Origin of the sequence: Paraburkholderia sp. J41, assembly GCF_905220235.1 — a bacterium.
In the GTDB taxonomy this organism is placed as follows: Bacteria; Pseudomonadota; Gammaproteobacteria; order Burkholderiales; family Burkholderiaceae; genus Paraburkholderia.
In genome coordinates this window covers 172534-229074 of record NZ_CAJMZE010000008.1, presented here as the reverse complement: position 1 = coordinate 229074, position 56541 = coordinate 172534, and the positions used below count along the sequence as shown (strand labels likewise).

The 56541-nt window shown below is 67.3% G+C and carries 52 protein-coding genes, 1 other RNA gene and 1 pseudogene (1 of these 54 only partly in view); 26 read left to right on the top strand and 28 right to left on the bottom strand.

Features of this window, described 5'->3' with window-relative positions; translation table 11 throughout:
* Both argH and U5805_RS11205 read left to right on the top strand, forming a co-directional pair.
* Positions 1-1166: the 3' portion of an argininosuccinate lyase gene (gene argH, locus U5805_RS11210; RefSeq protein ID WP_322103540.1), read on the top strand. It extends 247 nt beyond the left edge of the window; 1166 of the gene's 1413 nt are visible here — the last part of the coding sequence; its start codon lies beyond the left edge, outside the window; it ends in the stop codon at positions 1164-1166.
* Positions 1167-1533: 367 nt separating this feature from the next.
* Positions 1534-2517, top strand: coding sequence for a bestrophin family protein (locus tag U5805_RS11205; protein ID WP_322103539.1), 984 nt, complete (start codon positions 1534-1536; stop codon positions 2515-2517).
* Between the two features lie 95 nt (positions 2518-2612).
* On the opposite strand, the gene U5805_RS11200 is transcribed toward U5805_RS11205, so the two are convergent.
* The 5 genes from U5805_RS11200 to apbC all read right to left on the bottom strand — a co-directional run bounded on the left by U5805_RS11200 (position 2613) and on the right by apbC (position 8506).
* The gene (locus U5805_RS11200; RefSeq protein ID WP_322103538.1) at positions 2613-3299 is read right to left on the bottom strand and encodes a lysozyme inhibitor LprI family protein; all 687 of its coding nucleotides are present in this window, start codon (positions 3297-3299) and stop codon (positions 2613-2615) included.
* A 17-nt stretch (positions 3300-3316) separates the two neighbouring features.
* Positions 3317-5596, bottom strand: coding sequence for an arginine/lysine/ornithine decarboxylase (locus tag U5805_RS11195; protein WP_322103537.1), 2280 nt, complete (start codon positions 5594-5596; stop codon positions 3317-3319).
* Between the two features lie 87 nt (positions 5597-5683).
* Positions 5684-6253, bottom strand: a complete 570-nt coding sequence (gene dcd / locus U5805_RS11190) for a dCTP deaminase (protein ID WP_322103536.1) — start codon at positions 6251-6253, stop codon at positions 5684-5686.
* A gap of 190 nt (positions 6254-6443) precedes the next feature.
* Positions 6444-6920 carry a superoxide dismutase family protein gene (locus tag U5805_RS11185; RefSeq protein WP_322103573.1) on the bottom strand — a complete coding sequence of 159 codons (477 nt, stop codon included), beginning with the start codon at positions 6918-6920 and terminating at the stop codon, positions 6444-6446.
* Between the two features lie 497 nt (positions 6921-7417).
* On the bottom strand, positions 7418-8506 hold the full coding sequence (gene apbC / locus U5805_RS11180; RefSeq protein WP_322103535.1) for an iron-sulfur cluster carrier protein ApbC: 1089 nt from the start codon (positions 8504-8506) through the stop codon (positions 7418-7420).
* 349 nt (positions 8507-8855) lie between these two features.
* Here apbC and U5805_RS11175 point away from each other — a divergent pair, with 349 nt between their 5' ends.
* Complete coding sequence (locus tag U5805_RS11175; RefSeq protein ID WP_322103534.1) at positions 8856-9506, top strand: OmpA family protein; 651 nt, start codon at positions 8856-8858, stop codon at positions 9504-9506.
* Between the two features lie 15 nt (positions 9507-9521).
* On the opposite strand, the gene U5805_RS11170 is transcribed toward U5805_RS11175, so the two are convergent.
* A complete protein-coding gene (locus U5805_RS11170) occupies positions 9522-9770 on the bottom strand; it encodes a hypothetical protein (RefSeq protein WP_322103533.1) in 249 nt (82 codons plus the stop codon).
* Between the two features lie 184 nt (positions 9771-9954).
* Between U5805_RS11170 and metG the strand changes: the two genes are divergently transcribed.
* Entirely contained in the window at positions 9955-12105 is a 2151-nt protein-coding gene (gene metG, locus U5805_RS11165; RefSeq protein WP_322103532.1) for a methionine--tRNA ligase, read from the top strand.
* 117 nt (positions 12106-12222) lie between these two features.
* On the opposite strand, the gene U5805_RS11160 is transcribed toward metG, so the two are convergent.
* Together U5805_RS11160 and U5805_RS11155 are read right to left on the bottom strand one after the other, a co-directional pair.
* On the bottom strand, positions 12223-16827 hold the full coding sequence (locus tag U5805_RS11160) for a translocation/assembly module TamB domain-containing protein (RefSeq protein ID WP_322103531.1): 4605 nt from the start codon (positions 16825-16827) through the stop codon (positions 12223-12225).
* Positions 16827-18686 carry an autotransporter assembly complex family protein gene (locus U5805_RS11155; RefSeq protein ID WP_322103530.1) on the bottom strand — a complete coding sequence of 620 codons (1860 nt, stop codon included), beginning with the start codon at positions 18684-18686 and terminating at the stop codon, positions 16827-16829. The genes U5805_RS11160 and U5805_RS11155 overlap by 1 nt, the downstream gene beginning before the upstream one ends.
* A 486-nt stretch (positions 18687-19172) precedes the next feature.
* Here U5805_RS11155 and U5805_RS11150 point away from each other — a divergent pair, with 486 nt between their 5' ends.
* The 4 genes from U5805_RS11150 (at position 19173) to panD (ending at position 21989) form a co-directional block, all read left to right on the top strand.
* Positions 19173-19358 (top strand): DUF3460 family protein, encoded by a 186-nt coding sequence (locus U5805_RS11150; RefSeq protein WP_322103529.1) that lies wholly within the window; start codon positions 19173-19175, stop codon positions 19356-19358.
* Positions 19358-20272, top strand: a complete 915-nt coding sequence (locus U5805_RS11145; RefSeq protein ID WP_322103528.1) for a ScpA family protein — start codon at positions 19358-19360, stop codon at positions 20270-20272. Before U5805_RS11150 ends, U5805_RS11145 begins: the two co-directional genes overlap by 1 nt.
* Positions 20273-20622: 350 nt before the next feature.
* The gene (panC, locus tag U5805_RS11140) at positions 20623-21465 is read left to right on the top strand and encodes a pantoate--beta-alanine ligase (RefSeq protein WP_322103527.1); all 843 of its coding nucleotides are present in this window, start codon (positions 20623-20625) and stop codon (positions 21463-21465) included.
* Positions 21466-21602: 137 nt separating this feature from the next.
* Entirely contained in the window at positions 21603-21989 is a 387-nt protein-coding gene (gene panD, locus U5805_RS11135) for an aspartate 1-decarboxylase (RefSeq protein WP_322103526.1), read from the top strand.
* Between the two features lie 289 nt (positions 21990-22278).
* Here panD and U5805_RS11130 read toward each other — a convergent pair whose 3' ends face one another.
* Positions 22279-22905, bottom strand: coding sequence for a ParA family protein (locus tag U5805_RS11130; protein WP_322103525.1), 627 nt, complete (start codon positions 22903-22905; stop codon positions 22279-22281).
* Positions 22906-23171: 266 nt separating this feature from the next.
* Between U5805_RS11130 and U5805_RS11125 the strand changes: the two genes are divergently transcribed.
* Positions 23172-23591 carry a PaaI family thioesterase gene (locus U5805_RS11125; protein ID WP_322103524.1) on the top strand — a complete coding sequence of 140 codons (420 nt, stop codon included), beginning with the start codon at positions 23172-23174 and terminating at the stop codon, positions 23589-23591.
* Positions 23592-23629: 38 nt separating this feature from the next.
* Here U5805_RS11125 and U5805_RS11120 read toward each other — a convergent pair whose 3' ends face one another.
* Positions 23630-25168, bottom strand: a complete 1539-nt coding sequence (locus tag U5805_RS11120) for a cobyric acid synthase (protein WP_322103523.1) — start codon at positions 25166-25168, stop codon at positions 23630-23632.
* Between U5805_RS11120 and U5805_RS11115 the strand changes: the two genes are divergently transcribed.
* From U5805_RS11115 to U5805_RS11095, 5 genes are all read left to right on the top strand, one after another.
* Positions 25167-25325: a hypothetical protein gene (locus U5805_RS11115; protein ID WP_322103522.1), complete on the top strand. Its 159-nt coding sequence runs from the start codon at positions 25167-25169 to the stop codon at positions 25323-25325. The genes U5805_RS11120 and U5805_RS11115 overlap by 2 nt on opposite strands.
* A 166-nt stretch (positions 25326-25491) precedes the next feature.
* Positions 25492-26058 carry a bifunctional adenosylcobinamide kinase/adenosylcobinamide-phosphate guanylyltransferase gene (cobU, locus tag U5805_RS11110; protein ID WP_322103521.1) on the top strand — a complete coding sequence of 189 codons (567 nt, stop codon included), beginning with the start codon at positions 25492-25494 and terminating at the stop codon, positions 26056-26058.
* The gene (cbiB, locus tag U5805_RS11105) at positions 26052-26987 is read left to right on the top strand and encodes an adenosylcobinamide-phosphate synthase CbiB (RefSeq protein WP_322103520.1); all 936 of its coding nucleotides are present in this window, start codon (positions 26052-26054) and stop codon (positions 26985-26987) included. The genes cobU and cbiB overlap by 7 nt, the downstream gene beginning before the upstream one ends.
* A gap of 103 nt (positions 26988-27090) precedes the next feature.
* Positions 27091-28191, top strand: a complete 1101-nt coding sequence (cobD, locus tag U5805_RS11100; protein WP_322103519.1) for a threonine-phosphate decarboxylase CobD — start codon at positions 27091-27093, stop codon at positions 28189-28191.
* Positions 28191-29144 carry a cobalamin-binding protein gene (locus U5805_RS11095; RefSeq protein WP_322103518.1) on the top strand — a complete coding sequence of 318 codons (954 nt, stop codon included), beginning with the start codon at positions 28191-28193 and terminating at the stop codon, positions 29142-29144. Before cobD ends, U5805_RS11095 begins: the two co-directional genes overlap by 1 nt.
* Positions 29145-29162: 18 nt before the next feature.
* Here the strand turns inward: U5805_RS11095 and cobC are convergent, their stop codons facing one another.
* The 5 genes and pseudogenes from cobC to U5805_RS11070 form a co-directional block, all read right to left on the bottom strand.
* Positions 29163-29750 carry an alpha-ribazole phosphatase gene (cobC, locus tag U5805_RS11090; protein WP_322103517.1) on the bottom strand — a complete coding sequence of 196 codons (588 nt, stop codon included), beginning with the start codon at positions 29748-29750 and terminating at the stop codon, positions 29163-29165.
* Positions 29735-30511 carry an adenosylcobinamide-GDP ribazoletransferase gene (locus U5805_RS11085; RefSeq protein ID WP_322103516.1) on the bottom strand — a complete coding sequence of 259 codons (777 nt, stop codon included), beginning with the start codon at positions 30509-30511 and terminating at the stop codon, positions 29735-29737. Before U5805_RS11085 ends, cobC begins: the two co-directional genes overlap by 16 nt.
* Positions 30512-30675: 164 nt before the next feature.
* A pseudogene (gene cobT, locus U5805_RS11080) lies at positions 30676-31722 on the bottom strand (nicotinate-nucleotide--dimethylbenzimidazole phosphoribosyltransferase); the annotation flags it as partial.
* 41 nt (positions 31723-31763) lie between these two features.
* The gene (locus U5805_RS11075; protein WP_322103515.1) at positions 31764-32552 is read right to left on the bottom strand and encodes an ABC transporter ATP-binding protein; all 789 of its coding nucleotides are present in this window, start codon (positions 32550-32552) and stop codon (positions 31764-31766) included.
* A 344-nt stretch (positions 32553-32896) separates the two neighbouring features.
* Entirely contained in the window at positions 32897-33949 is a 1053-nt protein-coding gene (locus tag U5805_RS11070) for an iron ABC transporter permease (RefSeq protein WP_322103514.1), read from the bottom strand.
* A 325-nt stretch (positions 33950-34274) separates the two neighbouring features.
* On the opposite strand from U5805_RS11070, the gene U5805_RS11065 reads away from it, so the two are divergent.
* From U5805_RS11065 to U5805_RS11045, 5 genes are all read left to right on the top strand, one after another.
* The gene (locus U5805_RS11065; protein ID WP_322103513.1) at positions 34275-34625 is read left to right on the top strand and encodes an ATPase; all 351 of its coding nucleotides are present in this window, start codon (positions 34275-34277) and stop codon (positions 34623-34625) included.
* Positions 34622-34936, top strand: a complete 315-nt coding sequence (locus tag U5805_RS11060) for a cell division protein ZapA (protein WP_322103512.1) — start codon at positions 34622-34624, stop codon at positions 34934-34936. The genes U5805_RS11065 and U5805_RS11060 overlap by 4 nt, the downstream gene beginning before the upstream one ends.
* Before the next feature lie 108 nt (positions 34937-35044).
* Positions 35045-35225: non-coding RNA, 6S RNA (ssrS, locus tag U5805_RS11055), on the top strand.
* 114 nt (positions 35226-35339) lie between these two features.
* Positions 35340-35798: an EVE domain-containing protein gene (locus U5805_RS11050; protein WP_322103511.1), complete on the top strand. Its 459-nt coding sequence runs from the start codon at positions 35340-35342 to the stop codon at positions 35796-35798.
* Between the two features lie 179 nt (positions 35799-35977).
* Positions 35978-36706 carry an SIMPL domain-containing protein gene (locus tag U5805_RS11045; protein ID WP_322103510.1) on the top strand — a complete coding sequence of 243 codons (729 nt, stop codon included), beginning with the start codon at positions 35978-35980 and terminating at the stop codon, positions 36704-36706.
* A 111-nt stretch (positions 36707-36817) separates the two neighbouring features.
* On the opposite strand, the gene lgt is transcribed toward U5805_RS11045, so the two are convergent.
* On the bottom strand, positions 36818-37744 hold the full coding sequence (gene lgt, locus U5805_RS11040; protein ID WP_322103509.1) for a prolipoprotein diacylglyceryl transferase: 927 nt from the start codon (positions 37742-37744) through the stop codon (positions 36818-36820).
* Positions 37745-38009: 265 nt separating this feature from the next.
* A complete protein-coding gene (locus U5805_RS11035; protein ID WP_322103508.1) occupies positions 38010-38984 on the bottom strand; it encodes a LysR family transcriptional regulator in 975 nt (324 codons plus the stop codon).
* A gap of 268 nt (positions 38985-39252) precedes the next feature.
* Between U5805_RS11035 and ilvD the strand changes: the two genes are divergently transcribed.
* On the top strand, positions 39253-40926 hold the full coding sequence (gene ilvD, locus U5805_RS11030; RefSeq protein ID WP_322103507.1) for a dihydroxy-acid dehydratase: 1674 nt from the start codon (positions 39253-39255) through the stop codon (positions 40924-40926).
* A 196-nt stretch (positions 40927-41122) separates the two neighbouring features.
* A complete protein-coding gene (locus tag U5805_RS11025; protein WP_415914575.1) occupies positions 41123-41485 on the top strand; it encodes a c-type cytochrome in 363 nt (120 codons plus the stop codon).
* A gap of 105 nt (positions 41486-41590) precedes the next feature.
* Here U5805_RS11025 and U5805_RS11020 read toward each other — a convergent pair whose 3' ends face one another.
* From U5805_RS11020 to U5805_RS11010, 3 genes are all read right to left on the bottom strand, one after another.
* Positions 41591-41944 (bottom strand): DUF2486 family protein, encoded by a 354-nt coding sequence (locus U5805_RS11020; protein ID WP_322103505.1) that lies wholly within the window; start codon positions 41942-41944, stop codon positions 41591-41593.
* Between the two features lie 105 nt (positions 41945-42049).
* Entirely contained in the window at positions 42050-42466 is a 417-nt protein-coding gene (locus U5805_RS11015; RefSeq protein ID WP_322103504.1) for a DNA polymerase III subunit chi, read from the bottom strand.
* A gap of 31 nt (positions 42467-42497) precedes the next feature.
* Positions 42498-44006 (bottom strand): leucyl aminopeptidase, encoded by a 1509-nt coding sequence (locus tag U5805_RS11010; RefSeq protein WP_322103503.1) that lies wholly within the window; start codon positions 44004-44006, stop codon positions 42498-42500.
* Between the two features lie 134 nt (positions 44007-44140).
* Between U5805_RS11010 and lptF the strand changes: the two genes are divergently transcribed.
* The 3 genes from lptF to U5805_RS10995 are packed head-to-tail and all read left to right on the top strand — an operon-like array spanning position 44141 to position 46841.
* Complete coding sequence (gene lptF, locus U5805_RS11005) at positions 44141-45241, top strand: LPS export ABC transporter permease LptF (RefSeq protein WP_322103502.1); 1101 nt, start codon at positions 44141-44143, stop codon at positions 45239-45241.
* 15 nt (positions 45242-45256) lie between these two features.
* Complete coding sequence (gene lptG, locus U5805_RS11000) at positions 45257-46405, top strand: LPS export ABC transporter permease LptG (RefSeq protein WP_322103501.1); 1149 nt, start codon at positions 45257-45259, stop codon at positions 46403-46405.
* 58 nt (positions 46406-46463) lie between these two features.
* Positions 46464-46841 carry a CbiX/SirB N-terminal domain-containing protein gene (locus U5805_RS10995; RefSeq protein ID WP_322103500.1) on the top strand — a complete coding sequence of 126 codons (378 nt, stop codon included), beginning with the start codon at positions 46464-46466 and terminating at the stop codon, positions 46839-46841.
* 159 nt (positions 46842-47000) lie between these two features.
* On the opposite strand, the gene cobA is transcribed toward U5805_RS10995, so the two are convergent.
* The 6 genes from cobA to U5805_RS10965 form a co-directional block, all read right to left on the bottom strand.
* Positions 47001-47762 carry a uroporphyrinogen-III C-methyltransferase gene (gene cobA / locus U5805_RS10990; protein WP_322103499.1) on the bottom strand — a complete coding sequence of 254 codons (762 nt, stop codon included), beginning with the start codon at positions 47760-47762 and terminating at the stop codon, positions 47001-47003.
* Positions 47763-47811: 49 nt separating this feature from the next.
* Positions 47812-49140 carry a sulfate adenylyltransferase subunit 1 gene (locus U5805_RS10985; protein WP_322103498.1) on the bottom strand — a complete coding sequence of 443 codons (1329 nt, stop codon included), beginning with the start codon at positions 49138-49140 and terminating at the stop codon, positions 47812-47814.
* Between the two features lie 25 nt (positions 49141-49165).
* A complete protein-coding gene (gene cysD / locus U5805_RS10980; protein ID WP_322103497.1) occupies positions 49166-50128 on the bottom strand; it encodes a sulfate adenylyltransferase subunit CysD in 963 nt (320 codons plus the stop codon).
* Positions 50129-50235: 107 nt separating this feature from the next.
* Positions 50236-51045, bottom strand: a complete 810-nt coding sequence (locus U5805_RS10975; RefSeq protein WP_322103496.1) for a phosphoadenylyl-sulfate reductase — start codon at positions 51043-51045, stop codon at positions 50236-50238.
* The gene (locus tag U5805_RS10970; protein WP_322103495.1) at positions 51042-51572 is read right to left on the bottom strand and encodes a DUF934 domain-containing protein; all 531 of its coding nucleotides are present in this window, start codon (positions 51570-51572) and stop codon (positions 51042-51044) included. The genes U5805_RS10975 and U5805_RS10970 overlap by 4 nt, the downstream gene beginning before the upstream one ends.
* A gap of 21 nt (positions 51573-51593) precedes the next feature.
* On the bottom strand, positions 51594-53273 hold the full coding sequence (locus tag U5805_RS10965) for a nitrite/sulfite reductase (RefSeq protein ID WP_322103572.1): 1680 nt from the start codon (positions 53271-53273) through the stop codon (positions 51594-51596).
* 241 nt (positions 53274-53514) lie between these two features.
* On the opposite strand from U5805_RS10965, the gene U5805_RS10960 reads away from it, so the two are divergent.
* On the top strand, positions 53515-54456 hold the full coding sequence (locus U5805_RS10960; RefSeq protein ID WP_322103494.1) for a CysB family HTH-type transcriptional regulator: 942 nt from the start codon (positions 53515-53517) through the stop codon (positions 54454-54456).
* Positions 54457-54561: 105 nt separating this feature from the next.
* Positions 54562-55761 carry an ABC transporter substrate-binding protein gene (locus U5805_RS10955; protein WP_322103493.1) on the top strand — a complete coding sequence of 400 codons (1200 nt, stop codon included), beginning with the start codon at positions 54562-54564 and terminating at the stop codon, positions 55759-55761.
* A 37-nt stretch (positions 55762-55798) separates the two neighbouring features.
* Here U5805_RS10955 and U5805_RS10950 read toward each other — a convergent pair whose 3' ends face one another.
* A complete protein-coding gene (locus tag U5805_RS10950) occupies positions 55799-56098 on the bottom strand; it encodes a type II toxin-antitoxin system RelE/ParE family toxin (protein WP_322103492.1) in 300 nt (99 codons plus the stop codon).
* Entirely contained in the window at positions 56095-56415 is a 321-nt protein-coding gene (locus U5805_RS10945; protein ID WP_322103571.1) for a type II toxin-antitoxin system RelB/DinJ family antitoxin, read from the bottom strand. The genes U5805_RS10950 and U5805_RS10945 overlap by 4 nt, the downstream gene beginning before the upstream one ends.
* Between the last annotated feature and the right edge of the window lie 126 nt (positions 56416-56541).

Here is a 56541-nt window from a genome sequence, read left to right as displayed (position 1 = left end):
AATGGAAGCTCGATCTCGAAGACGTGCATCTGAACATCGAAGCTCGCCTGACCGCGCTGATCGGCGACGCGGGCAAGCGCCTGCACACGGGCCGCTCGCGCAACGACCAGGTCGCCACCGACATCCGCCTGTGGCTGCGCGGCGAAATCGACCGCATCGGCGCGCTGCTCGGCGACCTGCGCGGCGCGCTGCTCGACCTCGCGGAGCAGCATTCGGGCACGATCATGCCGGGCTTCACGCACCTGCAAGTCGCGCAGCCCGTCACGTTCGGCCATCATCTGCTCGCCTACGTGGAAATGTTCGCGCGCGACGCCGAGCGCATGGCCGACTGCCGCAAGCGCGTGAACCGCCTGCCGCTCGGCGCGGCGGCGCTCGCGGGCACGAGCTATCCGATCGACCGCTTCGCGGTGGCCAAAACGCTGGGCTTCGACGGCATCTGCGCGAACTCGCTCGACGCCGTTTCGGACCGCGACTTCGCCATCGAATTCACGGCCGCCGCGGCGCTCGTCATGACGCACGTCTCGCGCTTCTCGGAAGAACTCGTGCTGTGGATGAGCCCGCGCGTGGGCTTTATCGACATCGCCGACCGCTTCTGCACCGGCTCGTCGATCATGCCGCAGAAGAAGAACCCCGACGTGCCCGAACTCGCGCGCGGCAAGACCGGCCGCGTGAACGGCCATCTGATGGGCCTGCTCACGCTCATGAAGGGCCAGCCGCTCGCGTACAACAAGGACAACCAGGAAGACAAGGAGCCGCTGTTCGACACCGTCGACACGGTCGCGGACACGCTGCGCATCTTCGCGGAAATGGTCGCCGGCATCACGGTCAAGGAAGCGGCGATGCGCGCGGCCGCGCTGCAAGGTTTTTCGACCGCCACCGATCTCGCCGATTACCTCGTGAAAAAGGGCCTGCCGTTCCGCGACGCGCACGAAGCGGTGGCGCACGCGGTGCGCATCTGCGTGGACCGCAACTGCGATCTCGCCGACCTCACGCTCGACGACATGCGCCGCGAACTGCCGGCGGTCGCGCATCTGCTGGCCGAGGACGTGTTCGACGTGCTCACGCTCGAAGGCTCGGTTTCGGCGCGCAATCATCCGGGCGGCACCGCGCCCGAGCAGGTGCGCGCGGCCATCGCGGCGGCGCGCGCGGCGCTGAAGCAAGCCTGAAGTAAGACCGAAGCAAGACCGAAGCAAGACCGAAAGCAAGACCGAAGTAAGCGCGCCTGGAGCGCGGCGCGGCAGGTTCGCCGCCGTCACACCGCCACGCCTTGCCAAAGTCAAAGGGCGCGCGACGTTTGCCACGTCGCGCGCCCTTTGTGCTGATGGCGACGCCCCCGCGTGCTGTATCCGCCGCAAAATGCCGCATCTGTGCGCCCGCCCATCTCGCGCCATCGCCTACGATCTCGCGCGATACTGACAGGATTATCCTGCCGGCATCCGGTGCCGGGTCGGGTTCGCCGACTCGTCTTGCCTGCGCTGCCGCGCTTTCGCCCAAGCCTTCGCCCTTCGCCCTTCGCTCACGACCGCTCGCCCGATGATCGTCCGCCCCCATCTCCACTGGTTTCGCATGCTGCTGGCATGGCGCGGCTCCGTGCTGCCGCAACTGCTGCCGCGCCTCTTTCTCGTGCTGTGCCTGTCGGTCGTGGCCGTGGCCGCGCACGACCACATCTTCCGGCTGACCGTGAGCCTGAGCACCGCGCCGTTTTCGCTCGTCGGCATCGCGCTCGCGGTGTTTCTCGGCTTTCGCAACAGCGCGAGCTACGACCGCTACTGGGAGGGCCGCAAGCTCTGGGGCGCGCTGCTCAACGACTCGCGCTCGCTCGCGCGCGAGGCGCTCACGCTGCCGCGCGGCGGCGATCAGGGCGATCAAAGTGATCAGGGCGATCAGGACGATGGCGGCGGCCACCAAAGCCGCGCCCTCAACCGCGAGCGCGCGCGCCCGTTCGTGCAGATCCTCATCGCGCTGCCGCACGCGCTGCGTCACCAGCTACGCAGCACCGACCCGCGCGCGGACCTCGAAGCGCGCCTGCCCGCCGCGCTCTGCGAGCGCGTGCTGGCCTCGCACTTTCGCCCCGCCACGCTCATGCTCTGCGCGGCCGAATGGGTGCGGCGCGAAGCGCGCGAAGGCCGCCTCGACGGTTACGCGGTGCTCGCCTTCGAGCGCAATCTCAACAGCATCTCGGACGTGATCGGCGGTTGCGAGCGCATCGTTTCCACGCCGCTGCCGTTCGCCTACACGGTGATGATTCATCGCACCGTGTATTTTTTCTGCGCGCTGCTGCCGTTCGGCCTCGTCGACAGCATCGGCTGGCTCACGCCGATCTTCGCCGTGTTCGTGGCCTACGCGTTCATGGCGCACGAAGCCATCGCCTCGCAGATCGAAGATCCGTTCGGCACCGAGGACAACGATCTCGCGCTCAACCTGCTCTCGGCGAACATCGAGGCCGCGCTGCACGACCTGCTCGGCGAGCCGGTCGCGTTGCCCGCGCGCGCGCCGGAACAGTTCATTCTCGATTGATCGCCGCGTCGGCCCGCGCAAGGCAAAACAGGCGCGAAATCTCGCGCCTGCTTCCTTCAACTTCGACCTCGACATCGGCAAAAGCCGGCTGAAGCTCAGCGATTATTGACCGTTTCCGCCAGCCGCTTGAGCGTGGCGAGCCGCGCGCCGAGCAGGTCGAGCCGCGCGTGATCGTCGATCAGCGGCGTGGTCGCGTCGCGCCAGGCGCGCCAGGCGTATTGCGCGCGCGACACCGTGGGGCGCGCGTGCTTCGGCATGCGCGCGTAAAGCTGACGATAGTAGCGGTTGAGGTCGTAGCTCACGTGCTCGCAGCGCGCGTCGGCGCTGCACGCGCGCACGCGCGGCAATTTGCCCGTATCGTTCGCGACCTCGTTGCGCAGCGCGAGCGCGCGGTCGCGCACCGGTTGCAGCCGCATGTCGGCTTCGTAAAGCTGATACTGGCTGCCGCTCGTGGTCGCGAACGCGGCGCTGAGCATCGCGTCCTCCGCGTCGCGCCACGCCACCCACTTCTGCTGGCTCGAACGCCAGCGCTTTTGCTGCGCCGCCGGCACCTTTGCGAGCAGTTGCGCGAGCGCGGCGTCGGCGGCCGCGCGCCACGCCGTGCGCGAGTCGTCCATGCACTGGATCTGCCCCGCCGTCGACGAACGGTCCGCGCGCGCGAGGCACGTGCGCATGGCCGTGTCGATGGGGTCGGCCGCCGCGACTTCCGCGTGCGCGGCCGGCGCCGCCATCAGCATCATGACCACCGCCATCGCAAACGCGCGCAGACTTCGCACCGTCATACCGCCTGCCCTCCCGCTCAGTTGCGCACGCAATCCACGAAATACTCGATGCGGCCGTTGATCATCTCGCCGACGAGCCCGTGGATATCGGTGTGAAAGCCCGGGAAGCGCTCGTTGAACTCGCGCGCGAACTTGAGGTAGTTCACGATGGTCGTGTTGAAGCGCTCGCCCGGAATCAGGAGCGGAATGCCCGGCGGATACGGGGTCAGCAGGATCGACGTCACGCGGCCCTCGAGTTCGTCGATCGGCACGCGGTCGATCTCGCGGTGCGCGAGCTTCGCGAATGCGTCGGACGGCTTCATCGCCGGCTCCATGTTCGAGAGATACATCTCCGTCGTGAGACGCGCGATGTCATTGGCGCGATAGACGCCATGAATCTGCTGGCACAGGTCGCGCAGCCCCATGCGCTCGTACATCGGATGCTGCGCGACGAATTCGGGCAGCACGCGCCACAGCGGCTGGTTGTTGTCGTAGTCGTCCTTGAACTGCTGGAGCTCGGTGACCATCGAGTTCCAGCGGCCCTTCGTGATGCCGATCGTGAACATGATGAAGAACGAGTACAGCCCGGTCTTTTCGACGATGATGCCGTGCTCGGCGAGGTACTTCGTGACGATCGCGGCCGGAATGCCCGTTTCGCCGAACTCGCCGTCCACGTCCAGACCCGGCGTGACGATGGTCGCCTTGATCGGGTCGAGCATGTTGAAGTTTTCCGCCAGCGCGCCGAAGCCGTGCCAGTGGTCGTTCGGGCGCAGCATCCAGTCGTCGCGCGAGCCGATGCCTTCCTCGGCCAGCTCGTCCGGGCCCCAGACCTGGAAGAACCAGTCGTCGCCGTATTCGGCGTCCACCTTGCGCATGGCGCGGCGGAAATCGAGCGCCTCGGCAATCGACTCTTCCACCAGCGCCGGGCCGCCGGGCGCTTCCATCATCGCCGCGGCCACGTCGCACGACGCGATGATCGCGTACTGCGGCGAGGTGGACGTGTGCATCAGATACGCCTCGTTGAAGCGGTGGCGGTCGAACGCGCTGTCCTCGCTGTCCTGCACGACGATCTGCGAAGCCTGCGAGATGCCGGCCAGCAGCTTGTGCGTGGAGTGCGTGGCGAACACGAGCGCCTTGGTGCGCGGGCGGCCCGCGCCGATCGCGTGCATGTCCTGGTAGAACGCGTGGAATTCGGCGTGCGGCAGCCAGGCTTCGTCGAAATGCAGCGTGTCGAGCATGTCGCCGAGCAGATCCTTGATCATCTCGACGTTGTAGATCACGCCGTCATAGGTGCTCTGCGTGATCGTGAGAATGCGCGGCTTGACGTTCGGGTTCTTCTCGAGCGCCTCGCGCGCGAACGGATTCGCGAGAATCTTCTTGCGGATGTTTTCCGGCTTGAACTCGTCGCGCGGAATCGGCCCGATGATGCCGAAGTTGTTGCGCGTGGGCGTGAGGAACACGGGAATCGCGCCCGTCATGGTGATCGCGTGCAGGATCGACTTGTGGCAGTTGCGGTCCACCAGCACGATGTCGCCGGGCGCGACCGTGGCGTGCCAGACGATCTTGTTGGACGTGGACGTGCCGTTGGTCACGAAGAACACGTGGTCCGCGCTGAAGATGCGCGCCGCGTTGCGCTCCGAAGCCGCGACGGGCCCCGTGTGATCGAGCAGTTGACCCAGTTCCTCGACCGCGTTGCAAACGTCGGCGCGCAGCATGTTCTCGCCGAAGAACTGATGGAACATCTGGCCGAGCGGGTTCTTCAGGAACGCCACGCCGCCCGAATGGCCGGGGCAGTGCCACGAGTACGAACCTTCGTCGGCGTACTTCACGAGTTCCTTGAAGAACGGCGGCGAGAGCGCGTCGAGATACACCTTCGCTTCGCGAATCACGTGGCGCGCAACGAACTCCGGCGTGTCCTCGAACATGTGGATGAAGCCGTGCAGCTCGCGCAGGACGTCGTTGGGCAGATGGCGCGAGGTGCGCGTTTCGCCGTACAGGAAGATCGGGATGTCGGCGTTGCGCTTGCGCACGGCTTCCATGAACGCGCGCAGCGCGACGATCGCGGGCGCGTGCTCGGGCGCCTCGCCGTCCGAACCTTCCACGTAGGGCAGCAGCTCGTCGTCGTCGATCGAAAGAATGAAGCACGCGGCGCGGCTCGACTGCTGCGCGAACGACGTGAGATCGCCGTAGCTCGTCAGCCCGAGGACTTCCGCGCCCTCTTTCTCGATGGCTTCGGCGAGCGCCCGGATGCCGGAACCCGAGATGTTCTCGGAGCGAAAGTCTTCGTCGATGATGACGACGGGAAAGCGAAACTTCATGGGCGAATCTCCAAAAGAAACGACCGCTGCGAATATCGCGCAGCGGTCCCCGTATTTCTTGTCCGGTGATGAGTGCGCGTGCGGGCGTCAGGTCTTCGGCAAGGTCACGCCGTGCTGGCCTTGGTATTTGCCGCCGCGGTCGGCGTAAGACACTTCGCAAATCTCGTCGCTCTCGAAGAACAGCACCTGGGCGACGCCCTCGTTCGCGTAGATTTTGGCAGGCAAAGGTGTCGTATTCGAGAATTCGAGCGTCACGTAGCCTTCCCATTCCGGCTCGAACGGCGTCACGTTGACGATGATGCCGCAGCGCGCGTAGGTGGACTTGCCGAGGCAGACCGTCAGCACGTTGCGCGGAATGCGGAAATATTCGACCGTGCGCGCGAGCGCGAACGAGTTGGGCGGAATGATGCAGACGTCGCCCTTGAAGTCGACGAACGATTTTTCGTCGAAGTTCTTCGGGTCGACGATCGTCGAATTGATGTTCGTGAAGATCTTGAATTCGTCGGCGCAGCGGATGTCGTAGCCGTAGCTCGACGTGCCGTAGCTCACGATCTTGCGGCCGTCTTCCGACGTGCGAACCTGGTCGCGCACGAACGGCTCGATCATCTTCTGTTCCTCGGCCATGCGCCGAATCCACTTGTCGGATTTGATTGCCATGTGTCGCTGCTAACGGGAAAACGGGTCGGAAAAGCAAGCGGGCGCGCGGCCGGCGCTTGCGAAAGGCGCCTATTTTACGCGATGTGGATCGGTGTGCCGGGAACTGTCGCGCGACGTGGCGGGCGGGGCCGCGGAAGGTTGCGGCGCGCGCGAAGCGAAACCGCGAAAACCCGCCGGGCGTGCCCGGCGCTCACTGCGCGCGGATCGGCCCGCAGGCGATGGCGGGGCCCGTGTCGCGCTGCGGGTAGGCGTAGGGGTCGATGGCGTCTCGATGCACGACCACGGCGCGCTGAAGCACCGAGCGCACGCCGTCGAGCGAGACGTCGGGCGCGACGAGAAAGCCGGTGGCCACGCCGTTGGCGTCCGCGTGAATGTTGCCGAGGTCGCCTTCCACGCGCGCGCCGCGCTTGAGGTGCTCGGCGGCGGGCGCGAAAACCGGGCCGGCGCTGGAGGCGTCGGCGGCATAGCAGTCGCCGCGTTCGTGAATCTGCAAGGCGTGATCGCTGTCGGGCGGCAGGCCGGAAAGGTTGTAGCTGACCTGCACGCCGTCGGAATGCTCGACGAACGCCACGCTGCCGCGCACCTGGCTGCCCATCGTGGGTTGCAGTTGCGCGCTCGCGCGCTTGTCCTGCTGACCCATGAAGCTCGTGCAGCCCGCGAGCAGCATCACGCCGGCGAGCGCCGTCACCGCCGCGGCACGCCCAACGGCGCGTGCGGCGTGCAGACTTCCCGCCTGCGAGTCATGTCGCCAGTCGTGTCGTTTATCCATGCGATCCTCTTCCCGGCTCGTGCCCGCCCCGCGCGGCCGCCGACCCGGACCCGATGAAGCCCACATGATACCGCGCACGCGCCGCGCGGCGCGCCTATCTGTCCCCAAGCGGGGCGAGCGGCTTGCGGCGCGCGGGCGGCGCATTCGCCGCGCTCGAGGCAGGGCTTTCGTGCGGGGCGGCTTGCGCGAATCCGGCGGCACGTTCAAGGCACCGCTGCGAGACGCCTTCCGAAACACCGTGGGCGCGGCCTTCGGGCCGCGTCCGGCGCGCCGATTATCGGAGGCAAACGCAGTGGCAATTCGGCGGCAAAACGCAGCGGCAAATTCGGCGGCAAATTCGGCGGCAAAACGCAGCGGCAAATCAGCAGCAGCAAACGTTCCCGCCGCCGACGGCGTCAGGTATTTTGCACGACGATCGTGGGGAATTTCGACGTCATGTCGCGCGCGCGCTCGGCGATCTGGATCGCCACGCGCCGCGCCACGGCGCGATAAATCTCCGCCACGGGGCTGTCCGGCGCGGCCGCGACGGTGGGCTTGCCCGAGTCGGCCTGCTCGCGGATCGCGATGTCGAGCGGCAGGCTGCCGAGCACTTCCACGCCGTACTCTTTCGCCATGCGCTCGCCGCCGCCCGCGCCGAACACGTGCTCGGCGTGACCGCAATGCGAGCAAATATGCACGGCCATGTTCTCCACGATGCCGAGAATGGGAATGCCCACCTTCTCGAACATCTTGAGGCCTTTTTTGGCGTCGAGCAGCGCGATGTCCTGCGGCGTGGTGACGATCACGGCGCCCGTCACCGGCACGCGCTGCGAGAGCGTGAGCTGGATGTCGCCGGTTCCCGGCGGCATGTCGACGACGAGATAATCCAGCTCGCGCCAGTTGGTCTGGCGCAGCAACTGCTCGAGCGCGGACGTGGCCATCGGCCCGCGCCACACCATCGGGTTGTCCTGCTCGATGAGAAAGCCGATCGAGTTGGCCTGCACGCCGTGCCCTTCGAGCGGGTTCATCGACTGGCCGTCGGGCGACTCGGGGCGGCCGGCGATCCCGAGCATCATCGGCAGCGACGGGCCGTAGATATCGGCGTCCAGAATGCCGACCGAAGCGCCTTCGGCCGCCAGCGCGAGCGCGAGGTTCACGGCGGTCGTGCTCTTGCCCACGCCGCCTTTGCCCGACGCCACGGCCACGATGTTTTTGACGTTAGGCAAGAGTTTCACGCCGCGCTGGACCGTGTGCGCCGCGATCTCGCTTTTCACCGCGACGCGGCTTGCCGCCACGCCCGGCACGGCGGCAAGCGCCGCCTCGACCTGCGCGCGCACGGCTTCGAACTGGCTTTTCGCCGGATAACCGAGCACGATTTCGACGCCGACCGTATCGCCGTCGATCGTGACATGGCGCACGCCCTTGGCCGCCGCGTAAGGCCGGCCCGTATTCGGATCTGTCAAGGCCGCGAGCGCGGCATCGACCAAAGCCCGATCTATGCTCATTGAGACTCCGTGGGGAAAATGCCAGCGGCGCGCGGCGCTGCGGAAAAGGGCAGACGGTCGCGCTAACGCCGGAAATCGAAAGAAATTGTTAAGCTGGATTGCGTAAATGGGTCCGGCAAGGCACGCTTTGCGCGCAGCTGCCTTGGCCGGGCCGCTCGGGAGAACCGCGCGGCGCCGCCATCGGCTGTCAAGGCGCACGCCGCACGATTCATGCTGACGGAATCATGCTTCACGCCGTCATTGTAGTAGCTGCCGCCGCGCGCCGTTCGAAGACCCTGAAGCCGGTCGGCACAAATCGGAGCGTCTTCGGTCTGCGCAGCAGTCCGTTCCACTCAAGAGAGGAAAGCAAATGAACACAAGAATCCTGACTCGTCTGTCCGTCTTCGCCGTTGCCGGCGCACTCGTCGCCGGCTGCGCCACGCAGCAGGGCACCAACACGGCCGTCGGCACGGGCGTGGGCGCCGGCACCGGCGCCGCGCTCGGCGCGATCTTCGGCGGCGGCAAGGGCGCGGCGATCGGCGCAGGCGCCGGCGCGCTGGTCGGCGGCATCACCGGCTACAACTGGCAAGCCATCCATAACAAGCTTTCGGGCGCCACCAAGGGCACGGGCACGCAGATCACCGAGCAGCCGGACGGCTCGCTCAAGCTCAACATCCCGAGCAACGTGACCTTCGATACCAACAGCTACGCGATCAAGCCGTCGTTCGCGCCGGTGCTCGACCAGGTCGCGCAGACGCTTCAGCAGAACCCCGAAGTGGTCGCGCAGGTGGTCGGCCATACGGACAACACGGGCCAGCCCGCGTACAACCAGACGCTGTCGGTCAATCGCGCGCAAAGCGTCGTGAACTACCTGGCGTCGCGCGGCATCCCGATGCAGCGTCTTGCCGCCGAAGGCCGCGGCGACACCCAGCCGATCGCCGACAACAGCACGGAAGCCGGCCGCGCCGCGAACCGCCGCGTGGAAATCTACCTGCGCGCGACGGCACAGCACGCGCAATAAGCGCGCACGCAAGCGTCAGGCAAGTTCGACGAGGAAGGCGCCCAAATCGCGAAAATTCGGCGCCGGATCGGCGGCAAAGGCCTTGCGGGCGGGCGGCGCGAACGTGCAGGAATGCGCCAACGTGCCGCCTCTCGCGGGCTTGCGAAAGAATCGAAAAATTTTTCGAACTCTCCCGAAACGCCGCTGTCTGTCTTTACGGTACGTGGCTGGCGATGCCGCCGCGGCACCATTCTCCTCTTGTCGTTGTTGCTCCGGGGCCATCATCTTGCCCCGGTTTTTTTTGCCCGCCGTTTGTGCGATGCAGCATGCCGATCACGCGGCGCGCGCGTCGCGATGCTTCGTTCGTGCCGAATCCTCCGGCCCGCGCGCATCGGGCAGCCGGGCGAGCGCGCAGGCGCCCTGCTAAAATCGCGCTTTCGATCTCCCGCATCACCGGAACCCCCACTCTATGTCAGCACCCGCAACCGACCTCGTTGCCGCCGGCGCGTCTGCCGTCAACAGCGGCCGCCGCCAGGTTCTCGTCACGTCTGCCCTGCCCTATGCCAACGGGCAGATCCACATCGGCCATCTGGTCGAGTACATCCAGACGGACATCTGGGTTCGCGCGCTGCGAATGCACGGCCACGAAGTCTATTACGTGGGCGCCGACGACACGCACGGCACGCCCGTCATGCTGCGCGCGGAGAAGGAAGGTCTCACGCCGCAGCAGTTGATCGCGCGCGTCTGGCAGGAGCACAAGCGCGACTTCGACAGCTTCGGCATCTCGTTCGACAACTACTATTCGACCGATTCCGACGAAAACCGCGTGCTCTCCGAGTCCGTGTATCTGGCATTGAAGGAAGCCGGGTTCATCGAAACGCGCGACATCGAGCAGGCCTACGATCCGGTCAAGAACATGTTCCTGCCGGACCGCTTCATCAAGGGCGAGTGCCCGAAGTGCGGCGCGAAGGACCAGTACGGCGACAGTTGCGAAGTGTGCGGCTCGACTTACGCGCCCACCGACCTGAAAAATCCGTACTCGGTGGTCTCGGGCGCGACGCCCATCCGCAAGACCTCCACGCACTATTTCTTCAAGCTCTCCGACCCGCGCTGCGAGCAGTTCCTGCGCGGCTGGGTGGCCGGCCTCGCGCAGCCCGAGGCGACCAACAAGATGCGCGAATGGCTCGGCGAATCGGGCGAATCGAAGCTCGCCGACTGGGACATCTCGCGCGACGCGCCGTACTTCGGCTTCGAGATTCCGGGCGCGCCCGGCAAGTACTTCTACGTGTGGCTCGACGCGCCCGTGGGCTACTACGCGAGCTTCAAGAACCTCTGCGAGAAGCGCGGCATCGACTTCGACGCATGGGTGAAGCCCGGCGCGAAGACGGAGCAGTATCACTTCATCGGCAAGGACATCCTGTATTTCCACACGCTGTTCTGGCCGGCGATGCTCGAATTTTCGGGCCATCGCACGCCCACCAACGTGTTCGCGCACGGCTTCCTGACCGTGGACGGCGCGAAGATGTCGAAGTCGCGCGGCACCTTCATCACGGCCGAAAGCTACGTGAGCACGGGCCTGAACCCCGAATGGCTGCGCTACTACTTCGCGGCCAAGCTCAACAGCACGATGGAAGACCTCGACCTCAACCTCGAGGACTTCCAGGCGCGCGTGAACAGCGATCTGGTGGGCAAGTACATCAACATCGCGAGCCGCGCGGCGGGCTTCCTCATCAAGCGCTTCGAGGGCCGCGTGCAGGACAGCGCGATGAAGCATCCGCTGCTGGAGCAGTTGCGCGCCGCGATTGCGCAAATCGCCGCGCACTACGAGGCCCGCGAGTACAGCCGCGCGCTGCGCACGACGATGGAACTCGCCGACGCCGTGAACGGTTATGTGGATGCGGCCAAGCCGTGGGAACAGGCGAAAGACCCGGCCAACGCCGTGGCGTTGCACGAAACCTGTAGCGTGAGCCTCGAAGCGTTCCGCCTGCTCTCGCTCGCGCTCAAGCCGGTGCTGCCGCAGCTTGCGCAAGGCGTCGAGGAATTCCTCGCGATCGAGCCGCTCACGTGGGCCGACGCGAACCACGCCATTTCGTCGCAACGCCCGATCAACGCGTACAAGCACTTGATGACGCGCGTCGATCCGAAACAGATCGACGCGCTGCTGGCCGCGAACCGCGACTCGCTGCAAGCGACCGCCGAAGCGCCGGCCGCCGCGGCCGATGCGAAGTCCAAGGGCGCGAAGGAAGCGAAAAAGGCGGCCGCGGCCGAAGAAACGCCCGGCGTGATCTCCATCGACGATTTCGCGAAGATCGACCTGCGCATCGCGCTGATCGTCGACTGCAACGTGGTCGAAGGCTCGGACAAGCTGCTGCAACTCACGCTCGACGTGGGCGAGGAAAAGACGCGCAACGTGTTCTCGGGCATCCGCTCGGCGTATCGGCCCGAAGACCTCAAGGGCAAGCTCACGGTCATGGTCGCGAACCTCGCGCCGCGCAAGATGAAGTTCGGCATGTCGGAAGGCATGGTGCTCGCGGCATCGTCGAAAGACGAAAAGGCCGAGCCGGGCCTCTACATTCTCGAACCGCACAGCGGCGCGAAGCCCGGCATGCGCGTGCGCTGAGTTTCAACGCCGCGCAGCGGCAAGAAAAAGCACACCTTGGGCGTCGGCCCAGGTGTGCTTTTTTTTCGTCGGGCGCTTTCCTCGCGCGCGGCGAAAGCGGCGAAAGCGGCGAGAGCGCTACCAGCGAATGCGGTCGAAGCGCCGCGTATAGAGAATGTCGGCGCCGTAGAACGTGCCGCCGTAGGTCACGAGCGACCAGTAGCGCGTGAGGTTGACGGTCGCCTTGACCGCGTTCGACGCCGATTGCAAGCCCTGCTCGTAACCGATCACGAGCCGCTGGTTGATCGCCTTCGCGATCATCACCACCTCGGGGTCGGTGAGGCCGACCTCGCTGCGCCCGATCGAGAATTCGTCGAGCCCGATGCTCTGCGCGATGCGCTTGCCGCTCGCGCTGCCGAGCAACGCGAGCGCCGTCGTCATCGCGCTCTGCTGACCCACGTTGTTGCCCTGGTCGGTGCCGTGGCCGAACAGCAGCCAGGAGAGCTTTTCGTTGTCGGGCACGTTCGGCTCGGAAACGAGCTTGGCCACGGGCGCCTGCACCGTGCCCGTCACCTGCACGCCCGCCTCCACCTGCTGGTTGCGCCGCATCGCCAGAATGTTGATGCCCGGATTGCCCACCGGGCCGTTGAACGTGAAGAAGCCGTTCTCGATCCCGAGCTTGGTGCCGAACGCCGTGTACGACGAGCCTTCGGTCACGCGCACGTTGCCCACGGCGCGCAGCGGCACGTCGGGGGCGCTGGTCGCCGTGATCGTGCCGGCCAGGCCGAGATCGGCGCCCTGGCCGCGGAAGCGGAAGTCGCGGCCAAGATTGATGTCGATGTTGGCGCGCGGGGCGAAGCGCGGCGCGGGCTTGGTGGACGCCGTTTCCTCGATCGGCGGCTTGCCGCCCGTGGTCGTGCCGTCGGGGCGCACGATCACCACGTCGTCGCCGAGCGAGGGCGCGGGCGATTCCGGCATGTCGAACAGCGCGTGATCGACGGTGAACTTGCCGTCGATCATCATGCCGCCCAGCTTGCCGCCGTTGGCGATGCTCGCGCTGCCCGAAAGCGAGAGCTTGCGATCGGGCGACGCGAACAGCTCCAGCTTGTCCGCGACGATGCTCGCCGTGAGGTCGGGCTCGTCGTTGTCGAGCCGCACGCGGCCCGTCGCGCGCAGCGTGCCGCTCGTCGCGCCGTGGAATTCGACCTGCTGGAAATCGACAAGATTCTGCGAGAGCGCGATACGGATCACGCCGTCCTTCAACTCCACGCCCTGGTCCACCACCGTGGCCGACAAGCCGTCGCCGGTCAGCGAACCGGTCACGTTGGGCTTCGCGACCGTGCCGCCCAGCGCGAGATTGAGCGCGATATGGCCGTCGAGCAGATAGCTCGGACCGAGCAGGCCGCCCGTGGTGCGCAGCGACGGCACGTTGGCCTTGATCGTGCCGCCGAGCGGCGATTCGTCGGTGACCGTGAGCATGCCGTCGCGCGGCACGAGCGCCGTGCTGGCGTTCACGTCGAGCACGCCCACGCGGCTCGCCTTCGCATGCGCCGCGAGCGTGAGGCGATTGCCGCCGCTGAAGTCCGCGCGCGCGTTGAGATCGGCGATGCCGAGCGAGGCGAGACCGCGGCCGATTTCCGTGGTGACGTCGCCCGAGCGGCGCTTGATCTGCGCGTAGCCGCTCGCGCTCTGGCCGAGCGAGAAGTTCCAGTCGCCGTCGAAAACGAGGTCGGTGCGCAGCGTGGACGGCTCGCCGGTGAACTGCTGGCGCAACTGCATGAGGCGCGCGAGCGACACGTTGGTGAGCGTGCCCGCCGACTGGATGCGGCCATGATCGAGATCGAACGACTTGAGGTCGAGCACGGCGCCCTCGGCCGTGATGCGCGTGGCGCCGAGCGTGACCTTGCCCGCGCCCGCGCTCACCTTCACGGGCGCCTGGAGCTTCAAGTCGGGCGCGCCGCGATTTTCGAGCTGCGTGACGGTGCCGTCCCAGCGCGAGCCGTCGCGCGTTTGCACGAGACCGCCGCTTGCGGCCACGGCGAAATCGACGGGCTGGTTCTGCACCTTGCCCTTCGCGTTCGCGGTGAGCGTGTGCTTCGCTCGCGTGCCGTTCAGGCGCGCGCTGAGCGTGGCGATGTCGAGGCCCGCGACGGCAATGCCGCTCGCGTCCGTGTTGAAGGCGAGCGCGCCGTTCGCGCCGTCGCGCGCGAGCGCATGACCTTCGGCGTGGCCCACGCGGTTTTCGCCGAACGCGACCTGATCGGCCTTGTAGTCGAGTTCGACATCGGGATGCGCGAACGTGCCGGTCAAGTCGCCGTTCGCCGCGAGCTGCCCCGCCACGCCGAAGCCGAGCCGGTCGAGCTGCGGCGCGTCGACGCGAAACCGCAGCCGGTCGCCGGGCGCGCCGAAGCTGCCTTGCAGATCGACCGCGTTGCCCGCCACGGACAGGTTCGCGCGGCTCGGCAGAAGGCGCGAGCCGGCGAGCTGGATCAGCCCCTGGCCCGTGAGCGGCAGATCGTCGTAGACGCTCGGGCCAAGCCTGAATTCGGCCTTGGTCGTGAACGCGGGTGCGAGCACGCCGCTCGCGCTGAGCGTGCCGTTGACGCGCGCCTCGATGCGGCGAGCGGGCGCGGTTTTCGCCTTCGCGGAAGCGTTGGCCGGTTTCGCGGCGGGCGCCGGCGCGGACGGCTTCGCCTCGGTCTGCTGCGCGGTTTCGACATGCTTTTGCACCTGCGCCCGCTCGCCCGTTTGCGCGGGATTGAGCGCCGGGTTCAGCGCCGGATTGAGCGCGAGATTGCGTTGGGGATTGAGCGCGTCGCTCGCCGCCGCCGACGCCGTGTTCGCGCGCGGCGCGGATGTTGAGGCGGCTGTTGGGGCGGATTTTGGCGCGGCCTTCCACGTCGTCTTTGGCGTGGTCTTTTTCTCGACCTTCTGCGAGGCGAGCGAAAGCGGGTCGAAATTCGTCAGCACCGCTTTGAGCGAATACGTGGAATTCGCGTCGTGCTTGAGCGCGCCCGAGAGATCGACGCGGCCCGCGCCCGAACTCACGCGCACGTCGTTGAACGACAGCCGCGCCGGGTCTTGCGTGAGCTTGCCCTGCACGCGCAGCGCGGCCTTCGGATCGGCGAGATCGAGCGTGACGCTCTGCACGTCGCCGTTCAGCCGCACGCCGATCGGTCCCGCGAACTGCGTCGCGCGCACGCTCGACTCGATCGCGTTGAGATCGAGCCCGGCCACGCGCAGGTCGAAGCGGCCGTTGCGCCCGCTGATCGTGCCGCCGCCCGTCACCGTGGCATTCTTGACGAGCCGCACGGCAAGCTTCGGAATGCGCTGCGTCTTCGCGTCGAGCACGACGTCGGCGTGCGCGTCGATCAGCGGCAACAGCTTTTCGTCGATGCTGCCGGGCTTCGCGTTGACGATCGAAACATTGCCCGCGACCGTGAAGCCCGCCGCGTCGCCGTGCGCCTTAGCCGACGATGCCGATGCCGATGCCGATGTCGATGCCGATGTCGATGCCGATGAGCGCGAAGCCGCCGAGGTTGTCGAAGCCGCCGAAGCCGCCGAAGCCGTCGAAGCCATCGAAGCCGCCATCGAAGCCGCCACCGAAGCCGCCGGCGCAGCCAGCGAAGCCGAGGCGCCCGAAGCCGCGGCCGCGAGCGCCGCCTGCACGCCCGCCGCGCCGCCCGGCACCGGCTGCAACTGCGCGCGCACGGCGAGATCGGCGAACGGCGCGCCCGGCGCGAACGCCTGCGGATTGACGTGATCGAAAGCGAGCGTCGCGCGCTGCAACGGCACAGCCGCGAACGGCGTCGCCTCCACGTGCGCGCGGCCCGCGAGCTTCATGCCGCTCGCCTCGATATCGGCCGTGAGCGCTTCGAGCGAACCGCCGAGCGTGCCGTTCACCTGCACGTCCTCGCCGTTGACCTTGCCCGTATAGCCGAGGTCGCCCGCCAGCGCGAACGGCCGCGCGCCGTCGAGCTTCGCATGCGCGCTCACGGCGCCGAACGGCGTGTCGAGCCGCTCCACGGCGGCTTCGTGATGCCGCCCGTCGCTGCGGCCGTGGAACAGCAGCCGCGAAAACTCCGTCACGGCAGCGCCTTGATGCAGCGTGAGCTTGTCCACCTGCAAGTCGCGAATCTCGAGTCCGAGCGGCAGTTGCAGATTGTCGGGCAGCGCGAGCGGCTTCGAGGACGGCGAATTCGACGGCACGATGCGCGCGTCGATATCGCCGACATGCAGGTAATCGACGACGAAACGCCACGGCGCGCGCCCGTAGCCTTGCAGCCGCCATTGGCCGCTCGCGCGATCGACCTTGATCGTGGTGCCGTCGGGGCCGCGCCAGACCACGTTGGAAAGGCGCACGCCGCGGGCCAGCGCGCCGCCTTCGAGCGTGCCCGCGAGCCTGCCGTCGAGCAGCTTCACGGCCGCGCGCCACGCGTAGGCCGTGCCGCGCTCGGTCGTGAGCGCGCCATAAAGCAGGCCGCCCGCGAGCACGACGATCAGCACCAGCGCGGCCACGATCCACGCGAACGCCTTGACGCGCGCGTGACGGCGGCGCGGCGGCGGCGGCTTGCCGTCGCTGCCGTCGCTGCCGTCGCTGCCGTCGCGCCCGTCGTGATTGCCGTGATTGCCGCGATCGCGGTCATCGCCGCCGGAACCGCCGCGCGCCGGTTCCGGCGGCACGGCGCGCGCGAGCGCCCACGAAAGCGGCAAGACGAAACGAAGCAAGGCGCGCGTGCCCATCAGAAAGCGATCCCGAGGGTCAGATACGGCCGCACGCTACGGTTGCGGAACCCATAGGCGAGGTCGACATTGACGGGACCGACGGGGCTGCGCCAGCGCGCGCCGATGCCCGCGCCCGGATCGAACTGCTTTTCGCCCCAGGTGTCGGTGGCGGTGCCCACGTCGAAGAACGCCGCGCCGCCCCAGTCGTGCGTGAACCAGTGCTGATATTCGGCCGACCCGGTGACGAGATACTTGGTCGGCAAGATCGAGCCGTAGACGTTGTTGCCGATGCTCTCGAAGCCGTAGCCGCGCACCGAGTTCGAGCCGCCCGCGCGAAACAGCAGCGAAGCGGGAATCCCGGAGGACGAGCCGCTCGTGAACACGCCGCCCAGTTCGGCGCGAAACAGCATGAGGTTGTCATGGCCGATCGGCAGATATTGCTGGCCGCGCGCGTAGCCGCGCACGAAGGTTTGATCGGAGCCCACGCCCTGCACGCCGAAGCCCGCTTCCACGCGAATCAGGTTGCCCGAGCGCGGAAAGAGCGGATCGTCGACGTTGCGGCGCGTCCACGACCACGAGGGCACGAGCGCATGCGCGCGCGTCGCGCCGCCCACGTTCTGCGTGATGCGGTCGTCGTAGAACATCAGCGAGTAGGCGTAGTCGATGTTCTGCGAGGTGCGCGTGCGCTGCACGCCCACGCGCGCGCTGTAGATCGTGGTGTCGGACACGTCGGTGGTCGTGTACGAGGCGAGCACGCTGTTGGTCCACGCGCGCGGGCCCGGCGGCATCGACAACTGCACCTGGCCGTATTTCTGGATCTGGTCGACGCGGCCTTGCATCTGGAACGGCCACGCCTTGCCGAAGGTGTCGAGGTAGGTGTAGCCGCCCTGGACATGCGCGCCGGTATCGGTCGAATAACCCACGCCGCCGCGGAAATTGTTGTACGGGTATTCGCTCACCTTCACGTGCAGAGGCGTTTCGGTCGGCTTTTGCGTGTTGTCGTCCACGTCGATGGCCACGCTCGCGTAGTACGGCGTGTTCTGCAACTGGCGCTGGAACTCGGTCACGCGGCTCACGTCGTAAATCTCGCCTTCGGTGAGCGGATTCACGTTGTCGACGATCCACGCGGGATAGCGGCGCGTGCCCGAAACGTCGAGCTTGCCGATCGTGAAGGTCGGGCCGCTGTCGAAGGTTACGGAAAGTTGCGCGTCGTGCCTGAGCGGATCGACACGCGCCTCCGAGCGCGCGATTTTCGCGCCGAGATAACGGCGCGACTGGAGCGAGCGCAGCGCGGCGCTCTTGGCATCGTCCCAGCCCGATTGCGTGAAGGCGTCGCCTTCGTGCAGGGAAAACGCGAAGCGCGCGGCGTTTTCCTGCGCATGATCTTCGGTGAGCACGGGACCGCGGAACGTGAGCTTGACCGACGAAATGCGGGTGCGCGCGCCGGCGTCCACGCTCACTTTCACGCGCCGCTTGCCGTCGACGGTTTGCACGTCGGTACGCACGACCGGCGAGAAAAAGCCGTCCGTCGCGGCCAGGTCGCGCACCTGCTGCGGCGTTGCGGTGACGAGAAACTCGAACTGGTCTTCGCTCACGTCGGCGCGTGTGGAAAAGCGCGCGATGTCAAGATGCGCTTGCAGCAGCTTGCGCAATTCGCGCGGCTCGGCCTCGATCTCCACGTCGTAGTAGCGCTTGGCATGCGACCACGGCAGGAGGCTCGACAGGTCCGCGCGCGCGGGCGTGGCGGCGAAAAGGCCGACGCTCAGGGCCATCGCCAGCGTGACGGCGCGCCGCCCCGCGATGCCGGCAGGGCGCGCGGGCGCCGCCTGCGAGATACGCCGCCGTGCGCGCAACGCTTCGATCACCCATCCCGCCAAACAAGACCTCCGGCCGTCATAGAACTGGTTTGCGCGGTCGCGCCTCGCGAAAAACGGGCGGCATCGACATCGCGCAACGAGAACGCCAGGGCGCGCCAGGGCACGCACACGCGCAAACGCGATATTTCACCACATCATCGCGCGAATACCCCAGGAGGCTGCGCAAATCCGGCGCGAATCGGTGCCGGCAAAGGGCACGCGCAACGCGCGGCGCTGCCGCTTCGTCATGGCGATGTCATGCCGCCGAAACCACGGCGTAAGCCGTTGGCGGCGGCGGAGGGCAAATCGGCGCGCCGAAGCCGGCGGTGCCTGCGGTGCCGCTGGGCCGCCCGTCGCAACAAACCCGAACGCCCCGGCGTTGCCTTGCGGTAAAATTACCGCCGACAGAATTAGCGGCAGGGCCCGATCAGGCGCCCCGTCCAACTAAACGCTCACTAAAACGCTCACTAGCGTCTAACCAAGCGGCAGTCAGCCCGGAAGCCAGCCATGTACCAGTCGGACATCACCCAGTTCATCGCCCAGCTCAAGCAGCAAAAACCGCAACTCGAGGAGCAGCAACGCAAGGGCCGCTCGCTCCTGTGGGACAAGCAGCCGATCGACCTCGACGAGCGCGAGCGCCAGCAGGCGTCGCGCGTGAAGCAAACGCCTTACGTCTACTACCAGAACTTCTGATGGCCGAGGCCGACGGGGCCGGCGCGCCGCCGCACGGCGAGCACGCGGCCAGTCACGGGAATCACGCGGCCGGGCAGGCGCCCGGCGAGGCGCTGACCGCTCCCGCCACCGACTCCACGCCCGACACGATCGACGGCGTCGCGTTCGCGCGCCTCTACGGCGAGCCGCTTTTCAAGCTGCCGCAGGATCTCTATATCCCGCCGGACGCGCTCGAAGTCTTTCTCGAGACCTTCGAAGGGCCGCTCGACCTGCTGCTGTACCTGATCCGCAAGCAGAACTTCAACGTCCTCGACATTCCGATGGCCGAGGTCACGAACCAGTATCTCGGCTACGTCGAGCAACTGCGCAAGACCAATCTCGAACTCGCCGCCGAATATCTGCTGATGGCTGCCATGCTGATCGAGATCAAGTCGCGCATGCTGCTGCCCGTGAAAAAGGCCGACACGGGCGAGGAAGCCGAAGACCCGCGCGCCGAACTCGTGCGCCGCCTGCTCGAATACGAGCAGATGAAGCTGGCCGCGCAACGCCTCGACCAATTGCCGCAGCTCGGCCGCGACTTCCTGCGCGCCGAGGTCTATATCGAGCAGAGCATCACCCCGCGCTTCCCCGACGTGGACAGCCTCGACCTGCGCGCCGCGTGGGCCGACGTCATCAAGCGCGCGAAACTGGTTCAGCATCACAAGATTTCGCGCGAGGAATTGTCGGTGCGCGAACACATGAGCACGATCCTGCGCCGGCTCCAGGGCGAGCGCTTCATGGAGTTTTCGGAGCTGTTCGACGTCACGCGCGGCGTGCCCGTCGTGGTGGTGAACTTCATCGCCATGCTGGAGCTGTCGCGCGAATCGCTGATCGAAATCACCCAGGCCGAGCCGTTCGCGCCGATCTACGTGCGGCTCGCCTATCTGCCGGCCTGAGCGTCGTTCGCGCCGCCCGCCGGTGCCGGCCTTTGCCTGGCATTGCCTCGTTCCGGCTACTAACCGGTGCCACATCAACGGCGATAACGCCAGGCCGCATGCGCGGGCGCGACGATCCGCACAGCGGAACCTCGGGATAATCCCCCACCCGGCGCGGGTGCGTCTCGCCGACAAATCCACTACAATCGCCGCGCCTGCCCGGCCCGAGCGCGCTTAGCGCGAGCCGCGCGGGCGCCGTCCGCACGCCGCCCACGCGGTTTTCCGCGTTTCGCGCCTGCGGCCGAGCAACCGGCGCGCCGGTTGCGGCAACCCAGGTCTCGCTTTTCGCGCGAGACATAAAGCATCCGATCATGAAAGTCATCAGCTCGATTCAGGAATTGCGCGACCAGTTGCGCGGCCAAAACCGCACCGCGTTCGTGCCGACCATGGGCAACCTGCACGAAGGCCATCTTTCGCTGATGCGCCTCGCGCGCCAGCACGGCGACCCGGTGGTGGCGAGCATCTTCGTGAACCGCCTGCAATTCGGCCCGAACGAGGATTTCGACAAATACCCGCGCACGCTCCAGGACGACATCGAGAAGCTGCAAAAGGAAAACGTCTACGTGCTGTTCGCGCCGACCGAACAGGAGCTGTACCCGCAGCCGCAGGAATACCGGGTGCGTCCGCCGCACGACCTGGGCGACATTCTCGAAGGCGAGTTCCGCCCCGGCTTCTTCGAGGGCGTGTGTACGGTCGTGATGAAGCTGATGTCGTGCGTGCAGCCGCGTGTGGCCGTGTTCGGCAAGAAGGATTACCAGCAGTTGATGATCGTGCGCGCGATGTGCCAGCAGTTCGCGCTGCCGACCGAGGTGATCGCCGCCGAAACCGTGCGCGACGACGACGGCCTCGCGCTCAGCTCGCGCAACCGCTATCTTTCGGCCGCCGAGCGCGCCGAAGCGCCGCAACTGGCGCTCGCGCTGCGCGAGATTCGCGAAACCGTGCTGTCGGGCCGCCGCGACTTCGCGCAGCTCGAACTGGACGCCATGGCGAAGCTGGCCGCACGCGGCTGGAAGCCCGACTACATCGCGATCCGCAAGCGCGTGAACCTGCTGCCGCCCGCCCCGGGCGCGCAAGCCGACGCCAACGCGCCGCTCGTGGTGCTGGCCGCCGCGAAGCTGGGCGCCACGCGTCTGATCGACAACCTCGAAATCTGACGCGCGGCCGCGCCCGCCCTGCCCGCGTTCCGCGCGATTTGGGCGATCGCATAATCGGCGCGCGCCGCGCGCTTTCAACGCACCACGCGCCCCGCGCCGCCGGCCATGCCGCGCGTGGGCGCAACCGGAGACATTCCATGCAACGCAACATGCTCAAGTCGAAGATTCACCGCGCCGCCGTCACGCACTGCGAGCTGCATTACGAAGGCTCGTGCGCGATCGACGAAAACCTGCTGGAAGCGGCGAATATCGTCGAAAACGAGCGCATCGACATCTGGAACATCAACAACGGCGAGCGCTTTTCGACCTACGCGATCAAGGGCGAGCGCGGCAGCGGCATGATTTCGCTGAACGGCTCGGCCGCGCGCCGCGCGCAACTGGGCGACCTCGTGATCATCGCGGCTTTCGCCAACGTCGAAGAGGAAGAACTGAAGGCGGGCTGGAAGCCGAATCTCGTATTCGTGGACGAGAACAATCGCATCAAGGGCAGCCGCGACCACGTCCCCACGCAAAGCTGGAGCTAAGCCGCGGCTTCACGGCGCGCGCCGCTTCGGGCGGCGCTGCCGTATTTGCGCGGGGTTCAGTTGTTGCGCCTGGTTGCGCCTCAGTTGCCCCCGCTCAGTTGCCCACGCCTGGTTGCCGTACTCAGTTGCCCGCGCAGTTGCCTCACGCCGTCGCCCTCACGCGGTCGCCCTCGCGCAGTTGCCTCACGCAATTGCCGCGCTCGGCGGCACTCACGCTACGCCTGGCTGACGCCCCATTGACGCTTGATCGTCGCCTGTGCGAGACACTTAACCAGCGCCCGCGCGACGCTCATTTGGCATTCAGCCAGGCGACGATCGACTGCCACTGGTCGAGATCCTTCTCCACGCGGCTTTTCGCGACGTCCCACAGCGTGAGGCCGTGCGCCGCGAGCTGCACGTAGTTCTGCGTGTCGCGCAGCCAGCCCAGCACCGGCAGGTCGAGCCCTTCGACAAAGCGCTGCAACTGCTCCGCCGAGCGCGTGCGCGCGTCCACGCGCATGCCCACCACGCCCACCTGAATCGCCCCCTTGCGCACCGACTTCTCCTTCGCGAGCCGGTCGAGAAAGTCCTTGGTCGCGAGAATGTCGAACATCGACGGCTGAAGCGGCACGATCACCTTGTCGGCGAGTTCGATGATCGCCGCGAGCCGGTTGCCGTGCAAACCCGCCGGCGTGTCGATGATGGCGTGCTCCAGGCCCTTGGGCGGCTTCGCCGGGTTGTCCGGATCGACTTTCCAGCTTTCGATGGGCGGCAGCGTTGCGGGCCGCAGGTCGAGCCACGCGTGCGCCGACTGCTGCCGGTCGAGGTCGGCAAGCGCGACCCACTCGCCCTGGGCCGCGAAATAGCCGGCGAGATTGGTGGACAGCGTGCTCTTTCCCACGCCGCCTTTGGGATTCGCCACCACGATTACCGTCATGAATGCTCCCGTCAGGATGGCTGGCGCGCGGCCAGCCGGTTTGCCGTTTCTGTTTGCCTTGAATCCTGGCAGTACTGCCGAATCTTTGCGCGAGACGCCTTGCACGCCGTGCGGTCCGTTGCTTCGCGTTGCGAGCGAGCCGGCGTCTTGCATCGGCCGTCCGATATTATCGGCGAATCGCGCGCGTTCAAAGTTGGTCGCGTGCGCAACGACCGCATTTTCCGCTACCACCAGGCGCCCATCGACCACAAGGAGAGCCGCCGACCATGAGCACGCTACGCCCCGACATCACGATCGAATTCCTGCTGGAGCGCCAGCGCGGCCGCCTGCCCGACCTGCTGGGGCTGCGCCCCGTGGCGCTGGAGCAAGGCCAGTTGCGCGCCGAACTCGAGGTGCGCGGCGAACTGCTCGCGCCCAACGGCTTCCTGCACGCGGCCACCGTGATCGGGCTTGCGGACACGGCCTGCGGTTATGCCTGCCTCGCGCATCTGCCGCCCAACGCGAAAAACTTCACGACCATCGAGATCAAAAGCAACCATCTGGGCACCGCGCGCGAAGGCACGATCTCCGCCGTGGCGAAGGGCGTACACCTTGGCCGCAGCACCCAGGTCTGGGACGCCGCCGTGACCGGCCCGGACGGCAAGACCATCGCGCTGTTCCGCTGCACGCAGATGGTGCTTTACTGAGCGCCCCGGCACCTCAGTGCAAGCATGATGCCGATCCCCTAACGAATCGCCCCGAAAAGCCGTTCGAGGTCGAGGTGGGCCGCGAGCGTGTCGGCGAGCCGTTCCAGCGACGCCTCGCGCAACGCCGGGTAATCGACGGTGCGCGCCGCCGCCAGCCCGGCCCAGCGCAGCAATGCGGCGCACGCCTCGGGAGTGTCGAACAACCCGTGGACGTACGTGGCCAGAATCTGGCCGTCCGCCGAGCGCGCGCCGTCGGCGCGTTCCGCCGCGGCATCGGCGAGATACAGCGCGGGCGTGTCCAGCGCCGGCCCGCGCGTTTCGCCCATGTGGATCTCGTAACCGCGCACGTTCGCCGCGCCCCCGCCTTCCAGCGCCAGCGCGCCCGTCACGTTTTTCAGCGTCTTTTCGCGCGTGAGCCCGGTTTCGTAGTCGAGCCAGCCGAAACCGGCCACTACGCCCGGCTCGCCTTCCACGCCGTGCGGATCGGCGATCGAGCGGCCCAGCATCTGCATGCCGCCGCAAATGCCGATCACGCGCCCGCCGTAACGTAAATGCCGCGCAAGCGCCGTTTCCCAGCCTTGCGCGCGCAGCCACGCGAGATCGTCGCGCACGTTCTTCGAGCCCGGCAGGATCACGAGGTCGGCGGCGGGCGGCGCTTCGCCCGTGCGCACGTAGCGGAAATCGACTTGCCCGTGCGCCCTCAGCGCGTCGAAATCCGTGTGGTTGCTGATGTGCGGCAGCGCGGGCACGACCACGCGCAGCACCTCGCCCCCCTCGCCGGTTTTGCCCCCTTCGCTGGTTTCGCCCGCCCCGCTGTGCGCGGCGCCGGGCAGCATGTCCTCGGCGTCGAGCGTGAGACCGTGCAGATAGGGCACGACGCCGAGCACGGGCTTGCCCGTTTGCGCTTCGAGCCAGTCGAGGCCAGGCTTGAGCAGCGCGGGATCGCCGCGAAACCGGTTGATGACGAAGCCCTGTATGCGCGCGCGCTCGCTTTCCGAAAGACACGCGAGCGTGCCGATCAGATGCGCGAACACGCCGCCGCGGTCGATGTCGGCGACCAGCACGACGGGACAATCCACGGCTTCCGCGAAACCCATGTTGGCGATGTCGTTCGCACGCAGGTTGATTTCGGCGGGACTGCCCGCGCCTTCGACGAATACCGTTTCGTAGCGCGCGCGCAGCCGCGCATACGATTCGAGCACGGCCTCGCGCGCGAGCGGCTTGTAGTCCTGATACGCGCGCGCGTTGAGATTCATGCGCGCCTTGCCGTGGATGATGACTTGCGCGCCGAGATCGCTGTTGGGCTTGAGCAGCACCGGATTGAGGTCGGTGTGCGGCTCGATGCCGGCGGCCACCGCCTGCAACGCCTGGGCGCGGCCGATCTCGCCGCCGTCGACGGTCACGGCGCTGTTGAGCGCCATGTTCTGCGGCTTGAACGGCGCGACGCGCACGCCCGCGCGACGAGCGAGCCGGCACAAACCGGCGACGAGCGTGCTCTTGCCCGCGTCGGACGTGGTGCCCTGGATCATCAGCGCGCCCGGCGCAACGGCGGGCAGGTCGGCAAGCGAAGCGGTCATGAAACGCGAAATAACGGTGGGAACGAGCGCGCATTATCCCATCGCCGCGCGCGGCTTCGCTGCGCTCGCCGCTAACGTTAGCCGTTCGGACAAGGCCGGCGCGCGCGGCATCGGCGCCGGAGCGTGCCGGTTCGAACGCCGCATCGACGCCAGATAAAACGGCGGTTCAACGCGGGATAAGCGCGAGATAAGCGCGGGATAAGCGCCAAACCGGCACCGGATCGCAAACCCGGCGAAAACGAGGCGCGTCCGCCGCGCCACCGAAGCACGCTCGACGCCGCGCCGACCCGCGAGCGATATCCGACAGCCGTTACAATCACGCGATGATTTCGCGCGATCTCACATTCATCGTCGGCGGCGCGCGCTCGGGCAAGAGCGCCCACGCCGAACGCCTCGCGGCCGAAAGCGGCCTGCCCGTCACCTACGTCGCCACGGCGCGCGCGAGCGACGACGCCGAATTCGCCGGGCGCATCGCGCATCACCGCGCGCGGCGGCCCGCGCACTGGGGCTTCGCCGCCGCGCCGCTCGATCTGGCGGGCGCGCTCGACGCCGCCGCCGCGCCCGGCCGCTGCGTGCTGATCGACTGCCTCACGCTCTGGCTCGCCAATCTGCTCTGCCCGCCCGAGGCCGCCGGCGCCGCGCCGCTGCCCGACTGGCGCGCGCGCATCGACGCCTTCGCCGACGCCTGCGCACGCGCGCGCGGCACGGTACTCGTCGTGAGCAACGAAATCGGCATGGGCGTGGTGCCGATGGGCGCGGCCACGCGGCTTTACGTCGACGAACTCGGCCGCCTGAACCAGCGCGTCGCCGCGCTCGCCGACCGCGCCACGCTGGTCGCCGCCGGCCTGCCGCTCGTGCTCAAGGCGCCGCCTGGGGCGCGCGCGTGCTGACGCTGCCCGTCACCGCCGCGCTCGCCGTGGCCGGCTTCGCGGCCGACCGCCGCTTCGGCGAGCCGCGCGGCACGCATCCGCTCGCGGTGTTCGGCGAATACGCGAGCCGTATCGAGGCGCGGCTGAACACGGGGCGGCGCGGCCGCCCGCTCGGCCTGCTCGCGTGGCTCGCCGCCGTCGCGCCGCCCGTGTTAGTCGCGGCGCTGCTGTGCGCGCTGCTGCCCTGGCCGCTCGCGTGGGCGCTGCACGTCGCGCTGCTGTGGTTCGCGCTCGGGGCGCGCAGCCTCGCCGAACACATCGCTCCGATCGGCGCCGCGCTCGTGCGGCGCGACCTCGCGGCCGCGCGCCGCTTGACCGCGCGCATCGTCTCGCGCGACACCGCCGACGCCGACGCCACCGCGCTTGCCCGCGCCGCCGTGGAATCGGCGCTCGAAAACGGCAACGACGCGATCTTCGGCGCGCTGTTCTGGTTCGCCATCGCGGGCGGTCCCGGCGCGCTCGCGTTTCGCCTCGCCAACACGCTCGACGCGATGTGGGGCTATCGCACGCCGCGTTTCCTGCGCTTCGGCTGGGCGGCCGCGCGCATCGACGACGTGCTCAACTGGATTCCCGCGCGCCTCACGGCCGCCAGCTACGCGCTGCTGGGCGACACGCGCGTTGCGCTGCGCTGCTGGCGCGACCAGGCGCGTCGCTGGGACAGCCCGAACGCGGGGCCGGTGATGGCAGCGGGCGCGGGCAGCCTCAACGTGCTGCTGGGCGGCGCGGCCGTCTATCACGGCGCAATCGAGGAACGGCCGGCGCTGGGCGCGGGCGCGCCGCCGCGCGCGCAGGACGTGGACGCGGCGCTGCGCCTCGTCGAGCGCACCACCCTTCTCTGGCTCGCCGCGCTGCTCGCGCTGGCATTCGTGAGCGTGGCCACGCATGTCTGAAACCCGTTCGACGAAAAAACCCGCGCCGACGGCAAACGCGCCAACGACAGGCGCACCGACGAATACTCCGACCGTCGCTCCGACCGACGCCCCGACGAATGCGATGACGAAAGCCCCGACCAACGCGATAACAAGCGCAATATCGAGCGCGCCGGCGAACCCCGCGGCGCTCCGGCCGGCGGTCGCACACGGCGGCAATCTGCACGAAGCGGCGCGGCGATACGGCATCGCATGGGACGCGTGGGTCGATCTGTCGACCGGCATCAACCCGCACGGCTATCCGGTGCCGCCCGTGCCCGCCGCCGCGTGGCGGCGCTTGCCCGACGAAGGCGACGACTTCGCCGCTTGCGCCGCGCGCTACTACGGCGCGCCGGATGCGCACCACGTGCTGCCGGTCGCGGGCAGCCAGGCGGCGATCCGCGCGCTGCCCGCGCTGCTGCCGCGCGCGCGCGTGGCCGTTGCGCCGCTCACGTACGGCGAATATGCGAGCGCGTTCGCGCACGCGGGCCACGACGTCGTGCCGCTCGACGTCTGCGCCAATGCGCTGCCCGCCGACGTCACGCATGCCGTCGTCGTCAATCCGAACAATCCGACCGCCGTGCGCGTCGATCGGGAGCGGCTGCTGCGCTGGCACGCGCAACTGGCGGCGCGCGGCGGCACGCTGATCGTCGACGAAGCATTCGCCGACGCGTTCGACGCGCCGCACAGCCCGACGCTTGCGGACGCAACGCGCCACGCCGGACTCGTCGTGCTGCGCTCGCCCGGCAAATTCTTCGGGCTTGCGGGCGTGCGCTGCGGCTTCGCGCTCGCGGCGCCCGCGCTGCTCGACGCGTTGCGCGCGCATTTGGGCGCGTGGACCGTGAGCGGCCCGGCGCGCCACGCGGTCGCGCACGCGTTCGCGGACACCGGCTGGCAAACCGCCATGCGCGCGCGCCTCGCCACCGAAAGCGCGCGGCTCGACGCCTTGCTGCGCGCGCACGGGTTCGCGCCGCACACGACGCCGCTGTTCGCATGGATCGCCGACGCGCGTGCGCAAGCGTTGCAGGACGCGCTCGCGCGCCGCGCGATCTGGACGCGCTGCTTCGATCCGTCCGCCGAATCCGGCGGCACGCCCGCGAGCCTGCGCCTCGGCCTGCCCGCATCGGCGGAGGAATGGCAGCGCTTCGAGCACGCGCTCACGCATGCCGTGCAGGACATCGGCTGATGCGCCTTTCGACGTTGGCTTCGACGTTGGCTTCGAGGCTTGCGACAGGCGCGTTGGCGACATGCGCGTTGGCGGCCTGCGTGTTCGCGGCCTGCGCGCCGGCCGCGCACGCGGCGGTTTCCGTCGTCGACGACAACGGCGAGACCGTCACGCTGCCCGCGCCCGCGCAGCGCGTCGTGAGCCTCGCGCCGCACGTGACTGAGCTGATCTACGCGGCGGGCGGCGGCGCGAAGCTCGTTGGCGCGGTGAACTACAGCGACTACCCGAGCGCCGCGCAAAAGGTGCCGCGCGTGGGCGACAACCGCGCGCTCGACCTCGAACGCATCGTCGCGATGAAGCCCGACCTCATCGTGGTCTGGCGTCACGGCAACGCGCAGCAGCAGCTCGACCGGCTGCGTGCGCTGCACATTCCGCTCTTTTTCAGCGAGCCGCGCCATCTCGACGACGTGGCCACGTCGCTCACGCGACTCGGCACGCTGCTCGGCACCGAACCCGCCGCGCAAGCCGCCGCCGGCGCGTATCGGCACGACATCGCGCAACTGCGCGCGACCTACGCGCGACGCCCGAGCGTGAGCGTGTTCTACGAAGTCTGGGATCAGCCGCTGATGACGATCAACGGCACGCACATGATCAGCGACGTGATCGCGCTATGCGGCGGCCGCAACGTGTTCGCGACGCTCGACGCGCTGGTGCCCACGCTGTCGACGGAAGCCGTGCTCGCCGCGAATCCCGATGCGATCGTCACGACCGCGCAAGGCGCGACCGCCGCCGACCGCCCGCTGCCGAGTCTGGAACGCTGGCGCGCGTGGCCCGCGCTGCGAGCGGTGGCGCGCGGCAATCTGTTCGCCATCGACGGCGATCTGCTCACGCGGCCCGCGCCGCGCATCGCGCAAGGCGCGGCGCAACTGTGCAAGGACCTCGATCTCGTGCGCCGGCGCGACGCCGCGCATTGACTGGCGGCGGCGCCCGCTTCACGCGTTCCAGCGCACCAGCAGCCATTGCGCGCCTCGCACGTCGTAACGCAGCCAGACGATCGCCGCCATCTCCAGCGGCCAACGCACGCAGTTGACGAGCGGCAGGCCGAGCGCGCGCGCCGCGATGGTGCGGATCACGCCCGCGTGCGTGACGGCCCACGTTGTCGCGGGTCGATTCACGTCGAGCGTCGCGAACCACGCACCCACGCGCGCATCGAACTGCGCCACGCTCTCGCCGCCGTGCTCGCGCGCGTGCTCGAAATTCGCGGCCCACGCGTCGATCTGCGCGCGGTCGATCGCGTCCCAACGCTGTTGCTCCCACGCGCCGAAATCCATCTCGGCAAGGCGCGCGTCCGCAAGCGGCGTCTGCGCATGCCGCGCCGCCAGTTGCACGGCGACCTGCGCGCAACGCGTCAGCGGACTCGTCGCGACGCGTTGCGGCGCGCGCGCGCCGAGCGCCTCGAGCCTTGCGGCGATTGCCTGCGCTTCGTGCGCCGCGCCGCCTTGCAGCGCGACGTCGCTCGCGCCGTAGCAAACGCCCGCTTCCACGGCCACGGCGGGATGGCGTATCAGGACGAGATCCACGCGAGCCCCACGAGATAGATGGCGATTTCGAACACCTGCTGCGCGAAGCCGAGACAATCGCCCGTATAACCGCCGATGCGCCGCACGAAGTAACGCCCGAGCGCGAAGCGCAGCACGGCGAGCACCGCGAGCATCGTCACGCCGAGCCGCCAGTCGGGCGCGGCGCCGAACGCCGGCCAGAACAGCCACGGCAAGCCGAACGCGCACGCGCCAAGCCACGCGCGCGCGCTCATGCGTTGGGCGACCGGTTTCGCCTTGCCCTCGGCGCGCACGTAGTCGAGCGTGACGAGATAGCTGATCGCGCACGCCCGGCTCGCGGCGTGGCCCGCGATCATCAGCAGCGCCGCGCGCGCGGGCGGCAAGGCGGCCAGCGTCTGCCACTTGAGCGTGAGCGCGACGACGAGCGCAATCGCGCCGAACGCGCCGATCCGCGAGTCGTGCATGATGCGCAGCACGTCCTCGCGCTGCCAGGCGCCGCCGAAGGCGTCGGAGCAATCGGCGAGACCGTCCTCGTGGAACGCGCCCGTGGCGAGCAGCGTGACCGCCATCGAAAGCAGCACGGCGACACCCGGCGCGAACACCGTCAGCGCGACGTGATAAACGAGCGCCGCGAGCGCGCCGACCAGCACGCCCACGAGCGGAAAATAGCGCGCCGCCGCGTTGAGCCACGCGGGATCGAAACCGACCCAGCGCGGCACCGGCACGCGCGTGAAATAACCGAGCGCCGTGAAGAAGTAACGCAGTTCCGCGAGCGGATTCATCGCGCGACTCAGCGGCCGCGCCGATCGCCGTGATCGCCGTGATCGCCGTGATCGCCGTGATCGCCGTGATCGCCGTGATCGCCGTGATCGCCGTGATCGCCGTGATCGGCTTGATTGACGTGATCGGCTTGATTGACGTGATCGGCTTGATCGGCGTGATCGCTGCGATCGTCCACGCCCGCCGACTCGAAGCTCGCCATCTCGTTGACGAACGCCGCCGCCGCGCGCAGCAGCGGCACCGCGAGCGCCGCGCCCGTGCCCTCGCCGAGCCGCAAATCGAGCGCGAGCAACTCGCGCGCGCCGAAGTGTTCGAGCATGCGCCGGTGCCCCGCTTCGTTCGACGCGTGCGCGAACACGCAGTATTCGCGCACGTTGGGCGCGAGCGCATGGGCGACCAGCAACGCGGAGGTGGCGATAAAGCCGTCGACGAGTATGGTCATGCGCGCGCGCGCCGCTTCGAGAAACGCGCCCGCCATCATCGCGATCTCGAAGCCGCCGAATGCCTCGAGCACGTCGAGCGGTTCGCGCGCGTCGGCGTGATGCGCGAGCGCATCGGCGAGCACGGCGCGCTTGTTCGCGAGACCCGCGTCGTCGAGGCCGGTGCCGCGCCCCACGCAGGCCTCGATCGGCACGCCGCACAACCGGCTCATGATGCACGCGGCCGACGACGTATTCGCGATGCCCATTTCGCCGAAGCCGATCACGTTGGTGCCGAGCGCCGCGTGATGACGCACGCGCGCCGCGCCCGCCGCGAGCGCGGCCAGCGCCTCGTCGCGCGTCATGGCGCGTTCGCGCGCGAAGTTGCGCGTGCCGCGCGCGATCGGCACGTCGACGAGCGCCGCCGATGCGGGCAACGGCGTGGCTACGCCCGCGTTGACGATTTCGAGCGTGAGCCCGGCCACGCCGCTGAACGCGTTGATGGCCGCGCCGCCCGCGAGGAAATTGGCGACCATCTGCGCGGTCACGGCTTGCGGATAGGGGCTCACGCCTTCGGCGGCAATGCCGTGATCGCCCGCGAACACGATCATCGCGGGGCGCTCCACGCTCGGGCGCGTGCTCTGCTGGATCAGCCCGAGTTGCAGCGCGAGCGCTTCGAGACGGCCGAGACTGCCTGGCGGCTTCGTCTTGGTGTCGATGAGGCGTTGCAGCGTGTCGCGCAGCGAAAGGTCGAGCGGCGCGACGGCGAGCAGATCGGAAAGCGTTGACGTCATGATGATTTCGGTTCGAAGAGAGACGGGCGAAGGGAGCGGCATCAACGCGCGCGGGGGTTATCGACGGATGATGCCGCCGCGAGCGCGGGCACGAGCGCTTCGTGCGCGCCCTCGCGAATCAGCACGAGCGGATGGCCGAACGCCGCGCCCGCGCGCTCGGGCGTGAGCACGTCGCGCACGGCGCCCGCGTGAAAACCGCCGCGTCCGTCGAGCAGCAGCGCGTGGGTCGCGTAACGGCGCGCGAGATTGAGATCGTGGCACGAAAACACGATCGCGCGCGGCGCGCCGGCGGATTCGCCGCGAACCCACCGCGCGAGCGCTTCGAGGCACGCGATCTGATGATGGAGGTCGAGATGCGCGAGCGGCTCGTCGAGCAGCAGCAGCGGCGCGGCCTGGCACAGCACGGCGGCGAGCGCCACGCGCTGGCGTTCGCCGCCCGAGAGCGACAGCACGTCGCGCGCGGCGAGCGCTTCGAGGCCGAGCGCCGCGAGCGCGGCCTGCGCGGCGGCGCGGTCGTCGTCGCCTTCCCAGCCCCAGCCGGACAGGTGCGGATAGCGATTGAGCAGCACCGTGTCGAGCACGCTCGCGCTGAACGCATCGCGCACGTCTTGCGGCATCAGCGCGCGGCGCCGCGCGAGACGCACGAGCGGCCAGTCGGCAAGCGCGACGCCGTCGACTTCGACATGCCCCGACGCGCCCGCATGCAGCCCGGCGAGCGCGCCGATCAGCGTGGTCTTGCCCGCGCCGTTCGCGCCCGCGACGCACCAGATTTCGCCCGCGCCAAAGGCTTGCGTGAGCGACTCGACGAGCGTGCGCGAACCGGCACGCAAAGTGAGCGCGTGCGCGGCGAGTAGCGGGGCGCTGGGTGACGCGGATGCGTTCGATGCTGCGTTCGAGGACACATTCGGCGCTGCGTTTTGCGCTGCGTTCGGTGCTGCGTTTGAGGACACATTCGGTGCTGCGTATTGCGCTGCATTCGGTGCTGCGTTCGACGATGCGTTCGAGGACGCATTCGGTGCTGCGTTCGGTGCTGCGTTCGCGGATGCGTTCGAGGACGCATTCGGCGCTGCGTTCGTGGATGCATTCGGTGCCGCATTCGGCAATGGATTTCGTAACACATCCGGCGCTGGGTTCGATGCCGGATTCGACGCCGCATTCGGCCAGGCATTCGCAGTCATCGCGCGCGCCTCGCGAGCAGCATCCACAGAAATACGGGCACGCCCGCAAGCGCCGTCACCACGCCCACCGGCAATTGCGCGGGCGCGGCCACGGTGCGCGCGACGAGATCGGCGGCCATGACCGCGAGGCCGCCCGCGAGCGCGGACGCGGGCACGAGCATGCGCTGGTCGTTGCCGAACGCGAGCCGCAGCATATGCGGCACGACGAGGCCGACAAAGCCGATAGTGCCGCCCGTCGTCACGGCCGCCGCGGCGGCGAGCGAAGCCGCGAGATAGATGCCCACGCGCAGGCGCAGCACCGGCACGCCCAGCGCGTGCGCGGCGGCGTCGCCGCGCAGCAGCAGGTTCAACATCGGCGCGATCGGCACGACGCCCGCCAGCACGATCGCGAGCGCCGCGAGCGCGGGCCACGGCATGGCCGCGCCGTTGAGGTCGCCCGTCAGCCAGAACAGCATGCCGCGCAAGCGCGCGTCGGGCGCGAGCGTGAGCAGCAGCGTGATGAGCGCGCCCCAGCCGGCCGCCGTCACCGCGCCCGTGAGCAACAGGCGCGGCGAGCTGTCCTGCGGTTCGCCGCGCCAGAGTTCGCGGCGCGCGAGGCCGAGCACGAGCAGGATCGACACGAACGCGCCCGCGCACGCGCTCGCCTGCACGCCCCACCACGCAACGCCCGCGATCATCGCCACGAGCGCGAATGCGGCCGCGCCGCCCGAGACGCCAAGGACGTACGGTTCCGCGAGCGGATTGCGCAGCAGCACTTGCAGCAACGCGCCCGCGAGGGCGAGCAAGCCGCCGCAGGCGAAGCCCGCGAGCGCGCGCGGCAGGCGCAGCGTGCGCACGATTTCGCCGGCCATGTCGCCGGCGCTCGCGGCGCCATGCGCGGGCACGAGCGCGTTCAGCGCCTGCGCGAACGTCACGCTCACGCTTCCGCTCGCGAGCGACACGAGGAACACGACGAGCGCCGCCAGCGCGAGCGCACAGAAAATGGCGAACGCGCGGCGTGCGGTCATCGCGCGGCGCGGCAACGCGTGCGCGGCGCTCGCGGCATGCATGGCGTGAGCTTTATCGCGGCTCGCGGATCGCATCGCAGCAACGCACGATGCGCGGCATCGGCAAAATAAAAAGCATGGCGCTGAAAAAATCGCGGGAAATGACGAATGCGAGATGTTATAACGCGCGGCTCCATTGCGGCTTCGCATCGCGCGCGGCGACGGCAATTTACGTTCCTGCCTTGCGAGTTTGCATTCGATGAAGCGATTCTGGCGCGATGGCTGCACGAAGCGCACACGAAGCGGGGTTGTTACGTCTGGAAACGACACAATTATCGGAATACGCGTTAATCCGCGCTAGAATGCCTGTCTTTAGAGGACGCAGCACATGCTCAACGAACTCGAAACACTCTCACAGAACATTGGGCGACTGATAGAGATCAATCAGCGCCAGCACGAAGCACGCCTCGCACTCGAAGAGCAACTTGCGCAACTGCGTGCGCAATGCGACGCCACGCGCGCTGACCTCGAACTGGTTCGCGAGGAACGCAACGCGCTGCAAGCGGAACGCGATGCGCTCTCGGCCAAGATCGACGACGCGCAGGTGCGTCTGAACGCGATCCTCGAAAAGCTGCCGCGTGCGCGCGCGAACGCCGAACGCGACAATCAGCTCGATCTGCTCGAGCCGTCGCCGAACAGCGACGACAGTAACGCGGCCCGCCACGGAGAAAATGCATGACCACCAAGCAGATCGAAGCGACGATTCTCGGCCAGACCTATCGCCTCGTCTGTTCGCCGGAAACGGAACAGGCGTTGCTCGATGCGGTCGCGCGCGTCGACAACGAGATGTCGAAGATCCGCAATCACAGCAACGTGCGCGGCACCGACCGCATCGCGGTCATGGCCGCGCTTTCGCTCGCCTCCGAACTGCTGCGTTTGCAGACCAGCGTGCGTCATGGGGAAGCATTCCCAGCGGAGGAAATCCGTCGTACAATGCGCCAAATGAACGAACAGCTCGGCACGGTCATTCAGCAGTACGGCATGCAATGAGCGGTATGAATAAGTGGCATGTAATGAGTCGTGCGCAGTAAGCGAGTTGTGCCAGTTGTCCCGGTAAATGCTGTGTGTCATGCCAGCGTTTCCAAACGAGTTAAGTCAGCTTCCCTGCCTGGTTCGCCAAGGTCATATATTCCTTGAACCAATGCCATGTGCACGGTTGCGGAAATTTGTAGCACGGGTGTGCGCGTCACTAGTCTGATGTACCCGAAGTGCTGCTAACTGCGACCAATTCTGAACCTTCGGTTCAGGATGCCGGCCTAGCGGCTAAGGCGGGGACCTATACCAAAACGGCATCGGACCAACGTCCGGTGCCGTTTTCCTTTGGGTCTCCGGTTTTTTGAGGTTGCGCGTTTTAGCGCGCCCGTCTCTCTCTTTTTCGCGTCATCTTCGACTCATGCGCTACTGGCTGATGAAGTCCGAACCCGACGAAGCAAGTATCGACGATCTCGCGAACGCGCCGCATCGCACGCTGCCGTGGACGGGCGTGCGCAACTATCAGGCGCGCAACTTCATGCGCGACGTCATGCAGATCGGCGACGGCGTCCTCTTCTATCATTCGAGCTGCCCCGAACCCGGCATCGCGGGACTTGCGCAAGTGTCGTCCACGGCGTATCCCGATCCCACGCAGTTCGACGCGAAAAGCCCCTACTACGACGCGAAATCGACTCGCGAAACGCCGCGCTGGATGCTCATCGACATGGTGTTCAAAAAGAAATGCCCGCTCATTTCGCTCGCCGCGCTGCGCGAGCACGAAGAACTCGCCGACATGCGCGTGCTCGCCAAAGGCAATCGTCTTTCGATCACGCCGGTCACGGCGGCCGAATGGGATTTCATCACGCGACGATTGATGTGAAGCGCCATCGAGGGCGGCCGGGGCACGCTCGTTCGTGCGTTACCGGCACTGCGTAACAGGCGTGTAAGTTTCGAAACGCCTTACAGAAACGGGAACCATCGGCCGCGCGCCCGCGCCTAAGTGGCACGCACGACGCCTCGCATCGGCATCGCGCCAATTCCGTTCTGCCAGGAGCCACAATGAACAAGAAAACCGCCGTCACGCTTGCCGCCGCCTTCGCCGCCGCGGTGCCGTTCGCCATGACCGTCGCGCCGCAAGCCGCGTTCGCGCAGAGCGACGCGCGCTATCAACCCTCGGGCGTGCTCTCGCTCTCCGCGCAAGCGAGCGCCGAAGTGCCGCAGGACGTCGTCACCATCACGCTGTTCTACGAGCAGGAAGCCAGCGATCCGGCTTCGCTCACGACCACGCTCAACCAGCGCGCCGACGCCGCGCTGCAAAAGGCGCGCGGCGTGGCGGGCGTTAGCGCGCGCTCGGGCCAGTTCTCGATCTATCCGTCCACCGACCGCGACGGGCGCATTTCCGCGTGGCGCGGCCGCACGGAGATCGTGCTCGAATCGCACGATTTCGCGGCGGCATCCAGGCTGGCGGGCGATCTTTCTTCGGTGATGCAGGTGGGCAACGTGCAGTTCTCGCTCTCGCCCGAAGCACAGCGCGCCGCCGAGCAGAAGCTCTCGGGCCAGGCCATCGCCTCGTTCCGCGATCAGGCCACGGCTGCCGCGCGCGCGTTCGGCTACAGCAGCTATTCGGTGCGCGACGTCAGCGTGGGCCATTCGGGCGTGCCGCCGCGCCCTGTCATGATGATGGCCGCGCGCGCCCCGGTGGACGCGAAAATGGCCGCGCCGATGGCGCTGGAAGGCGGCACCTCGACGGTCACCGTCAACGTTTCGGGTTCGGTGCAGATGAAGTAACGCGCGGTTTTATCGGCGCATGCCAGCAAAAAGGCCACGGCGAAAACCGTGGCTTTTTTCATTCAGCGCGGCGGCGGCGTTGCGCAGCCGGCTAACAAGCGAACTGGCGAATCAGCCTTTGGCGCTTGCCACCCGCACGTCGCCGTTGCCGTTCTGGCTGCCGTTTTTCGCGCGGCGATACGACCACACCATCAAGCCGATGCCGGCGACGATCATCGGCAGCGAAAGCCACTGGCCCATCGAAAGACCGAGCGCGAGCAGGCCGAGGAAGTCGTCGGGTTCGCGCGCGAATTCCACCGTGAAACGCGCAAGACCGTAGCCGATCAGGAACATCGCCGAGATCGCGCCCACGGGGCGCGGCTTGCGCGAGAACAGGATCAGCACGAGGAACAGCGCGACGCCTTCGAGCGCGATTTCGTACAGCTCCGAAGGATGGCGCGGCAGCAGGTGATATTGCGCGAACACTTCGTTCAGGTGCCATTGCGCGGCAAGCGCGGGATGCGTCTGCAACCAGGCGGCGTCGTCGTTGGCGGCGCCGGGGAACAGCATCGCCCACGGCGAATCGGGCGAAGTCACGCGGCCCCACAGCTCGCCGTTGATGAAGTTGCCGAGACGCCCGGCGGCAAGGCCCGTGGGCACCATCGGCGCGACGAAATCGGTGACTTGCAGCCAGGTGCGGCCGCGCTGCCACGCGAACAGCACCATCGCGAAGGTCACGCCGAGAAAGCCGCCGTGAAACGACATGCCGCCTTCCCACACCTTGAAGACGTCGAGCGGATGCGCGAAGTACCAGCTCGCCTTGTAGAACAGGACGTAACCGAGGCGCCCGCCCAGAATCGTGCCGAGCACGCCGTAGAACAGCATGTCGTCGATGTCCTTGGCGGTCCAGCCTTGCGCGGCGACGTACGGCAGCCGCAGGCGCAGCCGGCCGATCACGATCGCGAGAATGAAGCCGACGAGATACATGAGGCCGTACCAGCGCACGGCGAGCGGCCCCAGATGAATGGCGACGGGGTCAAAGTTCGGGTGGATGAGCATCGTTCGTGGAAATGAGTCGTAGCGGCAGCGAGGGTGAAAACGGGTTCGGTTCGGGTTCGCGAGCGCGGCGCACCGGGCGGCCCGGCGACGCATCCGGCTGCGTCACGGCGTGACATTATCGCCGACGCGCGGGCGCACGGACCAAAACGCGCCGAAATGGATGTTTTCGCGGACAAAACCGCAGTCTAGCGGCGCCAGATGAAAGTCCCGATCGCCGCCCACGTAACCGACGCGAAACACGCGGCCGATACATACGACGCGCGGCTCAGCCGCCCGGCGCCGGCACCGAAACCGCATGCGCGCGCACGATGTCGATGAACGCTGCAAGCACCGGGCTCACTTCGGCGGCGCGCCACACGAGGCCGGTTTCCACGGCGGGCACGGCTTCGGCCAACTGCCGGTAGACCACGCCCGTGCGCCGCAGGTGGCGCAGCGACTGCGGCACGAGCGCCACGCCCATCCCCGCCGAAACGAGGCTCACGATGGTCTGCATCTGGATCGCTTCCTGGCCGATATGGGGCGCGAGCCCGGCCGCGCCGTAGCAGTCCATGATGAGATCGTAGAAGCCCGGCGCAAGCTGGCGCGGAAACACCACGAGCGGCGCGCCGGCGACTTCGCGCAGGCTGATCGCGCGCCGGTTGGCATCGTCCCCGTCGTTGCCGGCGTCCCGTTCGTCGTGCGTGGCCAGACTCGCCGCGAGCGTGGCCGGCATGGCGATCACGAGCGGCTCGCGCGCGATCGGCAGATACGCCAGCTGCGCCGCGTGGCGCGGCGGCAAGGGCGCGATCACGAGGCCCGCGTCGATGCGGCCCGCCACGAGTTCGTCCACCTGCACGTCGCTGGTCGCTTCGGCCAGTTGCAGGCGCACGCGCGGGTAACGCGCGCCGAAGTCGCGCAACAGCAGCGGCAGCAGGCCGTAGTCGGCGGTGGACACGAACGCGAGCGACAGCACGCCCGCCTCGCCGCGCGCGAGGCTCTGCGCGAGCGGGCGCAGCGCTTCGGCCGAGGCGAGCAGGCGGCGCACTTCCGGCAGCAGGTCGGCGCCCACGGGCGTCAACTCGACCGAACGGCGCGTGCGCGCGAACAACGCCACGCCAAGCGTTTCCTCGAGCGCGCGAATCGCTTGCGAAAGCGGCGGCTGCGTCATCGACAGGCGCGCGGCGGCGCGGCCGAAATGCTGCTCCTCGGCGACCGTCACGAAATAGCGCAGTTGGCGCAGGTCGGGCATCGGCGAACTCATCGGCGGCTCTCCGGCGGTTGGGATTGATACTTTATTCGACTCAATCAGCCCTGAATAATATATTGGACATTGCGCTCGCGAGATCGCATTCTGTGGCCACACGCCGCCCGCTCGCGGCCAGGCGCGCACTCAAGGTGCACTCAAGCGCGCACTCGAACGCACTCAAGCGCACACGAACGCGCGCACAACCCACGCACCGCCGCAACGCGCACGCTCACCCACGATCCGCCGTAGAGCGGCGCCCGAGACACATCCCCACGGAGGTCCCATGCCGTACAACCGTCGTTCGAAGCACATCACGCAAGGCGTCGCCCGCTCGCCCAATCGCTCGATGTATTACGCGCTCGGCTACGAGAAGGCCGACTTCGACAAGCCGATGATCGGCATCGCCAACGGTCATTCGACCATCACGCCGTGCAACGCGGGCCTGCAACGCCTCGCCGACGCCGCCGTGAGCGCCGTCAAGCGCGCCGACGCCAACCCGCAGACCTTCGGCACGCCGACGATCTCCGACGGCATGTCGATGGGCACCGAAGGCATGAAATACTCGCTCGTCTCGCGCGAAGTCATCGCCGACTGCATCGAAACCTGCGTGCAAGGGCAATGGATGGACGGCGTGGTCGTGATCGGCGGCTGCGACAAGAACATGCCCGGCGGCATGATCGCGCTCGCGCGCATCAACGTGCCCGGCATTTACGTGTACGGCGGCACGATCCGCCCCGGCAACTGGAAAGGCACGGATCTCACCATCGTCTCCGCGTTCGAGGCCGTGGGCGAATTCACGGCCGGGCGCATGAGCGAGGAGGATTTCGAGGGCGTGGAGAAGAACGCGTGCCCCTCCACGGGTTCGTGCGGCGGCATGTACACGGCCAACACCATGAGTTCGTCGTTCGAGGCGCTCGGCATGTCGCTGCTGTATTCGTCGACGATGGCGAACCCCGACGAGGAAAAGGTCGATTCGGCGGCGCAATCGGCGCGCGTGCTCGTGGAAGCCGTGAAACGCGACCTGAAGCCGCGCGACATCATCACGAAGAAGTCGATCGAAAACGCCGTGGCGCTCATCATGGCGACGGGCGGCTCGACCAACGCCGTGCTGCACTATCTGGCCATCGCGCACGCGGCCGGGATCGAGTGGAGCATCGACGACTTCGAGCGCATGCGCAAGAAAGTGCCGGTGATTTGCGACCTGAAGCCTTCGGGTCATTACGTGGCGACCGATCTGCACAAGGCGGGCGGCATTCCGCAGGTGCTCAGGATCCTGCTCGACGCGGGCCTTCTGCACGGCGATTGCATGACGATCACAGGCAAAACGATCGCCGAGGAACTGAAGGACGTGCCCTCGAAACCGCGCGCCGACCAGAAGGTGATTTTCCCGATCGAGCAGGCTCTCTACAAGGAAGGCCACCTCGCGATTCTCAAGGGCAATCTCGCGACCGACGGCGCCGTCGCCAAGATCACGGGCCTCAAGAATCCCGAAATCACCGGCCCGGCGCGCGTGTTCGACGACGAACAAAGCGCGATGGAAGCGATTCTCGCCGACAAGATCCAGGCCGGCGACGTGGTGGTGCTGCGCTATCTCGGGCCGAAGGGCGGCCCCGGCATGCCGGAGATGCTGGCGCCCACTTCGGCGATTATCGGCAAGGGGCTGGGCGAGTCGGTCGGACTCATCACGGACGGGCGCTTTTCCGGCGGCACGTGGGGCATGGTGGTCGGCCACGTCGCGCCAGAAGCGTTCGAAGGCGGCACGATCGCGCTCGTGCAGGACGGCGATTCGATCACCATCGACGCGCACAAGCTCCTGCTGCAACTGAACGTGGACGACGCCGAACTCGCCCGCCGCCGCGCCGCGTGGCAACAGCCCGCGCCGCGTTACACGCGCGGTGTGATGGCCAAGTACGCGAGCCTCGCGCGGCCCGCCAACGAAGGCGCGGTGACTGGCTGAAGCGCCTGACTCTCGCGTGGCCGCGGGCGCGCGTGGCCGCGGGCTTGCGTGCGCGGGCGCGCACTCGCCACGCCAAAGCAAAAGGGCGCACGGTCAGCCGTTGCGCCCTTTGCTCTTATAATGCGACGACACACAGCCGGCGCCCACGCCGGCGGAGACCAGCATGAAACGAAAGTCGCAAGCGAAAAACAAGGCGATGCTGGCGACGGCGGCGGCGCGCGTCGTCGTCGCGGCGCTCGGCGCGCTCGCGTTGAACGCCGCGCAGGCGCAAAACCAGCCAACCCCGCAAGGCGCGCCGAATGCCGCCGCCGGCGGCCTCGCGCTGGCGCAGCAGCAGAACTGCATGAGCTGCCATTCGGTCACGCGCACCTTCATGGGCCCGGCGTTCCACGACGTCGCCGCGAAATACGCGGGCAAGCCCGAAGCGCAGGCTTACCTCACGCACAAGATTCTCGAAGGCAGCACCGGCGTATGGGGCGTCGTGCCCATGCCGGCCAACACGCAGCTCAATCCCGCGCAGGCGGCCATGCTCGCGAGCTGGGTGCTGTCGCTCAAATAACGCTTGAGATCGGCGAAATATCGGCGAAATAACGGCGGGCAGCGCGCCAGATAGCGCGGGCAAACAACGGCGGGCGGCGCCCATCGACGCCCCGCCGTCCCTCGATCACGAAGGCGCCCGACCGGTGCGCACCGCGAGTTCCTCGCGCACCGCGGCCTTCACCCACGTCTTGAGTTCCGTTTCGAGCGCGAGGCCGATCTCGCGCGACACCTGGCCGACCAGCCAGGTCGAATGCTCCTGCATGGCGGCGGCGCAGCGCGCCTCGATCACGGCGCGGCCCTCGCCCGTGAGCCAGTTGAGGCAGCGCCCCTGCAAACGCTCGACCAGCGCGTCGGCGTCGTGGGCGAACAGGCCCTCGGGTTCGGCGACCGACGCCGTCACGGCCGCGGCCGTGGCGCTTTTCGCCGCTTCGACGTTATGTCCGTGCAGCGGATTGCCCGCCACGATAACGTCGCTCAAGAGCGGAATCGATACATCTTCCAGATCGTGCAAGCTCGACACCATGACCTCCGTCGATTGACGGCGACCGGCCGCGAAACGCGCGTAACCGCCGCGCGCCGCCGCTCAGCCGCCCTGCTTGTAGTTGTTGAGCGCGTAACCGCGATCGCGGTAGAAGCGATAACGTTCGCGGCCCGCGCTCAGTTCCTCGGGCGCGCCGCCCACCACTTCGAGCAGGCGCTCGAAGCGCGCGAACTGCGGCGGCACCGCCGCGCCCAGGTTCAGCAGCACGCGATGATGCGGCGCACGTTCGAGCGTCGTGGCGAGCACGATGGGCGTTTCGCCCGCGTGCGCGCCGTCCGCCATGCAATGCGGCACGAAGTCGAGCGGCGAAAACGTCCACAGCATCTCGTCGAACGCGCGCAGGCGCGCGGCTTCGGCCAGCACGACCGCCTGCTGGCCGGCCTGGTACGCCTTGCGCGCGAGCCGGCACGCGTAGAGCAGCGAGTCGCCCACGTTCGTGTGAAAGTCGATGCGCGTCATGTCCGCGCCGCCTTGAACCGCCACGCCATCCTCAACCCGCGCGGTCGATCAGGAACTGCGCGAGGAGCGGCACGGGACGGCCCGTCGCGCCCTTCGCCGCGCCGCTTTTCCACGCGGTGCCCGCGATGTCGAGGTGCGCCCACGGATAGCTTTGCGTGAAGCGCGAGAGGAAGCACGCGGCCGTCACGCTGCCCGCCGGACGCCCGCCGATATTGGCGAGATCGGCGAAATTCGACTTGAGCTGATCCTGATATTCGTCGTCGAGCGGCAGGCGCCACGCCGGGTCGCCCGCTTCGCGCGAGGCGTCGAGCAATTCCCCCGCGAGCGCGTCGTCCTTCGAGAACAGGCCGCTGTTGTGATGGCCGAGCGCGATGATGCAGGCGCCCGTGAGCGTGGCGATGTCGATCACGGCGGCCGGCTTGAAGCGTTCGGCGTAGGTGAGCGCGTCGCAGAGAACCAGGCGGCCTTCGGCGTCGGTGTTGAGCACTTCGACGGTGAGGCCGGCCATCGTCGTCACCACGTCGCCCGGCTTGGTGGCCGAGCCCGAGGGCATGTTCTCGCAGGTCGGGATGATGCCGATCACGTTGAGCTTGAGCCCCATTTCGGCCACGGCGCGCAGCGTGCCGAGCACCGAGCCCGCGCCGCACATGTCGTACTTCATCTCGTCCATGCCCTCGCCGGGCTTCAGCGAGATGCCGCCCGTGTCGAACGTGATGCCCTTGCCGACCAGCACGATGGGCGCGGCCTTGGCGCTGCCGCCCTGGTAGTGCAGCACGATGAATTGCGGCGGCTCGACCGAACCCTTTGTTACAGAAAGAAACGAGCCCATCTTGAGCGCTTCGATCTGGCGCTGGCCCAGCACTTCGGCCTTGAGCTTCCAGTCGCGCGCGAGCTTCTTCGCGGTGGCGGCCAGATACGTGGGCGTGCAGACGTTGCCCGGCAGATTGCCGAGATCGCGCGTGAGGTCCATGCCGTTGGCGAGCGCGACGGCCTGTTTGGCGGCGAGCTTCGCGGGCTTTTCGTCGGCGGCGTCGACGCTGAACACGACGCGCTTGAGCGCGCGCTGCGTGAGGTCGGGCTTGCTCTTCATCTGCGTGAAGCGATAGGTCTCGTTGCGCAGCGCGAGGATGGCGGCGCGCACGGCCCAATCGCCCGAACGCTCCTTCACCGGCAGTTGCGCGAGCGAGAACGTGACCTGCGCGATGCGGGTGCCGAGAATCGCGCGCCACACGGCGCGCACCGCTTCGCCATAGGCCTTCTGGCCGAATGCGTCCTGCTTGCCGAGGCCGACGAGCAGCACGCGCGAGGCGCCGATGCCGGTGACTTCCGGCAGGAACAGCGTGGAGCCGGTCTTGCCGTCCATGTCGCCGGCCTTGACGACGCGCGCGACGGCGCCGCCGATGGCGTTGTCGATGGCAAACGCCGCGCCGGAGAGGGTTTGCGCCTCGAACACGCCGACCACGACGCAGTCCGATTTTCCGGTGAGGAAGGAGCCCTCCCCGCCTTTGCTCCAATCACAGGCTTTTATGCTAAAGTCCATCGCGCTTGTCCTCGGATAAAATCAGGGCTTAGGATGAAAGCCGCAATTATCCGCTATTTTTCCCGCGGCGGCTCCTGGGTGGCGGCGCGCGCTGCGCGGCCCCCGGCGCAGGCCGCCCGCCCTGCCCATCAAGAATGATCTTCGAACGTTCCCTGCAGCGCGAACTCGCGTACACGGCCGGCGCCGTGTTCATGGTTCTGCTCACGATCATGCTGACGACGATGATGATCCGCATCGTCGGCTTTGCCGCGTCGGGTCAGGTCGACCCGCGCGACGTGCTGGTGCTGATCGGACTCACCGTGATCGGCTACATGGCCGTGATGCTCATCGTCACGCTGTTCGTGTCGATCCTGTTCGTGCTCACGCGCTGGTACAAGGATTCCGAAATGGTCGTGTGGCTCTCCTCCGGGGTGAGCCTCACGCGCCTGATCCAGCCGATCGGCGTGTTCGCCACGCCCATCATCGTGCTGATCGTGTTCTTCGCCTTCGTCGGCTGGCCGTGGTCGAACTCGCAAAGCAAGCTGATCCGCGCGCGTTTCCAGCAGCGCGATGAAGTGTCGCTGCTCGCGCCCGGCCAGTTCCGCGAGTCGCCCACCACGCACCGCGTGTTCTTCATCGAAAGCATGAGCCCCGACCAGGCGCGCGTGGAGAACGTGTTCGTCACGAGCACGGAAAACGGCAAGGTCAACGTGATCGTGTCCAAGACGGGCCACACGGAAACCATGAAGAACGGCGACCGCTTCGTCGTGCTCGAAAACGGCCGCCGCTACGACGGCGAACCGGGCCACCCCGATTTCCGCATCAGCGAATTCGCGCGTTACGGCGTGAAGATCACGAGCCAGCCCGTGGTGAACACGCCCACGGCCAGCACCACGTCCACGCCGGGCCTGCTGCGCAACCCGACCAACGACAACCTGGGCGAATTCGCGTGGCGCGCGGGGCTGCCGCTCATCGCGATCAACCTGATGCTGCTGGGCATTCCGCTCGCGTACCAGAATCCGCGCCGCAGCCGCACCATCAACCTCGTGATGGCGGTGTTGATCTACCTTACCTATTCGAACCTGCTCAACGTCGTGCAGTCGCAGATCGAGCAAGGCAAGATGTCGTTCGGCGTCGGCCTCGTTTCGCTGCACGCCGTGGTGTTCGCGCTCGTCGTGTTCATCTTCTGGGTGCGCGTGCGCAACCGGCCGATCTTCTCGCGCGCGATGTTCCAGCGCGCCTCTCAAGGCAACTGAGAGGGCAACTGACCGATGCGCATCTACGAAAAATACTTTGCCCGCCAGGTTTACCTGACGTTCATCTTCATCCTGTTCGCCTTCTCCGGCCTGTTCTTTTTCTTCGATCTGATCAACGAGCTGAACTCGGTCGGGCACGGCAACTACAAGTTCCAGTACGCGGTGCTGCGCGTGGCGCTCCAGGCGCCCTCGCGGCTCTACGAGATCATTCCGGTGGCGGCGCTCATCGCGGCCATCTACGTGTTCGCGCAAATGGCCGCGAATTCGGAATACACGATCTTCCGCGTTTCGGGGCTCGCGACCAATCAGGCGCTGCGCTCGCTGCTCAAGATCGGCGTGCCGCTCGTGCTGCTCACCTATCTGATCGGCGAAGTGGTCGGCCCTTACACCGACCAGCTTTCGGAGCGCGTGCGCCTCGAGGCGCTCGGCTCGGCGGTGTCGTCGAACTTTCAGTCGGGCGTGTGGGTGAAGGACACGCTCACCGCGCGCGCCGACGGCGAGCAGGTCACGCGCTTCGTGAACGTCGGCCAGTTGGCGCCGGACGCGACCATCACGAACGTGCGCATCTACGAATTCGATTCGCAGTTTCGTCTGTCGAATGTGCGGCTCGCGAAAAGCGGTGCGTACCAGCCGCCGGGCCACTGGCTGCTCAAGGACGTGACGGACACCGAACTCATCAGCGTGCCGCCGCCGCAGAACCAGCCGGCCGACGCGCTCAACCCGGTCTATCGCGCGAAGCAGAGTTCCGTGCCCGAATATTCGCTGCGCTCCGAACTCACGCCGCAGATTCTTTCGGTGCTGCTCGTTTCGCCGGACCGCATGTCGATGTTCAATCTGTTCCGCTACATCCAGCATTTGACCGAGAACCATCAGGACACGCAGCGCTACGAAATCGCGCTGTGGCGCAAGCTGCTCTACCCGTTCGCCGTGTTCGTGATGCTGGTGCTTTCGCTGCCGTTCGCGTATCTGCACACGCGCGCGGGCGTGGTGGGCGTGAAGGTGTTCGGCGGCATCATGCTCGGCATGAGCTTCCAGCTCGTCAACACGCTGTTCTCGCACGTCGGCAACCTGAACACCTGGCCCGCGCCGCTCACGGCGGCGACACCGGGGCTCATCTATCTGGTGCTCGGGCTGGTGGGCCTCAAATGGGTCGACCGGCACTGAGGCCGGTTATGTACGTCTTGCACGTTCCGCACGCCTGGCCACGGCCGGAGGTCCACGCATGAGCACGCACGGCATGATTCTCTTCGGCCACGGCGCACGCGACGCGCGCTGGCAGGAGCCGTTCCAGCGGCTCGCCGCGAAGCTCGCCGCCGCGCGCGGCGAAGGCCAGCCGGTCGGCCTCGCGTTCCTCGAACTGATGACGCCCGGCCTGCCCGACGCCATCGACGCGCAAGTCGCCGCGGGCTGCACCGCGATCACCGTGATTCCCGTGTTTTTCGGCCAGGGCGGTCACGTGCGGCGCGACCTGCCCGCGCTCATCGACGCCTGCCGGGCGCGGCATCCGAACGTGCGGCTGCGCTGCGCGGGTGCCGTGGGCGAGAACGACGCCGTGCTCGACGCCATCGTGCGTTTTTGCCTGGCGCAAGACGGCGACTGAACGCGCAATCGGGCGCGCCGCCCGGCTTGTCTACGTCGATAAAACTGCGTCGATAAACCTGCTTCGAAGCCACGCCGAAGCCGCGCCGAAAATAAAAAAGGCCGCCGGGTCGAATCCGGCGGCCTTTTGCGTTGGGCGTCACACGCGTTGTCGCGACCGTCAGGCCGCCGCGCGCCGCCCGGCTTCTTCTTCGTCGCTCGACGCCTGCGCGGCGCGCTCGGCGAATGCGTCGCCGATCATCAGCAGGCTCGGCTGCGCCGGATCGAGCCATTCCTGCGCCTTGCCCGCCGCGAGGCCCGCCAGCGTCAGCGTGAGCGTGCGCTCGCGCGCGGTGCTGCACGCCTCGACGATGGCCACGGCCGTCGCGCCCGCGCGGCCCGCGTCGATCAATTGCTGCGCAATTTCCGGCGCGCTGTCGCGGCCCATGTAGAACACCAGCGAGTCGGCGTTGACCTGCTCGCGGATCGCCTCGCTGCCCGCCGCGCGCGAATACGTCGCGAGCGCGACGCTGCGCGACACGCCGCGCAGCGTGAGCGAGCGTTGCAGCGTGGCTGCGCTCGCGAGCGCGGCCGTGATGCCCGGCACCACTTCGAACTCGATGCCGGCCGCTTCGAGCGCGCGCATTTCCTCGTCGGCGCGACCGAACAGCATCGGGTCGCCGCCCTTCAGGCGCACCACCACGTCGTGCTCGCGCGCCGCATCGACGAGTTGCTTGTTGATGAAATGCTGCGCCGTGGAACGCTGGCCGCAGCGCTTGCCGACCGCGACGAACTTCGCGTCTTTCGGCGCGTAGTCGAGCATCGCGGGTTCGACGAGCGCATCGTGCAGCACGACGTCGGCGCGTTCGAGCAGCCGCGCGCCGCGCACCGTGATGAGGTCCGCCGCGCCCGGTCCTGCGCCGATCAGATAAACCTTGCCCATTTGCCTTTGAATCTCAAGTGTCGGCGCGGCCCGCCCCAGGCACGAAGCCTCAGGCCGGGATCGCGCGGATCATGCCCGCGGCCACCGTGTGATGCGTTGCCTCGTCGATGAGAACGAACGCGCCGGTGCCCGGATTCGCATCATACAGGTCCGCGACGAGCGGCTTTTGCAGCGAAAGCGTCACGCGGCCGATGTCGTTCATCGCGAGGTCGTGGCGGTCGGTCGCGTGCGAGAGCGTATGCACGTCGAGCACTTCCTTGATGCCGCCGATCTTCGCGAACACGGTGCTCGTGGTCTGCTTGAGCAGATACTTGCGCTGCGGCGAAAGCGGTTCTTCGTCGAACCAGCAGAGGTCCGCCTCGACCTTCTTCGCCGGCTGCACGCCGTCCTGCGCCGGCACGAAAGTGTCGCCGCGCGACACGTCCACGTCTTGCGCGAGACGGATCGTGACCGTCTGGCCCGCGAACGCGCGATCGACCCGCGCCGTGCCGCCCGGCACCGGCGCGATGATTTCCGCGACCGTTGCCGTGCGGCCCACCGGCAGGACCGTGATGGCGTCGCCGAGCTTCACTTCGCCCGCTTCCACGCGGCCCATGTAGCCGCGAAAATCGTCGGCGCTCGAACCGTCCTGGCGCGCGACCCATTGCACCGGGAAGCGCAGCGCCTCGCCCGTCGCCTGCACGACCGGCAGTTGCTCCAGCACGTCGAGCAGCGGCTCGCCCGCGTACCACGGCATGCGCTCGCTCGCGGCCACGATGTTGTCGCCCTTGAGCGCCGACACCGGCACGAAGCGCACGTCTTGCAGACCGAGCTGGCGCGCGAGCACGACATACGCGTCGCGGATCAGGTCGAAGGTGGCTTCGCTGTAATCGACCAGATCCATCTTGTTGATGGCGACGATCACGTGTTGCAGGCCGAGCAGCTTGACGATCGCGCTGTGGCGCTTGGTTTGCGGCAGCAGTTGCGTCACGCCGTTCTCGACCGTCACGCGCGTGGGGTCGATCAGGATGATCGCGGCATGCGCCGTGGAGGCGCCCGTGACCATGTTGCGCGTGTACTGCTCGTGGCCGGGGGTATCGGCGATGATGAACTTGCGCCGGGCCGTGGCGAAATAGCGGTACGCCACGTCGATCGTGATGCCCTGCTCGCGCTCGGCTTCGAGGCCGTCGGTGAGCAGCGAAAGGTCGATCTCGTCGCCCACCGTGCGCTTGTTCTTCGCGCGCGAGAGCGCCGAAAGCTGGTCGCTCAACACCGCCTTGCTGTCGTACAGCAGGCGGCCGATCAGCGTGCTCTTGCCGTCGTCCACGCTGCCCGCCGTGATGAAGCGCAGCACGCCGAGGTCTTCAGGTTGGTGCGCAGTTGCGTCGATGCTAACCATGTTCAATCTTTCCTCTGCGTGCTCTTTAGAAATAACCTTGCTTCTTGCGCTGTTCCATCGCGGCTTCGGACGTTTGATCGTCCATGCGCGTCGCGCCGCGCTCCGTGATCTCGGTCACGGCCGTTTCGGCGATGATCTTCTCGACGTTGTCGGCATCGCTTTCCACCGGGCACGTGCAGCTAATGTCGCCCACGGTGCGAAAACGCACGAGCGCCATTTCGCTGACGTCGCCGTCCTTCATCGGCGTGAGCGGCGTGACCGGCACGAGCAGGCCGTTGCGGCGCACGATTTCGCGCCGATGCGCGTAGTAGATGGACGGCAGTTCGAGCTTTTCGCGCTCGATGTATTGCCACACGTCGAGTTCGGTCCAGTTCGAGATCGGGAACACGCGCAGGTGCTCGCCGTTGTGCAGGCGCGCGTTGTAGAGGCTCCAGAGTTCCGGGCGTTGCGCCTTCGGGTCCCACTGGCCGAATTCGTCGCGAAACGAGAAGATGCGCTCCTTCGCGCGGGCCTTCTCCTCGTCGCGGCGCGCCCCGCCGATCATCGCCGTGTAGCCGTATTGCTCGATGGTTTCGAGCAGCGTGACCGCTTGCGCGGCATTGCGCGAATCCGTTTCGCGGCGCAGGCGCACGGTGCCGCGCTTGATCGAATTCTCGACGTGGCCCACCACGAGTTCCGCGCCGATTTCCTTGGCGCGGCGGTCGCGGAAGTCGATCACTTCCTCGTAGTTGTGGCCCGTGTCGATATGCACGAGCGGGAACGGCAGCGCGGTCTTGCGGTTCGCGCCGAGACCGAACGCCTTCAGCGCGAGCGCGAGCACGACCACCGAATCCTTGCCGCCCGAGAACAGCAACGCGGGCTTGCTGCATTCGGCAACGAGTTCGCGCAGGATGTGGATCGATTCGGCTTCGAGCCAGTCGAGGTGGTCCATGCGGTTCGCGGTGATCTTGAGCGGTGCGTTCACGGCTGAGTCGAGCGTGGTGCTCATGTTCGGTTCCTTCGTTGGTTCGCGCCGCGCGCGGCTGATGCGCACGGCGCAAATGCTCTTTACGGCGGCGCACGGCGCTGGATGCGCGCGCGCCTGGATTGCTCGTGTTACTGGCCCTGCTGCCGCCCGATGGGCGACGACACTGCGGACGACACTCCCGACGAAAGCGCCGACGAAAGCGCGGACGCCTCGACTACCGGAATCGCCGACACCGACGTGATGTGCAGGCCGCATTCCTTCGTGTCGCGCGACTCCCACCACCAGCGGCCCGCGCGGCTGTCCTCGCCGGGGCGAATCGCGCGCGTACACGGCTCGCAGCCGATGCTCGGATAACCGCGCGCATGCAGCGGATTCACCGGCACGTCGAAGGCGCGCAGGTAGTTCCACACGTCGGCTTCGGTCCAGTCCGCGAGCGGATTGAACTTGTCGATGTTACGCGCTTCGTCGCGCTCCTCTTCGTGCAGCTCCGCGCGCGTGACCGACTGCTCGCGGCGCTGGCCCGTGACCCATGCCGACACGCCCGCGAGCGCACGATTGAGCGGCTCGACCTTGCGAATCTCGCAGCAGCGCTTGCGCAGATCGACGCTCTCGTAAAACGCGTTCAGGCCGTGCTTTTCGACGTATTCGTCCACCGCGTCCTGCTGCGGATGGAATTGCTCGATCTCGTAGCCATAGCGCTCGCGCACCGTGCCGATCATGCCGACGGTTTCCGCGTGCAAACGACCCGTGTTGAGCGAGAAGATGCCGATCTTCACGCCGCGCGTGAGAATGGCGTGCGTGAGCAGCATGTCTTCGGCGGCGAGGCTGCTCGCGAGCTTCACGTCGGCGTGACGCGCGGCGATCGAATCGAGCAGCGCGTCGAGGCGCTCGATCTTCGCTTGCAGGTCAGCCGTGACTTCGCTGGCGGCGCTCGTCATGCTGCGGCCTGGGCGTGACGGCGGCGAAAGAGCGGCGACGGCTCGTCGAACGCGCCCTGATATTGCACCGTGAACTCCGTGAACGCCTTGAGCGCATCGTTCAGGTCCTTGTCGGCGCGCAGCGCGTACGAATCGAAGCCGCAGCGCTCGTAAAAGCGCAACTGGTCGCGCAGCACGTCGCCGATCGCGCGCAGTTCGCCCTTGTAGCCGAAGCGCTCGCGCAGGAGGCGCGCGCTCGAGTAACCGCGGCCGTCGCGGAACACGGGGAAATCCACGGCGATGAGCGCGAGCTTGTCGAAGTCGGCGGCCAGTTCGGCCGGTTCGCTGTCCGGCGCGAGCCACACGCCCAGTTCGTCCTTGCCGCGCGCGGCGGTCAGCGCGTCGCGCCGGGCTTGCCAGAACGCGAGCGGCACGAGGATCTTGCCGGCCGGCAGCGCGGCGAGGTCGGGCAAGGCGCCGTTTTCGTCGGCACGCACGACCTGCCAGTTATCTTCGACGATCTCGCGGTTTTTGATGATCAAAGCCATTCTCTGAACTCTCGTGTCTCGTTACGCGTGGGCCGCCTGGCGCTGTGCGTACACGCGCTCCTTGAACGGCGCCATGCCGATGCGGTCGTAGGTGTCGATGAAACGCTCGCCGTCGAGGCGGTGCTCCACGAACGTGTCGATCACCTTCTGCACGACGTCGGGCATTTCCTCGGCCGAGAAGGACGGGCCGATCACGCGGCCAAGGCGCGCGCCGTTGGCGCCGTTGCCCTGCTCGCCGCCGAGCGACACCTGGTACCACTCCGAGCCGTCCTTATCCACGCCCAGCACGCCGATGTTGCCGACGTGATGATGACCGCACGAGTTCATGCAGCCCGAGATGTTGAACGACAGATCGCCCAGATCGTAGACGAAATCGAGATTCTCGAAGCGCTCCTGGATCGCGAGCGCAATGGGGATCGACTTGGCGTTCGCGAGCGAGCAGAAGTCGCCGCCGGGGCACGCGATGATGTCGGTCAGCAAGCCGATATTGGCGGTGGCGAAACCCTGCGTCTTCGCCTTTTCCCAGAGCGCGAACAGGTCGCGCTTCTTCACGTCGGCGAGAATCAGGTTTTGCTCGTGCGAGACGCGGATCTGGCCGAACGAATAGTCGTCGGCCCAGTCGGCCACGGCTTCCATCTGCGCGTCGGTGGCGTCGCCCGGCGCGATGTCGCGCGGCTTGAGCGAGAGCGTAACCGAGGCGTAGCCCGTCACACGGTGCGGGCGCACGTTGCGCTCGACCCAGCGCGCGAACGCGCGGTTTTCGAGCAGATGCTTTTCGTACGACGCGTCGGTGTCGGCGAGCTTTTCGTAGGCGGGCGGCGCGAAGTAGTGCGAGACGCGCTCGACTTCCGCCTGCGTGAGCGTCGAAGGGCCGTCCTTCAGGTGCTGCCACTCTTCCTCGACCTGCTCGGCGAATTTCGCCGGCGAGAGCGCCTTCACGAGAATCTTGATGCGCGCCTTGTAGAGGTTGTCGCGGCGGCCGTAGCGGTTGTACACGCGCAGCACGGCTTCGCAGTAGGTCAGCAGATGCTGCCACGGCAGATCGCGCTTGATGATGGCGCCGACGATCGGCGTGCGGCCGAGGCCGCCGCCCGCGAGAATGCTCGCGACGACTTCGCCCTGCTCGTTGCGATCGAGATACACGCCCAGATCGTGAATCTGCACGGCCGCGCGGTCTTCCCTCGAACCCGAAACGGCGATCTTGAACTTGCGCGGCAGCCACGCGAATTCGGGGTGGAACGTCGACCACTGACGCATGATCTCGGCCCACGGGCGCGGATCGACGATCTCGTCGGGCGCGACGCCCGCGAACTGGTCGGCGGTGATGTTACGGATGCAATTGCCCGACGTCTGGATGCCGTGCATCTGGACGGACGCGAGCTTGGCGAGAATTTCGGGCGTTTCTTCGAGCTTGATCCAGTTGTACTGGATGTTCGAGCGCGTCGAAAAATGGCCGTAACCGCGGTCGTGCTCGCGCGCGATCCGGCCGAGCATGCGGAGCTGGTCGCTGCGCAGATTGCCGTACGGAATCGCGATGCGGTGCATGTAGGCGTGGCGCTGGTAATACAGGCCGTTTTGCAGGCGCAGCGGACGGAATTCTTCTTCGCTCAATTCGCCCGACAGGCGGCGGCGAACCTGGTCGCGGTACTGCGCGACGCGTTCGTCGACGATGGTCTGGTCGTACTGATCGTATTGGTACATTCGGGGACCCCAGGGTTGGTTCATCGCGGCGTTCCGGTTACGCCGCGCTCCGACTACATCATCCACGCACTTCCTGTTCCGGCCAGTCCGGCACGCCAGCGGCCTTCAACCCGCCGTCATGTGCTAATGACCAAAACAGATATCCATATTGGAAAAGTTAGTGGAATGGTAATAAACTCGCCTTATATTTCAAACGACTCAAAAATCAGGTCGATATGCCAATAGGTAATAAAGGTTATCTATGAACCTTCACCAGTTCCGCTTCGTGCGCGAGGCCGTGCGGCAGAATTTCAACCTCACGGAAGCGGCCAAAGCGCTGTATACAAGCCAGCCGGGCGTCTCGAAAGCGATCATCGAGCTGGAGGACGAGCTTGGGGTCGAAATCTTTACACGCCACGGCAAGCGCGTGCGCTCGCTCACGGAGCCGGGCCGCATCATTCTGGCTTCGGTGGAGCGCATTCTCCAGGAAGTGGAGAGTCTGCGGCGCGTCGGCAAGGACTACGCGGCGCAGGACCAGGGCAATCTGACGATCGCCGCCACGCACACGCAGGCGCGCTATTCGCTGCCCGGCGCCATCGCCGAATTCAAGCGGCGGTTTCCGAAGGTGCATCTGTCGATCCTGCAAGGCAGCCCCACGCAAGTCGCGGAAATGGTACTGCACGACCAGGCCGATCTGGCCGTGGCCACGGAAGCCATCTCCAACTACAAGGAACTGGTGTCGCTGCCCTGCTTCACCTGGCATCATGTGGCGGTGATGCTGCCCGACCACCCGCTACTGGAACGCAAGCCGCTTTCGCTCGACGATCTGGCCCAATTTCCGCTGATCACTTACGACGCGGCCTTCGCGGGGCGCAGCAAGATCAACGAGGCGTTCCGCCTGCGCGGTCTGTCGCCCGACATCGTGCTCGAGGCGATCGACGCCGACGTGATCAAGACCTACGTGGAACTGGGCATGGGCGTAGGCATCATGGCCGATATCGCGTTCAACGCCGAGCGCGACCGGCATTTGCGCGCCGTGCCCGTGGGGCATCTGTTCGGCAGCAACGTCACGCGCGTGGCGCTCAAACAGGGCGCGTATCTGCGCAGCTACGTGTATACGCTCGTCGAGCTGCTTTCGCCGAGCCTGAACCGCAAGCTGATCGAGCAGGCGCTCAAGGGCGAGCACGAGACTTACGAGTTGTAACCCGGCGCACGCCGCGCCGGCCGCCTGGCACCACAAGCAAGAACGAAGAACGAACGCAGCACAACAATTACTTCCCGCTTCACTTTCTGCCTGGAGACTCATCGGATGAAGCCGTCGTTTGTGTTCACGCGCCCGGAGCGCCGTTTGGGGCGCGCGTGGCGTCCGCTGGCCGCCGCGGCCGCATTCGCGTTCGCCGCGCTCTCGCCCGCCGCGCACGCCGACATCAAGGTGGGCATCGACTTGTCGAGCACCGGGCCGGCCGCCGCCATCGGCATCACGAGCAAGAATGCGATGTTGATGTGGCCCGCGACCATCGCCGGCCAGAAAGCCGACTATATCTTTCTCGACGACGGCTCCGACCCCGGCGCGGCCGTGCGCAATATCCGCAAGCTCATCAACGAAGACCACGTAGACGTGATCGTCGGGCCGAATATCACGCCGGCGGCGCTCGCCGCGCTCGATCCCGTCGCCGAAGGCAAAACGCCGATGATCACGCTCGTGGGATCGGGCTCCGTGGTCGAGCCGCAGCAAGGCGCGCGCGTCTGGGCGTTCAAGATGGCGCAAACCGACGCCGCCATGGCGGACGTCATGACGCGCTACATGGCGGCGCATGGCGTAAAGACGGTGGGCTTCATCGGTTTCGCGGACAGTTACGGCGATAGCTGGCTCAACGAATTCACGAAGCTCGCGAAGGAACGCAACATCCAGATCGTCGCGAGCGAGCGCTTCAACCGCACCGACGCCAGCGTGACCGGCCAGATCCTCAAGCTGATCGCCGCGAAACCCGACGCGGTGCTGATCGCGGGCGCGGGTACGCCGACCGTGCTGCCGCAGCGCACGCTGGTCGAGCGCGGCTACAAGGGCGCGATCTACCAGACGCACGGCATCGCCACGCCGGAGTTCATCAAGCTCGGCGGCAAGGACGTGGAAGGCACGCTGTTCCCCACGCAGCCCGTGGTGGTGGCGCGCACGCTGCCCGCCGACCAGCCCGCCCAGAAGGCCGCGCTTGCGTTCTTGAACGACTACGAGGCGAAATACGGCGCGGGCACCGTCACGCAATTCGCGGGCGACGCGGCCGGCGTGTATCCGCGCCTCGCCGACGCCGTGACGCGCGCGCTCAAAACCGCGCAACCGGGCACCGAAGCATTTCGCGCGGCGTTGCGCAGCGAACTGGAGCACGCGCACGAAGTGGTCGTGCCCAACGGCATGGTCAACACGAGCGCGCAGGACCACGTGGGCCTGGACCAGCGCGCGAGCGTGATGGGAACGGTGCGCGGCGGGAAGTTCGTTTATCTCGCGCAGTAAGTAGCCCGCGGTCGAACCGTGAGCGCCGGCAGCGCGCTCATTCGATCCTGTGCAGCCAGCGGCGCGAGCCGTGTATGACGCGCAGGATCGTGACCGTGGCGTCGTCCCGGCGCTCCTTCAGGCGATAGACGAGCACGAACGGCGTGCCTTCCACACTGAGTTCGCGCGTTCCCTCCACGCGGCCGAAATGGCCGAGTTCGGGAAACGACGTGAGGCGGAGCACCGACATCGAAATTCTCTCGTCGCCGATAATCGCCATGCGCGCGCTTCGCGCTTCGGCATAGTCGAAAATCGCTTCGCGGTCCGCCAGCGCGAGCGGCGACCATTCGACCTTCATTTTTTCGCCTTGCCGCTACGCGTGGGCCGGGCTTGCGCGGCGCCCGCCCGCCGCTTCGCAAAGCGCGCCTCCACGGCTTGCGCGGGCACCGGTTCCTGCTTGTCTTCCAACGCCTCGCGCACTTTCGCGCGAAACCACGCGTCGTGGGTCGCCGGGTCGACCGCGAAGTCGAGCGGCAGCGCGCCCTCGTTCGCAATGCGGGTAAGCAGGATGCGCACGGCGTCCGACACCGTGAGCCCCATGTGAGCAAGCACTTCGGCCGCGCGCTGCTTGAGCGCGGGATCGATACGGACCTGAACCAATGCGCTGGTAATCATCGACTGACTCTCCCTGTGAGTGGAAGTCAGATCGTAATGCATTTGAATGACGTTGGACATGCCTCACCTTGAAGCGGATTAAACATGTCGCAAGTTTCCCCGCCATTCGCTGTGCGCACCATTCAT

Coding starts and splice junctions, on each gene's coding strand:
- U5805_RS11085 (WP_322103516.1), bottom strand. CDS start 30,511: ATGAATCCGCTCGCGGAACTGCGTTACTTCTTCACGGCGCTCGGTTAT.
- U5805_RS10985 (WP_322103498.1), bottom strand. CDS start 49,140: ATGGTTAGCATCGACGCAACTGCGCACCAACCTGAAGACCTCGGCGTG.
- U5805_RS10955 (WP_322103493.1), top strand. CDS start 54,562: ATGAAGCCGTCGTTTGTGTTCACGCGCCCGGAGCGCCGTTTGGGGCGC.
- lptG (WP_322103501.1), top strand. CDS start 45,257: ATGCGCATCTACGAAAAATACTTTGCCCGCCAGGTTTACCTGACGTTC.
- U5805_RS11125 (WP_322103524.1), top strand. CDS start 23,172: ATGAGCACGCTACGCCCCGACATCACGATCGAATTCCTGCTGGAGCGC.
- U5805_RS11120 (WP_322103523.1), bottom strand. CDS start 25,168: ATGACCGCTTCGCTTGCCGACCTGCCCGCCGTTGCGCCGGGCGCGCTG.
- U5805_RS11185 (WP_322103573.1), bottom strand. CDS start 6,920: ATGCTGCTCGCGGGCTGCACGAGCTTCATGGGTCAGCAGGACAAGCGC.
- U5805_RS10970 (WP_322103495.1), bottom strand. CDS start 51,572: ATGGCTTTGATCATCAAAAACCGCGAGATCGTCGAAGATAACTGGCAG.
- U5805_RS11145 (WP_322103528.1), top strand. CDS start 19,358: ATGGCCGAGGCCGACGGGGCCGGCGCGCCGCCGCACGGCGAGCACGCG.
- apbC (WP_322103535.1), bottom strand. CDS start 8,506: ATGAGCATAGATCGGGCTTTGGTCGATGCCGCGCTCGCGGCCTTGACA.
- cobU (WP_322103521.1), top strand. CDS start 25,492: ATGATTTCGCGCGATCTCACATTCATCGTCGGCGGCGCGCGCTCGGGC.
- U5805_RS11035 (WP_322103508.1), bottom strand. CDS start 38,984: ATGAGTTCGCCGATGCCCGACCTGCGCCAACTGCGCTATTTCGTGACG.
- lgt (WP_322103509.1), bottom strand. CDS start 37,744: ATGCTCATCCACCCGAACTTTGACCCCGTCGCCATTCATCTGGGGCCG.
- cobA (WP_322103499.1), bottom strand. CDS start 47,762: ATGGGCAAGGTTTATCTGATCGGCGCAGGACCGGGCGCGGCGGACCTC.
- U5805_RS11200 (WP_322103538.1), bottom strand. CDS start 3,299: ATGACGGTGCGAAGTCTGCGCGCGTTTGCGATGGCGGTGGTCATGATG.
- U5805_RS10960 (WP_322103494.1), top strand. CDS start 53,515: ATGAACCTTCACCAGTTCCGCTTCGTGCGCGAGGCCGTGCGGCAGAAT.
- lptF (WP_322103502.1), top strand. CDS start 44,141: ATGATCTTCGAACGTTCCCTGCAGCGCGAACTCGCGTACACGGCCGGC.
- U5805_RS10975 (WP_322103496.1), bottom strand. CDS start 51,045: ATGACGAGCGCCGCCAGCGAAGTCACGGCTGACCTGCAAGCGAAGATC.
- U5805_RS11170 (WP_322103533.1), bottom strand. CDS start 9,770: ATGATGGCCCCGGAGCAACAACGACAAGAGGAGAATGGTGCCGCGGCG.
- U5805_RS11045 (WP_322103510.1), top strand. CDS start 35,978: ATGAACAAGAAAACCGCCGTCACGCTTGCCGCCGCCTTCGCCGCCGCG.
- U5805_RS10945 (WP_322103571.1), bottom strand. CDS start 56,415: ATGATTACCAGCGCATTGGTTCAGGTCCGTATCGATCCCGCGCTCAAG.
- U5805_RS11195 (WP_322103537.1), bottom strand. CDS start 5,596: ATGAAGTTTCGCTTTCCCGTCGTCATCATCGACGAAGACTTTCGCTCC.
- U5805_RS11095 (WP_322103518.1), top strand. CDS start 28,191: ATGCGCCTTTCGACGTTGGCTTCGACGTTGGCTTCGAGGCTTGCGACA.
- U5805_RS11015 (WP_322103504.1), bottom strand. CDS start 42,466: ATGACGCGCATCGACTTTCACACGAACGTGGGCGACTCGCTGCTCTAC.
- U5805_RS10950 (WP_322103492.1), bottom strand. CDS start 56,098: ATGAAGGTCGAATGGTCGCCGCTCGCGCTGGCGGACCGCGAAGCGATT.
- dcd (WP_322103536.1), bottom strand. CDS start 6,253: ATGGCAATCAAATCCGACAAGTGGATTCGGCGCATGGCCGAGGAACAG.
- ilvD (WP_322103507.1), top strand. CDS start 39,253: ATGCCGTACAACCGTCGTTCGAAGCACATCACGCAAGGCGTCGCCCGC.
- U5805_RS10965 (WP_322103572.1), bottom strand. CDS start 53,273: ATGTACCAATACGATCAGTACGACCAGACCATCGTCGACGAACGCGTC.
- U5805_RS11130 (WP_322103525.1), bottom strand. CDS start 22,905: ATGACGGTAATCGTGGTGGCGAATCCCAAAGGCGGCGTGGGAAAGAGC.
- U5805_RS11060 (WP_322103512.1), top strand. CDS start 34,622: ATGACCACCAAGCAGATCGAAGCGACGATTCTCGGCCAGACCTATCGC.
- U5805_RS11175 (WP_322103534.1), top strand. CDS start 8,856: ATGAACACAAGAATCCTGACTCGTCTGTCCGTCTTCGCCGTTGCCGGC.
- U5805_RS11050 (WP_322103511.1), top strand. CDS start 35,340: ATGCGCTACTGGCTGATGAAGTCCGAACCCGACGAAGCAAGTATCGAC.
- U5805_RS11205 (WP_322103539.1), top strand. CDS start 1,534: ATGATCGTCCGCCCCCATCTCCACTGGTTTCGCATGCTGCTGGCATGG.
- U5805_RS11115 (WP_322103522.1), top strand. CDS start 25,167: ATGAAACGCGAAATAACGGTGGGAACGAGCGCGCATTATCCCATCGCC.
- metG (WP_322103532.1), top strand. CDS start 9,955: ATGTCAGCACCCGCAACCGACCTCGTTGCCGCCGGCGCGTCTGCCGTC.
- cobD (WP_322103519.1), top strand. CDS start 27,091: ATGACGAAAGCCCCGACCAACGCGATAACAAGCGCAATATCGAGCGCG.
- U5805_RS11070 (WP_322103514.1), bottom strand. CDS start 33,949: ATGCATGCCGCGAGCGCCGCGCACGCGTTGCCGCGCCGCGCGATGACC.
- U5805_RS11065 (WP_322103513.1), top strand. CDS start 34,275: ATGCTCAACGAACTCGAAACACTCTCACAGAACATTGGGCGACTGATA.
- panD (WP_322103526.1), top strand. CDS start 21,603: ATGCAACGCAACATGCTCAAGTCGAAGATTCACCGCGCCGCCGTCACG.
- cysD (WP_322103497.1), bottom strand. CDS start 50,128: ATGAGCACCACGCTCGACTCAGCCGTGAACGCACCGCTCAAGATCACC.
- U5805_RS11160 (WP_322103531.1), bottom strand. CDS start 16,827: ATGGGCACGCGCGCCTTGCTTCGTTTCGTCTTGCCGCTTTCGTGGGCG.
- U5805_RS11025 (WP_415914575.1), top strand. CDS start 41,123: ATGCTGGCGACGGCGGCGGCGCGCGTCGTCGTCGCGGCGCTCGGCGCG.
- U5805_RS11010 (WP_322103503.1), bottom strand. CDS start 44,006: ATGGACTTTAGCATAAAAGCCTGTGATTGGAGCAAAGGCGGGGAGGGC.
- U5805_RS10995 (WP_322103500.1), top strand. CDS start 46,464: ATGAGCACGCACGGCATGATTCTCTTCGGCCACGGCGCACGCGACGCG.
- panC (WP_322103527.1), top strand. CDS start 20,623: ATGAAAGTCATCAGCTCGATTCAGGAATTGCGCGACCAGTTGCGCGGC.
- U5805_RS11150 (WP_322103529.1), top strand. CDS start 19,173: ATGTACCAGTCGGACATCACCCAGTTCATCGCCCAGCTCAAGCAGCAA.